Annotated in this window: 38 protein-coding genes, 2 tRNA genes, 3 rRNA genes and 2 pseudogenes (1 of these 45 cut by a window edge); 25 read left to right on the forward strand and 20 right to left on the reverse strand. The window is 66.5% G+C overall.

Annotated elements, in window-relative coordinates; translation table 11 throughout:
* Positions 1 to 39: 39 nt before the first annotated feature.
* On the reverse strand, positions 40 to 306 hold the full coding sequence (ubiK, locus tag HIV01_RS14915) for a ubiquinone biosynthesis accessory factor UbiK (RefSeq protein ID WP_200608360.1): 267 nt from the start codon (positions 304 to 306) through the stop codon (positions 40 to 42).
* A gap of 247 nt (positions 307 to 553) precedes the next feature.
* On the opposite strand from ubiK, the gene HIV01_RS14920 reads away from it, so the two are divergent.
* From HIV01_RS14920 to HIV01_RS14930, 3 genes are all read left to right on the forward strand, one after another.
* Complete coding sequence (locus HIV01_RS14920; RefSeq protein ID WP_200608362.1) at positions 554 to 1,402, forward strand: class I SAM-dependent methyltransferase; 849 nt, start codon at positions 554 to 556, stop codon at positions 1,400 to 1,402.
* Between the two features lie 91 nt (positions 1,403 to 1,493).
* A complete protein-coding gene (locus HIV01_RS14925; protein ID WP_158732151.1) occupies positions 1,494 to 1,832 on the forward strand; it encodes a P-II family nitrogen regulator in 339 nt (112 codons plus the stop codon).
* Between the two features lie 87 nt (positions 1,833 to 1,919).
* Positions 1,920 to 3,041: an acyltransferase family protein gene (locus HIV01_RS14930; RefSeq protein ID WP_200608364.1), complete on the forward strand. Its 1,122-nt coding sequence runs from the start codon at positions 1,920 to 1,922 to the stop codon at positions 3,039 to 3,041.
* Here the strand turns inward: HIV01_RS14930 and HIV01_RS14935 are convergent.
* Together HIV01_RS14935 and speE are read right to left on the reverse strand one after the other, a co-directional pair.
* Positions 3,031 to 3,693, reverse strand: a complete 663-nt coding sequence (locus tag HIV01_RS14935) for a BUD32 family EKC/KEOPS complex subunit (RefSeq protein WP_200608366.1) — start codon at positions 3,691 to 3,693, stop codon at positions 3,031 to 3,033. The genes HIV01_RS14930 and HIV01_RS14935 overlap by 11 nt on opposite strands.
* Before the next feature lie 220 nt (positions 3,694 to 3,913).
* On the reverse strand, positions 3,914 to 4,765 hold the full coding sequence (speE, locus tag HIV01_RS14940) for a polyamine aminopropyltransferase (protein WP_200608368.1): 852 nt from the start codon (positions 4,763 to 4,765) through the stop codon (positions 3,914 to 3,916).
* Positions 4,766 to 5,024: 259 nt separating this feature from the next.
* Between speE and speA the strand changes: the two genes are divergently transcribed.
* Together speA and HIV01_RS14950 are read left to right on the forward strand one after the other, a co-directional pair.
* A complete protein-coding gene (gene speA / locus HIV01_RS14945) occupies positions 5,025 to 6,920 on the forward strand; it encodes an arginine decarboxylase (RefSeq protein WP_200608370.1) in 1,896 nt (631 codons plus the stop codon).
* An 89-nt stretch (positions 6,921 to 7,009) separates the two neighbouring features.
* Complete coding sequence (locus tag HIV01_RS14950; protein ID WP_280633567.1) at positions 7,010 to 7,912, forward strand: NAD(P)-dependent oxidoreductase; 903 nt, start codon at positions 7,010 to 7,012, stop codon at positions 7,910 to 7,912.
* Here the strand turns inward: HIV01_RS14950 and HIV01_RS14955 are convergent.
* From HIV01_RS14955 to radC, 4 genes are all read right to left on the reverse strand, one after another.
* On the reverse strand, positions 7,896 to 8,291 hold the full coding sequence (locus HIV01_RS14955; RefSeq protein ID WP_200608373.1) for a hypothetical protein: 396 nt from the start codon (positions 8,289 to 8,291) through the stop codon (positions 7,896 to 7,898). The two genes, HIV01_RS14950 and HIV01_RS14955, sit on opposite strands and share 17 nt — an antisense overlap.
* 112 nt (positions 8,292 to 8,403) lie before the next feature.
* Positions 8,404 to 9,228, reverse strand: coding sequence for an SPOR domain-containing protein (locus tag HIV01_RS14960; RefSeq protein ID WP_200608375.1), 825 nt, complete (start codon positions 9,226 to 9,228; stop codon positions 8,404 to 8,406).
* On the reverse strand, positions 9,229 to 10,917 hold the full coding sequence (argS, locus tag HIV01_RS14965) for an arginine--tRNA ligase (protein ID WP_200608376.1): 1,689 nt from the start codon (positions 10,915 to 10,917) through the stop codon (positions 9,229 to 9,231). It abuts the gene before it with no gap.
* Positions 10,918 to 11,014: 97 nt separating this feature from the next.
* On the reverse strand, positions 11,015 to 11,689 hold the full coding sequence (gene radC, locus HIV01_RS14970; RefSeq protein ID WP_200608378.1) for a RadC family protein: 675 nt from the start codon (positions 11,687 to 11,689) through the stop codon (positions 11,015 to 11,017).
* A 208-nt stretch (positions 11,690 to 11,897) separates the two neighbouring features.
* On the opposite strand from radC, the pseudogene coaBC reads away from it, so the two are divergent.
* From coaBC to HIV01_RS14985, 3 genes and pseudogenes are all read left to right on the forward strand, one after another.
* Positions 11,898 to 13,135, forward strand: a pseudogene (gene coaBC, locus HIV01_RS14975) (bifunctional phosphopantothenoylcysteine decarboxylase/phosphopantothenate--cysteine ligase CoaBC).
* 124 nt (positions 13,136 to 13,259) lie between these two features.
* On the forward strand, positions 13,260 to 13,718 hold the full coding sequence (dut, locus tag HIV01_RS14980) for a dUTP diphosphatase (RefSeq protein ID WP_200608380.1): 459 nt from the start codon (positions 13,260 to 13,262) through the stop codon (positions 13,716 to 13,718).
* Between the two features lie 24 nt (positions 13,719 to 13,742).
* Positions 13,743 to 16,061 carry a phosphomannomutase/phosphoglucomutase gene (locus tag HIV01_RS14985; RefSeq protein WP_200608382.1) on the forward strand — a complete coding sequence of 773 codons (2,319 nt, stop codon included), beginning with the start codon at positions 13,743 to 13,745 and terminating at the stop codon, positions 16,059 to 16,061.
* A 77-nt stretch (positions 16,062 to 16,138) separates the two neighbouring features.
* On the opposite strand, the gene HIV01_RS14990 is transcribed toward HIV01_RS14985, so the two are convergent.
* The 3 genes from HIV01_RS14990 to HIV01_RS15000 all read right to left on the reverse strand — a co-directional run bounded on the left by HIV01_RS14990 (position 16,139) and on the right by HIV01_RS15000 (position 18,008).
* The gene (locus tag HIV01_RS14990; protein WP_200608384.1) at positions 16,139 to 16,765 is read right to left on the reverse strand and encodes a hypothetical protein; all 627 of its coding nucleotides are present in this window, start codon (positions 16,763 to 16,765) and stop codon (positions 16,139 to 16,141) included.
* Between the two features lie 87 nt (positions 16,766 to 16,852).
* Complete coding sequence (gene pyrE / locus HIV01_RS14995) at positions 16,853 to 17,515, reverse strand: orotate phosphoribosyltransferase (protein WP_200608386.1); 663 nt, start codon at positions 17,513 to 17,515, stop codon at positions 16,853 to 16,855.
* A gap of 13 nt (positions 17,516 to 17,528) precedes the next feature.
* Positions 17,529 to 18,008, reverse strand: a complete 480-nt coding sequence (locus HIV01_RS15000; RefSeq protein WP_207526995.1) for a GNAT family N-acetyltransferase — start codon at positions 18,006 to 18,008, stop codon at positions 17,529 to 17,531.
* Between the two features lie 106 nt (positions 18,009 to 18,114).
* Here HIV01_RS15000 and HIV01_RS15005 point away from each other — a divergent pair, with 106 nt between their 5' ends.
* The 3 genes from HIV01_RS15005 to HIV01_RS15015 are packed head-to-tail and all read left to right on the forward strand — an operon-like array spanning position 18,115 to position 20,678.
* Complete coding sequence (locus HIV01_RS15005) at positions 18,115 to 18,903, forward strand: exodeoxyribonuclease III (RefSeq protein WP_200608389.1); 789 nt, start codon at positions 18,115 to 18,117, stop codon at positions 18,901 to 18,903.
* Complete coding sequence (locus HIV01_RS15010) at positions 18,893 to 20,302, forward strand: AmpG family muropeptide MFS transporter (protein WP_207526996.1); 1,410 nt, start codon at positions 18,893 to 18,895, stop codon at positions 20,300 to 20,302. Before HIV01_RS15005 ends, HIV01_RS15010 begins: the two co-directional genes overlap by 11 nt.
* 40 nt (positions 20,303 to 20,342) lie before the next feature.
* Positions 20,343 to 20,678: a hypothetical protein gene (locus HIV01_RS15015; protein ID WP_200608393.1), complete on the forward strand. Its 336-nt coding sequence runs from the start codon at positions 20,343 to 20,345 to the stop codon at positions 20,676 to 20,678.
* A 27-nt stretch (positions 20,679 to 20,705) separates the two neighbouring features.
* Here HIV01_RS15015 and HIV01_RS15020 read toward each other — a convergent pair whose 3' ends face one another.
* Together HIV01_RS15020 and HIV01_RS15025 are read right to left on the reverse strand one after the other, a co-directional pair.
* A complete protein-coding gene (locus tag HIV01_RS15020; protein ID WP_245156826.1) occupies positions 20,706 to 21,857 on the reverse strand; it encodes an anhydro-N-acetylmuramic acid kinase in 1,152 nt (383 codons plus the stop codon).
* Between the two features lies 1 nt (position 21,858).
* The gene (locus HIV01_RS15025) at positions 21,859 to 23,322 is read right to left on the reverse strand and encodes a peptidoglycan DD-metalloendopeptidase family protein (RefSeq protein ID WP_200608397.1); all 1,464 of its coding nucleotides are present in this window, start codon (positions 23,320 to 23,322) and stop codon (positions 21,859 to 21,861) included.
* A 195-nt stretch (positions 23,323 to 23,517) separates the two neighbouring features.
* Between HIV01_RS15025 and tyrS the strand changes: the two genes are divergently transcribed.
* The 6 genes from tyrS to rrf all read left to right on the forward strand — a co-directional run bounded on the left by tyrS (position 23,518) and on the right by rrf (position 30,670).
* Positions 23,518 to 24,744, forward strand: a complete 1,227-nt coding sequence (gene tyrS / locus HIV01_RS15030) for a tyrosine--tRNA ligase (RefSeq protein ID WP_245156827.1) — start codon at positions 23,518 to 23,520, stop codon at positions 24,742 to 24,744.
* Between the two features lie 661 nt (positions 24,745 to 25,405).
* Positions 25,406 to 26,950: ribosomal RNA gene (locus HIV01_RS15035) — 16S ribosomal RNA — on the forward strand.
* 120 nt (positions 26,951 to 27,070) lie between these two features.
* Positions 27,071 to 27,146 (forward strand) — tRNA-Ala (locus HIV01_RS15040).
* Between the two features lie 49 nt (positions 27,147 to 27,195).
* A tRNA-Ile gene (locus HIV01_RS15045) sits at positions 27,196 to 27,270 on the forward strand.
* A gap of 255 nt (positions 27,271 to 27,525) precedes the next feature.
* Positions 27,526 to 30,391 (forward strand): 23S ribosomal RNA (locus HIV01_RS15050).
* Positions 30,392 to 30,555: 164 nt separating this feature from the next.
* A 5S ribosomal RNA gene (gene rrf / locus HIV01_RS15055) occupies positions 30,556 to 30,670 on the forward strand.
* Together the 16S, 23S and 5S rRNA genes with 2 tRNA genes alongside form the textbook arrangement of a ribosomal RNA operon.
* A gap of 125 nt (positions 30,671 to 30,795) precedes the next feature.
* Here the strand turns inward: rrf and HIV01_RS15060 are convergent.
* The 4 genes from HIV01_RS15060 to HIV01_RS15075 all read right to left on the reverse strand — a co-directional run bounded on the left by HIV01_RS15060 (position 30,796) and on the right by HIV01_RS15075 (position 34,698).
* A complete protein-coding gene (locus tag HIV01_RS15060; protein ID WP_200609270.1) occupies positions 30,796 to 31,530 on the reverse strand; it encodes a 2OG-Fe dioxygenase family protein in 735 nt (244 codons plus the stop codon).
* Positions 31,531 to 31,584: 54 nt separating this feature from the next.
* Positions 31,585 to 31,983: an MAPEG family protein gene (locus tag HIV01_RS15065; protein ID WP_200609268.1), complete on the reverse strand. Its 399-nt coding sequence runs from the start codon at positions 31,981 to 31,983 to the stop codon at positions 31,585 to 31,587.
* A gap of 95 nt (positions 31,984 to 32,078) precedes the next feature.
* Positions 32,079 to 33,827: a M28 family metallopeptidase gene (locus HIV01_RS15070; protein WP_200609266.1), complete on the reverse strand. Its 1,749-nt coding sequence runs from the start codon at positions 33,825 to 33,827 to the stop codon at positions 32,079 to 32,081.
* Between the two features lie 214 nt (positions 33,828 to 34,041).
* Positions 34,042 to 34,698, reverse strand: coding sequence for a DUF4097 family beta strand repeat-containing protein (locus HIV01_RS15075; RefSeq protein ID WP_200609332.1), 657 nt, complete (start codon positions 34,696 to 34,698; stop codon positions 34,042 to 34,044).
* 186 nt (positions 34,699 to 34,884) lie between these two features.
* Here HIV01_RS15075 and gpmI point away from each other — a divergent pair, with 186 nt between their 5' ends.
* The 3 genes and pseudogenes from gpmI to HIV01_RS15090 form a co-directional block, all read left to right on the forward strand.
* Positions 34,885 to 36,423, forward strand: coding sequence for a 2,3-bisphosphoglycerate-independent phosphoglycerate mutase (gene gpmI / locus HIV01_RS15080; protein ID WP_280633568.1), 1,539 nt, complete (start codon positions 34,885 to 34,887; stop codon positions 36,421 to 36,423).
* Between the two features lie 8 nt (positions 36,424 to 36,431).
* Entirely contained in the window at positions 36,432 to 37,673 is a 1,242-nt protein-coding gene (locus tag HIV01_RS15085) for a murein hydrolase activator EnvC family protein (RefSeq protein WP_200609264.1), read from the forward strand.
* A 157-nt stretch (positions 37,674 to 37,830) separates the two neighbouring features.
* A pseudogene (locus HIV01_RS15090) lies at positions 37,831 to 39,186 on the forward strand (S41 family peptidase); the annotation flags it as partial.
* 50 nt (positions 39,187 to 39,236) lie between these two features.
* Here the strand turns inward: HIV01_RS15090 and HIV01_RS15095 are convergent.
* The gene (locus tag HIV01_RS15095; protein ID WP_200609260.1) at positions 39,237 to 39,557 is read right to left on the reverse strand and encodes a DUF1820 family protein; all 321 of its coding nucleotides are present in this window, start codon (positions 39,555 to 39,557) and stop codon (positions 39,237 to 39,239) included.
* Between the two features lie 118 nt (positions 39,558 to 39,675).
* Positions 39,676 to 40,368, reverse strand: coding sequence for a rhomboid family intramembrane serine protease (locus HIV01_RS15100; protein ID WP_200609258.1), 693 nt, complete (start codon positions 40,366 to 40,368; stop codon positions 39,676 to 39,678).
* A gap of 231 nt (positions 40,369 to 40,599) precedes the next feature.
* On the opposite strand from HIV01_RS15100, the gene HIV01_RS15105 reads away from it, so the two are divergent.
* The 5 genes from HIV01_RS15105 to HIV01_RS15125 all read left to right on the forward strand — a co-directional run bounded on the left by HIV01_RS15105 (position 40,600) and on the right by HIV01_RS15125 (position 50,096).
* Entirely contained in the window at positions 40,600 to 41,961 is a 1,362-nt protein-coding gene (locus tag HIV01_RS15105; protein WP_200609256.1) for an OmpP1/FadL family transporter, read from the forward strand.
* 292 nt (positions 41,962 to 42,253) lie between these two features.
* A complete protein-coding gene (locus tag HIV01_RS15110; protein ID WP_200609254.1) occupies positions 42,254 to 45,415 on the forward strand; it encodes a YadA-like family protein in 3,162 nt (1,053 codons plus the stop codon).
* Positions 45,416 to 45,485: 70 nt separating this feature from the next.
* Positions 45,486 to 47,258, forward strand: coding sequence for a S8 family peptidase (locus HIV01_RS15115; protein ID WP_200609251.1), 1,773 nt, complete (start codon positions 45,486 to 45,488; stop codon positions 47,256 to 47,258).
* Position 47,259: 1 nt separating this feature from the next.
* Entirely contained in the window at positions 47,260 to 47,670 is a 411-nt protein-coding gene (locus HIV01_RS15120; RefSeq protein WP_200609249.1) for a hypothetical protein, read from the forward strand.
* The gene (locus tag HIV01_RS15125; RefSeq protein WP_200609247.1) at positions 47,667 to 50,096 is read left to right on the forward strand and encodes a winged helix-turn-helix domain-containing protein; all 2,430 of its coding nucleotides are present in this window, start codon (positions 47,667 to 47,669) and stop codon (positions 50,094 to 50,096) included. Before HIV01_RS15120 ends, HIV01_RS15125 begins: the two co-directional genes overlap by 4 nt.
* A 7-nt stretch (positions 50,097 to 50,103) precedes the next feature.
* Here HIV01_RS15125 and HIV01_RS15130 read toward each other — a convergent pair whose 3' ends face one another.
* Positions 50,104 to 51,114: an OmpA family protein gene (locus tag HIV01_RS15130; RefSeq protein ID WP_200609245.1), complete on the reverse strand. Its 1,011-nt coding sequence runs from the start codon at positions 51,112 to 51,114 to the stop codon at positions 50,104 to 50,106.
* 8 nt (positions 51,115 to 51,122) lie between these two features.
* Positions 51,123 to 57,671 carry the 3' portion of an SdrD B-like domain-containing protein gene (locus HIV01_RS15135; RefSeq protein WP_207526997.1) on the reverse strand. The gene runs 6,075 nt beyond the window's last position, so 6,549 of the gene's 12,624 nt are visible here — the last part of the coding sequence; its start codon lies beyond the right edge, outside the window — the gene reads right to left on this strand; its stop codon occupies positions 51,123 to 51,125.

A 57,671-nucleotide genomic window follows, 5' to 3' on the forward strand; every position in this document is an offset into this window, starting at 1 on the left:
CAGCCCTCAGTGGGGGCGATAGCTCAGTGGGGCGAGCAGTCAGTGGCGCGGGGAGGCGCTGCCGCCAAGCTGGGCTTCGAGCTCGGCAACGGTGCGCTGCAGCTCGTCGAGCTTCTCGCGGGTGCGCAGCAGGACCGCGCGCTGCACTTCGAATTCTTCGCGCGTGACCAGGTCAAGCTTGGCCAGGCCGGACTGCAGCACCGACTTGAAGTTCTGCTGGAGCTCCTCGCGGCTTTCGCGCAGTCCCGGCGGGACCAGGGTGCTCAGGCGGCGGGCGAGGTCGTCGATGTGGTTGAGGTCGATCATGGTGATGTGTCCTCCAGCAGTAGTCGCAGCTTGCGGCGGGGGCCGTGAGGGCGCCGTAGGCGTTTGCTGCAACCTGCTGTCAGGAAATTCCGAGCGGGCGGGCCACTGTAGCGCATGGCCGACTTCGCCGGTCGGCCGCCCGCCTTGAGTGGCGGGATCGACTCGGTCACCATGAGCCGGCTCAAACCAGCCCGCAACCGCGGACACGTTGCTGGCCGGCCAGCAAGCCCTCCCGATCGGTTGCACCATGCACAAACTGCTCCGCAATTCCTACACGCGCCGTCTGCGTCGCCTGGTTACCGGCGCCCGCCTTCGCGCCTTCCCGTCGAAGGCGCCGACGGCGCAGGCACCCGCGTGCAACATCTGTGGACACCGCCTGGTGGTACCCCTCGAGGTGTTCTCCGACCGCGAAGCGCGCAGTTGCGTCGTCTGCGGGTCGACACTGCGGTTTCGCGCCATCATGGCCGCGCTCCAATCCAGCCTGGACGGCGACCATCAGGTTCGCGTGCTCGAGCGCCTGCCCAGGTGCAAGCACCTCAAGGGCATTGGCATGAGCGATACAGGCTCGTACGCCGGCACGCTCAAGAGCAGGTTCGATTACACCAATACCTTCTTCCATACCGAACCATTGCTGGACATCCGCTCACCGGCCCGGCACCTGATCGGCCAGTTCGACTTCGTCGTCAGCAGCGATGTCCTGGAGCACGTGGACGGACCGCCGCAGCGCGCCTTCAGCAACCTGCGCGCGCTGTTGAAGCCCGGCGGCATCCTTGTATTCACGGTGCCCTATGGCGCGGAACAGGAGACCGTCGAGCACTACCCCGAGCTCCATGACTATCGGATCGAGGGTGAAGGCGACATGCGCGTGCTGATCAATGTCACGACGGATGGCAGGGAACAGCGTTTCACCGACCTGTGCTTCCACGGCGGCGACGGTTCGACGCTGGAGCTGCGCAGGTTCGCCTATCCGCATCTGATCCGTCTGCTTGAGGCAGCCGGTTTCAAGGACATCCGCGTTCACGATGTGGACCACCCCGAGTGGGGCATCGTCCATCAGGCGAAAGAGGGCCTGCCAATCACGGCAACGGCGGCGTAGTCGACCCGCTGCGGGTGCCGATGTTCGCGCGGGCGCGGTCTTCGCTATCCTGCCGCATGGCAGGGGTCCGGTCCGGACCGGGAGAGATTCGATGAAGATGGTCATGGCGGTGATCAAGCCGTTCAAGCTCGACGACGTCCGCGAGGCGCTGGCCGAGGCCGGCGTGGCGGGCATCACCGCCACCGAGGTCAAGGGCTTCGGCCGGCAGAAGGGCCATACCGAGCTCTACCGCGGCGCCGAGTACGTCGTCGACTTCCTGCCCAAGATCAAGCTCGAGGTCGCCATCACCGACGACCAGGTCGAGGCCGTGGTCGAGGCGATCATGAAGGCCGCCGGCACCGGCAAGATCGGCGACGGCAAGATCTTCGTCTGGGACCTGGAACGCGCGGTGCGCATCCGCACCGGCGAGATGGACGGCGACGCGCTCTAGGTTTCGCGCGCTGCCGATATCGCTGCTCGCCTGCCCGACAGGCCCGTTGCGCCACGGACCGGCGCCGTACAGACACACGAATCGCGAATGAGCCGACTTCCCGGGCTGGACCTGCTGCGTGCCATCGCCGTCATCTGGGTGATGCTGTTCCACTCCTTCCTTGTCGGTGGCCTCGGTGCCGATTTCGCCTGGCTGTCGCGCTTCGGCTGGATGGGCGTGGACATCTTCTTCGTCCTCAGCGGCTTCCTGATCGGCAGCCAGGTGCTGACGCCACTGGCGCGCGGCGAACGTCTGTCGTTCGCCGACTTTTACTCACGCCGCGCCTATCGCATCGTGCCGGCGTTCGCGGTGGTGCTGGCGATCTACGTGGCGTTTCCGGCGCTGCATGAATCCGACGGCATCGCGCCGTGGTGGCAGTTCGCCACGTTCACGATGAACCTGCTGGTCCACTACGACACGCAGGCATCGTTCTCGCACGCCTGGTCGCTGTGCGTGGAAGAGCATTTCTACCTGGTCTTCCCGGCGCTGGCATGGTGGATGACGCGACGCCCGTCGGCGGCGAAGTTCGTCGCCGTGTGCATGCTGGTGCTGCTGGGCGGCATCGCGTTGCGTACCGGCGTGTGGTTGCACGATGCGGCCATGGACCCCGACCGTAACTGGTTCGTCGAGGACATCTACTACCCGACCGGGAATCGCCTCGATGGCCTGCTGGCCGGCGTCGTGCTGGCGACGATCTCGGTGTTCCGCCCGGCGCTGTGGGCGCGCATGGGCGAGCGCGGTAACGCGTTCGCGCTGATCGGCCTGGCGATGATGGCGCTGGCCTTCTGGCTGTTCCAGAAGCGCTCGGGACTGCTGGGCAACTCGATTGGCTGGCCGGTGCTGTCGACGGCCATCGCCTGCCTGGTCGTGGCCGCGGCCAGCGCGCGCAGCTGGATCGGGCGTTGGCGCGTGCCGGGTGCGGCATGGATCGCGGCGATCTCGTACAGCCTGTACCTGAGCCACAAGCTGGTGTTCCATGCCGTGGACGTGCAGTTCGGTGAATGGCTGCAAGGGCGCGGTCTGGTCGCGTTCGCCGTCTATGCACTGGCGACCCTCGCCGGCGGCGCGCTGCTGCACTACGCCGTCGAGCGACCGTTCCTGCAACTGCGCGCGCGGCGGCAATCGGCGCGCCGCAATGTCCGCGGCGCAGGCGAAGCAATTACCGCTTGATCACCCGGTACAACCGCCGCCAGCCATCGCGCAGTGCCCGCACCCAGGTCGGCTCGGCCAGTGCCGCGGCTTGCTGCGGAGTGGGGCCCTCACCGGTCAGGCGCTGCTGCATCTTGAACACGTTGGCCAGGTCGCTCCGCCGCAGCTGCCGCACCAGCGGCAGCGAGCGCAACCAGCGTGGCGTGCGCAGCGCCGAGGCGTAGTCGATCAGCACCGGCGTGGTGCCGCAGACCAGGATGTTGGACGCGTGCAGATCGTTATGCGTGATGCCCGCGGCATGCAGGCTGGCCACCGCGCCGCGCAACTGCTGGAACAACTGTGTGCCGGCAGCTTGCAGCGTGTCGCTGTCGAGCGGTTCGCCCTGCACCAGTTCCATGCCCAGTGCCAGGCCGCCGATCGTGCCGAGCAGTGCGGGCGCATGGCGCCAGCCGCGTAGCAGCCGCAGCACGCGTGCCTCGCGGCGCACCAGGATCCGCGCGAACGGCGCCAGCAGCGTCCAGCGATAGCGGCTGTAGTCCTTGATCACGGCAAGGCGTCCGCCGAGGTCGGCGACGTAGACATTGGGCTCGAGCAGTCGTTCGCCATGCTTGAGCATCCGCGACGGTCGCGGCACCGGCCGCACCTGCGGGGCCGGGGGTTTCAGCAGATTCATTGGGCGGCATCCAGGCCGGCGCCGTGAACCGTCTGGGGGAGGGAACGGGCCGGTCTCGCAGGGGGAGGGCGAGGCAGTGGCGCGAATTCTAGGCCGCGCGGGCCTTTGTGACAGTCCCGCGAGCGGAACGATGCATTGCGGGTCGGCGACCACTTCCGGACCGGAAATGCAAAGAGCCCCGCGATTCGCGGGGCTCTTTCAGCACAGCGCGACGTGGGCTTTACTCGCCCAGTTCGGCAGCCACGAACGGCGGTAGCTTGGCCGCGCCCTGGTGGATGTCGGCGGTGTAGTAGCGGGTCTGGAAGCCCTTGGCACGTGCATCGGCCTCGCGGAAATCGAAGCCCTTGCCCTTGCGGGCGAGCGTGCAGCTCCACCAGCCGGTCGGGTAGCACGGCTGCGGGAACGGCAGGGTCTGGAAGGTCGTGAAGCCGGCCTTGCCCATCTCCGCGCGCATTTCCTTGATCAGCTCCAGCAGCATCAGCGGCGATTCGGACTGCTGCACCAGGATGCCGTCGTCCTTGAGCGCGCGGAAGCAACTTTCGAAGAAGGCCTTGTTGAACAGGCCCTCGGCCGGGCCGACCGGGTCGGTCGAGTCGACGATGACGACATCGAGGCTGTTGGGGGCGGCGTTCTTCATGTAGGCGATGCCGTCATCGAACATCAACGTCGCGCGCGGATCGTTGTTGGCGTCGCACAGTTCCGGGAACCACTTCTCGGCCATGCGCGTGACCTGCTCGTCGATGTCGCACTGCACGGCGGTCTCCACGCCGGGGTGCTTGAGCACCTCGCGCAGCGTGCCGCAGTCGCCACCACCGATGATCACCACGTTCTTCGGCGCGGCATGGGTGAACAGCGCCGGGTGCGACATCATCTCGTGATAGAAGAAATTGTCCTTCGTCGTCAGCATCATCGCGCCGTCGATGAGCATCAGGTTGCCCCAGTCGGTGCTCTCGAAGATCTCGATCTTCTGGAACGGCGACTGCACCTCGTCCAGCTTGCGGGTGATGCGATAGCCGATGGCCGAGCCGGTCGGTTCGAAGTTTTCGTAATGCCAGGAGGTGTCGTTGCTCATGCCGGTTCGTCCCAGGGGAGGTGGCCGCGGCCGCAGGTGTCCGTCTCGATGGTGCTGACGGACCGGCGCAGGCGGGGAAAGGGGGCGGCATTGTAGCGGACCGGGTGTGACAGGCCCGACGGCAGGGACCTCCGGTTGCCGGGCGGGCCCCGCAGCCGCCGCAGGAAGCGCTCGCGGGCCCTGCCGCAAACGTGTCAACAGCCGCCGGCACAACGGGCTGTAGAATGCGCCTCCCCCCGCCTCCGCCGGTAGCACGCCGATGTCCCACTGGTCGCTCGATCAGGCCCGCAAGACCTACTCGATTCCGCATTGGTCGGAGGGCTACTTCGACGTGAATGCGGCCGGGCAGGTCGTGGTCCGTCCGCGCGGCGCCGCCGGTCCGGACGTGTCGCTGCCGGAGGTGGTCGATCGTGCCCGTGGCAATGGCGCCAAGCTGCCGCTGCTGGTGCGCTTCCCCGACATCCTCGGCGATCGCCTCGGCAAGCTGCAGTCGGCCTTTGCCCAGGCGCAGGCCGACTGGGACTACGCCGGCGGCTACACCGCCGTCTACCCGATCAAGGTCAACCAGCACCAGGGCGTGGCCGGCACGCTGGCCTCGCACCATGGCGACGGCTTCGGCCTGGAGGCCGGCAGCAAGCCCGAGCTGATGGCGGTGCTGGCGCTGAGCCGCCCCGGCGGCCTGATCGTCTGCAACGGCTACAAGGACCGCGAGTACATCCGCCTGGCCCTGATCGGCCGCAAGCTCGGCCTGCAGACCTTCATCGTCATCGAGAAGCCGTCCGAGCTGGCGATCGTCATGGAAGAAGCCGCGGCGCTGGGCGTGAAGCCAGGCCTGGGCGTGCGCATGCGCCTGGCCAGCCTCGGCGCCGGCAAGTGGCAGAACAGCGGCGGCGACAAGGCCAAGTTCGGCCTGTCCCCGCGCCAGGTGCTGGACCTGTGGAAGAACCTGCGCGACAGCGGCATGACCGACTGCCTGCAGCTGCTGCACTTCCACATGGGTTCGCAGATCTCCAACGTCCGCGACATCGCCAACGGCATGCGCGAGGCGACGCGTTACTTCGTCGAACTGTCGCGCCTGGGCGCGCGCATCGCCTACATGGACGTCGGTGGCGGCCTGGGCATCGATTACGAAGGCACCCGTTCGCGCGGCTACTGCTCGATCAACTACGGCGTGCACCAGTACGCCAGCAACATCGTCCAGCCGCTGGCCGAAGCCTGCGCCGAGCACGGCCTGGTGCCGCCGCGCATCGTCACCGAGTGCGGCCGCGCGATGACCGCGCACCACGCCGTGCTGGTGGCCAACGTGTCCGAGGTCGAGGAAGCGCCGGAAGGCCGCATCCCCGACGAGCACGACGACGAGCCGGCAGTGATCCGCCACCTGCGCGAAATCCACGCCGAGCTCGACCAGCGCCCGGCGGTGGAGCTGTTCCACGAGGCCCAGCACCACCACAGCGAAGGCCTGTCGCTGTACGCGCTCGGCCAGATCGACCTGGTGCATCGCGCGCGCATCGACGACCTGTTCTATGCAATCGCGCATGCAGTGCGCAAGCGCCTGAGCTTCGACGAGAAGAGCCACCGCGAGCTGCTCGACGAACTCAACGATCGCCTGGTCGACAAGTACTTCGTCAACTTCAGCGTGTTCGAGTCGATCCCGGATGTGTGGGCGATCGACCAGGTTTTCCCGATCGTGCCGATCGAACGCCTGGACGAGGTGCCGACGCGCCGCGGCATCCTCGCCGACATGACCTGCGACTCCGATGGCACGGTCAAGACCTACGTCGAGAACGAGGGCCTGGACACCTCGATGCCGCTGCACGCGCCGCGCCCTGGCGAGAGCTACCGCATCGCCTTCTTCCTGGTCGGTGCCTACCAGGAGATCCTCGGCGACATCCACAACCTGTTCGGCGACACCGATGCGATAGAAGTGCGCGTCGACGGAACCGCGCAGGGCTACCAGCTGACCCAGCAGCGTCGCGGCGACACCACCGATGTCATGCTCGACTACGTCGGCTACAAGCTGTCGGACCTGCGCGCCGCCTACAAGGCCAAGGTCGCGGCGGCGGGCTTGCCGGCCGACGAGGCCGCACGAATGGATGCGGCCCTGGAAACCGGCCTGACCGGCTACACCTATCTGGACGACACGCCGCTGGCGTGACGCCCTGGCCGGCATAAACACGACTCCGCGCCTGCGCGCGGATTACAGCGGTCCCCGCCCGGCGGTGGATCGCGTTCTCAGGTAGGAAGGTGGCAGCGACCGCTGCCCCGCCTGCCACCAAGCGGAATATGAACAAGATGAAAGTTGGATTGATCGGCCTGGGCGCGATGGGCGCGCCGATGGCGCGCCACATACACACCACCGGCTTGCTGATCGCGGTGGGCAACCGCACCCAGGCCAAGGCCGATGCGATGGCCGCCGAGCTTTCGGTGCGCGCGGCACGCTCGGCGGCGAACTTCGCCGACTGCGACCTGGTGGTGCTTTGCGTCTCGCTCGATGCCGACGTGCTGGAGAACGTGGCCGCACTGGCCGAAGTGCTCAAGCCCGGTGCGGTCGTGATCGACCATTCGACCGTGGCGGTGGAGACCGCGCGTCGCTGCGCGGCCATGCTCGGTGCGCACAACATCGCCTTCCTCGATGCGCCGGTCTCCGGCGGTGTCGAAGGCGCGCGCAACGGCAAGCTGTCGGTGATGGTCGGCGGCAATTCCGAAGCGCTCGACAACGTCCGCCCGGTCATCGAAAGCTATGCCGCGCGCGTCACGCACATGGGTGCGAGCGGCGCCGGCCAGGCCGCCAAGGCCGTCAACCAGGTGCTGGTCGCCGGCATCAACGAAGCGGTCAGCGAAGGCCTGGCGCTGGGCGAGAAGCTCGGCCTGAATCCTGACAAGTTGCTGCCGACCCTGCTGGCCGGTGCGGCGAGCAACTGGTTCCTGGAAAAGCGCGGCGCGACCATGCTGCGTGACGAGTTCACGCCGGGCTTCAAGTGCGCGCACATGCTCAAGGACCTGCGCATCGTCCAGTCCATCGCGCGCGATTGCGGCCTGCGCTTGCCGACGGTCGAACAGGCGCTGGCCGATTACGCCGAACTGATCGAACACGGGCAGGGCGAGGCCGACACGTCGGCGCTGATCACCCTCAAGCGCGGCGGCTGATCCGCGCCAGCCACTGCGGACCGTACTGCGCGCCCAGCCGGGCGCCCAGCACGGCGAGGGCGAGCGACAGCAGCATCGCCATCGCGTTGAGCTTCAGCACCAGCATCAGCGGCATCGTCGGCGAAGCCGCCAGGACCGCCAGGCTCGTCACCCAGACCACGGCCATCAGCGCCGCTGCGATCCAGGCGAATCGCACACCGGCGATTGCGCCACCGGCGGCCATCGCCACCAGCACGCCGAGCAGATCGAACACGGGCAGGTCGCCCAGCGGCGTCTTGAGCGCTTGATTGAGCGGTGCACCCAGCAGCATCGTGATCACGGCAAACGCCACGAGCAGGCCCAACGCCGCGATGCAGCCCCAAAGAATGCGCTTGTCCATGCCGTCCCCTCAAAGATCGGCGCAGTCTAGCCCGGGCCGCAGCGCAGCGCGGTGACCGCGGTCGCAGAGGCCGGATGCGCGGCCCGGACGGTTCGCCCGGGCCACGAACGGGTTACTGGACCTTGATGGCCATCGCCGGCAGACCGCCGCTGGCGAGCTTGCGCTTGGCGTCGGCGAGGTCGCTGGCGGTGCCATAGGGCCCCATGCGCACGCGGTACACGGTCGAGCCCTTGATGCTGGCCGACTCCACCCGCGCGCTGAGGCCGAGCAGGGCGATCTTCGCCTTCATTTCCTCGGCCTGGCCCGAGGCCTGGAATGCGCCGGCCTGGAGCAGGTAACGGGTGCCGTCGTCGGCGGCCGCAGCGGCAGGCGTGGCGGCGCTGGCGGTGTTGGCTGCTGCCACCGGTGCCGGTTCCGGATTGGTCGGCGCGGTGGCCGGCGTCGCCGCCGGCGCAGTCTCGACGGGCTTGGGCAGGGACGCGACAGGCTTGCTGTCGACCTTGTCCGCGTCGTCGTCATTTGCCTTGCTGGCCTTCTGCCGGGCCGCCTCGCGCTTGGCTTCGGCCTGTTCGCTGGCGGCCAGCTCGGCGTCCGACATCGGCACTTCCTTACCCGGCAGCAGGGTATAGAAGTCGTAGTCGGTGTCCTTCTTGGGCTCGCCGTCCTTGCCGCCGCGCTTGGGCTTGTCGGCCGGCTCGCTGCTGTCGCCGTCGCTGGCGATGGCTTCATCGTCGCCGCCCGAGACCGCGGCCGGCCTGGCGTCCGGGTTCGGCTGGGGGCGGAAGAAACCGTCGCCGCCGGACTTGAGGTACTTGGGCGCGACCAGGATCACCACGACGGCGAGCAGGATGCCCAGCACCATCCATGCCCATCCCGGCAGGCCGCTGCTGTTTCCCTGGTTGCGCTTTGCCTGCGTCTTGCCGCGTCGTGCTGCCACTTACATCACCTCGGGGGCGCTCACGCCCAGTAGTTCGAGACCGTTGGCCAGGACCTGGCGCGTCGCCATCGCCAGCACCAGTCGCGCATCGCGGGTGTTGGCGTCGTCGACCAGGAACTGGTGGTCGTTGTAGTACGTCTGGAAAGTCTGTGCCAGTTCGAGCAGGTAGACCGCGATCTGGTGCGGTTCGAGGTCGCGGCCGGCGGTCTCGACCACGTCGCCGTAGCGCAGCAGCGTGGCGACCAGTTCGCGTGCCGGGGCATCGTCCAGGTCGAGCGGCTGCGCCAGGCCGTTGGCCGGGTCGTAACCCAGGCCGCGCTCCTTGAGCTGGCGCACCAGGCCGCACATGCGCGCATGCGAGACTTGGACGTAATAGACCGGGTTGTCGAGCGACTGGCTGCGGGCGAAATCGATGTCGAAGGTCAGCTGCGAATCGGGCTTGCGCGCGATCAGGAACCAGCGCGTGGCATCGCGGCCGGCTTCGTCGATCAGGTCGCGCAGGGTCACGTAGCTGCCGGCGCGCTTGGACAGCTTCACTTCCTCGCCACTGCGCATCACCGTGACCATCTGGTGGAGCATGTACTCCGGCCAGCCCTCGGGGATGCCGCAGTCCAGCGCCTGCAGGCCGGCGCGCACGCGCGCCAGGCTGCCGTGGTGGTCGGCGCCCAGCTCGGTGACCGCGCGCTCGTAACCGCGCTGCCACTTCGACAGGTGGTAGGCCACGTCGGGCAGGAAGTAGGTGTAGGTGCCGTCGGACTTGCGCATCACGCGGTCCTTGTCGTCACCGAAGTCGGTGCTGCGCAGCCACAGCGCGCCGCCTTCCTCGTAGGTGTGGCCGTGCTTGACCAGCTCGCGCACCGTCTCCTCGACCTTGCCGTCGGTGTACAGCGACGACTCGAGGAAATAGACGTCGAACGACACGCCGAACGCCTCAAGGTCGAGATTCTGCTCGCGGCGCAGGTAGGCCACGGCGAAGCGGCGGATGGCGTCGAGATCGTCAGCGTCCTTGGCGCCGGTGACGACATGGCCGTCGACTTCGACGCTGGCGCCATCGAGGTAGGCGCGGGCGACGTCCTTGATGTAGTCGCCGCGGTAGCCGTCTTCCGGCCAGCCGGCGTCATCCGGACCCTTGCCCTGCGCGCGTGCCTGCACCGAGATGGCCAGGTTGTTGATCTGCGCGCCGGCGTCGTTGTAGTAGAACTCGCGGGTGACGTCCCAGCCGTTGGCATCGAGCACGCGCGCGATGCAGTCGCCGATGACCGCCGCGCGGCCATGGCCGACGTGCAGCGGACCGGTCGGATTGGCCGAGACGAATTCGACGCCGGCACGGTGGCCCTTGCCGGTGGCGTTGCGACCGTAGGCCGCGCCCTTCGCCAGAACCTCGCCGATGCGCTCGCGCCACGCGCCTTCGGCGACGTGGAAGTTGATGAAGCCGGGGCCGGCGATCTCGATCCGCCCCACTTCGGCACTGGCCGGCAGCGCGTCGACCAGCGCCTGCGCGATCGCGCGCGGGTTGGACTTGGCCGGCTTGGCCAGGAGCATCGCCGCGTTGGTCGAGAAATCCCCCTGCGCATGGCTCTTGGGACGCTCGATCACGAACTCGGGCGTGGCCAGGTCGGCCGGCAGGGTGCCGGCGGCGCGGAGGGCGTCGATGGCCTGCGCCACCAGGGCGCGAAGAGTGGCTTTCACGGGGAGTCTGCGGGTGTTGCGGGACCGGGGATTGTACGCGACGCCCCGTCGGCTCACAGGCAGGCGCATTCACGGCGAACCGCTCGCACCCCGCCGCTCACACCCAGCCGCGCGCCGCCAGCGACACCGGCGGGCCGTCGGCGATCACGAAATGATCCAGCAGGCGCAGGTCGACCAGCGACAGGGCCTGTTTCAGGCGTGCGGTGAGGGCGCGGTCGGCGGCGCTGGGCTCCGGATTACCGCTGGGATGGTTGTGGCCGACGATCAGCGCCGCGGCGTTGTGCGCCAGCGCGCGCCGGACCACTTCGCGCGGGTGCACCTCGGCACCGTCGAGCGTGCCGCGGAACATCTCCTCGAACGCCAGCGCGCGATGGCGCGTATCGAGGAAGAGCACCGCGAACACCTCGCGCGGCAGCCCGCGCAGGCGCTGGGCGAAGTAGCGGCCGGCGGCCATGGGGTCGTCCATGGCGATGCCGCGTTCGAGGTCTGCGCCAAGCCGGCGGTGGCCCAGCTCCAGCGCCGCCGCCAGCAGGCAGGCGCGGGCGGGCCCCAGGCCGGGCAGTCGCGCCAGTTCACCCGGCGGCCGCTCGAGCAGCGCGCGAAGCGGCCCGTGCAATTGCAGCAGCTCGCGCGCCGTGGCGATCGCATCGCGGCCGCGCAGGCCCGAGCCGAGGAAGAGCGCCAGCAGTTCGGCATCGGACAGGACGCCGGCGCCCTGTGCCAGCAGCCGCTCGCGAGGGCGTTCGCTGCTGGGCCAGTCGCGGATGTGCATGGGACGTCCTTGTCGGATCGGGGCTGACCGGGGAGGAAGGTGATCGACCGCCGCGGGGCGAGGGGTCGCATCCAGTGCCCCTGGATGCAGCATCACGGCGGCCGACCACCCGGGCCCATTCGACACGCCGCGGCCAACGGCCGCCGCCGGGGCGCAACGTTCCATCGGGTAAGCTAAAGATCGAATTGTCGGTAGGTAGTTCCCACAGATGACCGGACCCAGTGCTCTGCAAGGACACAAGATCCTGCTCTGCGTCTGCGGCGGCATCGCCGCCTACAAGTCCGCCGAACTGGTGCGGCGCCTGCGCGACGCCGGCGCCGAGGTCACCGTGGCGATGACGCAGAACGCGCAGCACTTCGTCGGCGCCACTACCTTCCAGGCAGTGTCGGGCAGACAAGTGCGAACCTCGTTGTGGGATGCCGCGGCCGAGGCCGCGATGGGCCACATCGAGCTGGCGCGCTGGGCCGACCGCATCGTCATCGCGCCGGCCACGGCCAACACCCTGGCCAAGCTGGCCCACGGCTTCGCCGACGACCTGGTGAGCACGCTGTGCCTGGCGACCACCGCACCGCTGACTGTCGCGCCGGCAATGAACCATCGCATGTGGTTGCACCCGGCCACGCAGGCCAACATGGCCACCTTGCGCTCGCGCGGCGTGGCGGTGATCGGGCCCAACGACGGCCCGCTCGCCGAAGGTGAATCCGGGCCGGGACGCATGGCCGAACCGGAAGAAATCGTCGCGGCACTGGCGCTGGCGCAGGCATGAGGACGGCATGAGCACGCACGCGACGCTCTCCGGCTTGCGCATCGTGGTCAGCGCCGGCCCCACTTACGAAGACATCGATCCGGTCCGCTTCATCGGCAACCGCAGCAGCGGCAAGATGGGCTTCGCCATCGCCCAGGCGGCGGCCCGTCGCGGCGCCCAGGTCGTGCTGGTGGCCGGCCCTGTCTCACTGCCCACGCCCGACGGCGTGCAGCGACTTGACGTGCGCTCGGCCGCGCAGATGCACGAAGCGGTGCTGGCGCAATTGCCCGCCGACGTCTATGTCGGCGCCGCCGCCGTCGCCGACTTCGCCCCGGCGCACCCGGCGGGCAGCAAGATCAAGAAGCAGTCGGGACAGGACACCCTGACCCTGACCCTGGTGCGCACCCGCGACATCCTGGCCGACATCGCCTCGCACGCGCAGCGGCCGCGGCTGGTGGTGGGTTTCGCCGCCGAGACCGACCACGTCGAGGCCTACGCCCGCGGCAAGCTCGAAAACAAGCGCCTTGGACCTGATCGCGGCCAATCGCGTCGGCGTCGCCGGCAGCGGCTTCGAGAGCGACGACAACACGCTCAACGTGTACGCGGCCACTGGCGAGTCGAAGGTGCTTGGGCCGGCGCCGAAGACCGAACTTGCCGACGCGCTGCTCGACCTGGTCGCGCAATCGCTGTCGCGCCGCTAGGCCGGCGTCACCTTCGCGGCACTTTCTCGTGGCGCACGGTGCCACGCGGGCGCCAAGTCATGGCATGGTATTTGCGTCGGCTGTCATGGCGGCATCCCGAAACGGCGTCCAGCGGACCACACGAATGCACCACATCCTCCAGCTCCGGATCCTCGACCCGCGCTTCGGCTCGGAGTGGCCGCTACCGGCCTACGCCACCAGCGCCAGCGCCGGGCTGGACCTGCGTGCCGCGCTGGCAGAAGCGTTGACCCTGCAACCGGGAGACGCGGCGCTGGTGCCGTCGGGCATGGCCATCCACTTGGGCGATCCGACCATGTGCGCGGTGATCCTGCCGCGCTCGGGCCTGGGCCATAAGCACGGCATCGTCCTCGGCAACGGAACCGGCCTGATCGACGCCGATTACCAGGGGCCGTTGTTGATCAGTGTCTGGAACCGCGGCCGCGAGGCTTTTACGATGCAGCCTGGGGATCGCATCGCCCAGCTCGTCATCCTGCCGATCGTGCGGGCGACGCTGCAGGTGGTTGAAGAATTCGAAACCAGCGCCCGTGGTGCCGGTGGCTTCGGCCACACCGGCGTGCGCTGACGTTGCGCTGGACAAGGGGAAGACATGAAGGGTGTTGAGAAAGAGCAGCTGACGGCTTCCGCCGCCCAGCTCAAGGCGGTGCTGCCGCTTGTCATCGTGACCTGCGCGTTGCTGGCAGCCTGGTTCGGCTGGAGCGGCTGGCAGCTGCATCAGGATGGCGAACGTCGGCAGGCCGTGGCGCAGGTGCGCGACGATACGCTGCTGGCGGCACAGCGGGCATTGATCACAGAGCAGAAGCAATTGACCCAGCGACTGGCGGCGCCTGCGCTGCAGGCCGCGCTCGCCGCCGGTGACCTGGCGGCGGCTTCCAGCGAGCTCGGCAAGGGTTGGGCGGGCGCGACCGACGTCGTCATCCTGCCGACCGACCTGACCGCCGAATACGCGGCGCTGCCCAAGGGCGGCTACGGCCGTCTGGGAGTGATCGAGGCCGCCATCGCATCCGACCGGCCGACGGCCGGCCTGGTCCGCCATGGCGGAGGCCCGCAGCTCGCACTGGCGGCCCCGGCGCGAAGCGGTGAGGCGACGGTCGGCGTCGCCTATGTCCGCCTGCCGTTGCAGAAGGTCACGGCCGTGCTGGAGAACGCTGAAGTCTCCGACGACAGCTACATCGCACTGCGCCAGGGCGGCTTCAGTGCACTCGAGCGCGGCGACACCACCCTGGCCGGGGGCGCCGAAGCCCTGGCGGCCAAGGTGCCGGGGACCGACCTGCGTGTGGCCGCCGCGGTGCCCGACGTTGCCGGTGGTCCGCTGGGCCTGGACGCGGCACTGTGCTTCGTTGCCGCCGCCGTGTTCGCGCTGCTGGCGCTGCTGGCATGGCGCCTGCCGCACCTCAAGCTGGCCCGCGGCAAGGCCGAGACGGCCGAGGAGGGTGTCGTTCAGACCCTGGCAGAGAGCATGGAGAGCCTGCCCCAACCGGTGAAACCGCCGCCCGTGCCCTCGACCAAGCCCGCCACTCCCGCCCTGCCCGTCGCGATCGACCGCGGCATCTTCCGCGCCTACGACATCCGTGGCGTCGTGGGTCAGTCGCTCGACGCCGGCGTGGCCGAACTGATCGGTCATGCCATCGGCTCGCTGATGCACGACCAGGGCCTGACCGACATCGTGGTGGGCCGTGACGGCCGCCTGTCCGGCCCGATGCTGACCGAGGGCCTGATCGCCGGCCTGCGCAAGGCCGGACGCAACGTCGTCGATATCGGCATGGCGCCCACGCCGGTGGTGTACTTCGGCGCCTATCACCTGCGCGCGGGCTCGTGCGTGTCGGTGACCGGCAGCCACAACCCGCCCGACTACAACGGCTTCAAGATCGTGGTTGGCGGCGAAACCCTGTCTGGCACCGCGATCACCGACCTGTATGCGCGCATCGCCGAGGACCGCCTGCACCTGGGCGACCTGGGCAAGCTGAGCGAGCGCGACATCTCCGAGGACTACGTCCAGCGCATCGCCTCGGACGTGCAGATCGATCGTCCGTTGAAGATCGTGGTCGATGCCGGCAATGGCGTCGCCGGCGAGATCGGTCCGCGCGTGCTCAGCGCGATCGGCGCCGAAGTCACGCCGCTGTACTGCGACATCGACGGCACCTTCCCGAACCACCACCCGGACCCGAGCGAGCCGCACAACCTGGTCGACCTGACCAAGATGGTGCAGCGCCTCGACGCCGACCTCGGCATTGCCTTCGACGGCGATGGCGACCGCCTGGGCGTGGTCACCCGCGACGGCGAGAACATCTTCCCCGACCGCCTGCTGATGCTGTTCGCCGCCGACGTGCTCGAGCGCAACCCGGGCGCGGTGATCCTGTATGACGTGAAGTGCACCGGTCGCCTGCCGGGCCAGATCCTGCGCCATGGCGGCAGCCCGCTCATGTGGAAGACCGGGCACTCGCTGATCAAGGCCAAGATGCGCGAGACCGACGCCGAGCTGGCCGGCGAGATGAGCGGCCACTTCTTCTTCAAGGAGCGCTGGTACGGCTTCGACGACGGCATCTATGCCGCAGCGCGCCTGCTCGAGATCCTGGCCGCGCAGCCGCGCAGTCCGGCCGAGACGCTGGCGGCGCTGCCCAATGGCGTGTCGACCCCGGAGATCAAGGTCGACGCACCCGATGGCGACCCGCACACGTTCGTCGACCGCTTCCGCGACGAAGCGCGCTTCGAAGGTGGGCGCCTGTCGACCATCGATGGCCTGCGCGTCGACTTTGCCGATGGCTGGGGCCTGGTGCGTGCCTCCAACACCACGCCGGTGCTGGTGATGCGCTTCGATGCCGACAGCGCCGACGCGCTGGCGCGCATCAAGGCGGACTTCCGCAGTCAGTTGCTGGCGCTGAAGCCGGACCTGGTGCTGCCGTTCTGATCAGGCCGACCCTTCTCCTGCTTGGGGAGAAGGGTCGCTTTGTTTCGCTGGAGGCTGGCGGGTAGGACCGGTTCCGCTCAGCTCTTCATTGCGTGATACCGCTCCAGCGCCGCAGCCAGGTCCTCGTCGATCAGCTCGCGCTCGGCCAGCTGCGAAGCCAGCATCGAGCGCTGCCGCAGCAACAGCTCGTGCTGGGTCAGGATGTTGTCACTGGCCTTCTTCGGCACGGGCTTGCCGTTCAGCTCGGTCTCGCCGGCGCGGCCCAGCAGGCTGATCAGGCTCTGTCGACGGCCTTCGACTCCCAGCCGGGAGGCTTTGATCGTCTCGTCCATCAACGCGATGCGCTCGCCGAATGCACGGCGCAGGTCCTCTTCGGTCGCGTAGGACTCGGCCATCGCCCGATCACGGCGCGTCGCCACCTCGGCCGCCGCTTTGGCTTCCTGGTCGAGCTTGGCCTGCACCGCGGCGGCGGCGCGCTCTTCGTCGGTCAGCGCGCGCGGCAGCTGGCTGACGGCACGGCCGCTCTTGGCATTGAATTCGGTGCGTGCGTTGTCGACCGCGTGCGCCGGCAGGGCGTCGCCACAGACCTTGGCGCCGTTCTCGTTCCAGCAGTAAAGCTTCTTCGTCGGAGCCTGCTGCGCCAGCGTCGATCCGGTCACGGCGATCAGCAGGGTGCAGGCGAGCAGGGGAAGCGTCTTGGTCATTGGGGGTTTGCTGGCGGCAACGTTATTCACAATCGCATGCAAGACTCACGCCATCGCCCGCCAATGCCGGCGAGATCACATCGGTGATCACGCTGAGGTCTGGCTGCCATAGGCGTCGCGGTACGCCAGCAGGCGTTCGCGCTGGCTGGAGAGCTCGGCATTGCCACCGGCGAAGGTGAGCAGGTCCGACAGATTGGCCACTGCGATCACGGGCAGGCCCTGGTCGGCTGCGACCGTTTGTGCCGCAGAGCGTCGGGAAGTGGCCGGATCCACGGCCTCCTGGCGGTCCAGCGCGATCACTATCCCGGCCGGTTCGCCGCCGCCATCGCGGATGATCGACAGCGCTTCGCGGATCGCCGTCCCGGCCGTGATCACGTCATCGACGATCAGCACCTTGCGGCCCTGCAGCGGCGCGCCGATCAGGCTGCCGCCTTCGCCGTGGGTCTTGGCTTCCTTGCGGTTGAACGCCAGCGGCAGGTCGCGGCCGCGGCGCGCGTACTCGCACGCCAGCGCGGTGGCCAGCGGGATGCCCTTGTAGGCCGGACCGAACAGCAGGTCGAAGCCGACCCCATGGCCATCGATCGCATCGGCATAACAGGCGGCCAGCTCGGCCAGGGCCGTGCCGGAGTCGAAGCGACCGGCGTTGAAGAAGTACGGACTCTGGCGACCGGACTTGAGGGTGAACTCGCCGAAGCGCAGGGCCTCGGCGCGCAGGGCGAGTTGCAGGAAGCGGGTGCGATGGTCGGTCATGGAAGGAGCGTTGTCAGTGAAGGGGGAAGTACATCAGGTGCTGCGGACCGGCGCTGCCGCCCTGGTAGAGTTCGCCGGTGTCGACGAAGCCGACTTTGCGGTAGGCGGCGATCGCGGGGTGGTTGTTGCAGTTGACGGTCAGCACCAGCAAGGCGCGATCGGGATGGCGCCGGCGCAGGTCGGCGCAACAGGCCACCATGGCCTGCGTGCCGAGGCCACGCCCCTGCTGGTCGTGTTCGATCACGAACGCGCGCAGGCCAACGCTGGGGGCGTGCATGGGCCGGCCAGCGACGGCATTGGGGGCGAAGTCGAGACGGTAGAAGCCGACGACACGGTCGTCGTCCAGCACCGCCATTGCCTCGCTCATCGGGTCGCGCAGGCTGTCGGCCAGGTTGAAGGCGGTGTCGCCAACGTAGCGGTACTGGTCCTCGCCGACGCGAAGCTCCCGCACCGCAGCGGCCATGGTCTCGTCGAGGACGCAGGCGACGCTCACGCGGGTGGCGACTTGGACGGATGGCGCAGGCGCTGGCATGGCGGGAATGATAGGCCCTGCCTGCCGCGTCCGGGCTATGATCGCCGCACACCGTCATGGAGTGCGCATGCGCATCATCAGCTTCAACGCCAATGGCCTGCGGTCGGCCGCCAACAAGGGCTTCTTCGACTGGTTCCGCTCCCAGGATGCCGACGTGTTGTGCGTTCAGGAAACCAAGGCGCAGGAACACCAGCTTGGTGATGCGGACGGCTTGAAATCGGAGTTCCGCCCCGACGGTTACAAGGCGTGGTTCAAGGACGCCAGCACCAAGAAGGGCTACAGCGGCGTGGCGATCTACAGCCGCCGCGAGCCCGATGAAGTGCGCACCGCGATGGGCTGGGCACCGTTCGACGATGAAGGCCGCTACATCGAAGCGCGCTTTGGCAACCTCAGCGTGGTGTCGTTCTACATTCCCTCCGGTTCCTCCGGCGACGAACGCCAGGGCTTCAAGTTCGAAGTCATGGAGTGGCTCAAGCCGCGCCTGGACGAATGGCTCGCAAGCGGCCGCGACTACGTGCTGTGCGGCGACTGGAACATCGTCCGCTCGCGCCTGGACATCAAGAACTGGACCAGCAACCAGAAGAACTCCGGCTGCCTGCCGCCCGAGCGCGAGTGGCTCAACGGCCTGTGTGCCGAAGACAGCGGCTGGGTCGATGCCTACCGCGCGCTGCACGTCGACGGCCAGGACTACACCTGGTGGAGCAACCGCGGCGCCGCACGCGCCAACAACGTCGGTTGGCGCATCGACTACCAGCTGGCGACGCCGTCGCTGCGCGACAAGCTGAAGGCCTGCTCGATCTCGCGCGACCCGCGCTTCTCCGACCACGCCCCTTTCACGGTCGACTATGAGCTCTGACGTCGCTGTCGCCGCCAAGCCGGCGCCCAAAGGCTGGCGACTGGTGCTGGCCAACCTGAGCCAGCCCAAGGTGCTGGTGATGCTGCTGCTGGGCTTCAGCTCGGGCATCCCGCTGTACCTGGTCGGCAACACGCTCGGCTTCTGGATGCGCGAAAACGCCATCGAGCTGTCGACGATCGGTTTCCTGTCGTGGGTGGGGCTGGCCTATTCGCTGAAGTTCCTGTGGGCGCCACTGGTCGACAAGCTCGATGCGCCCGTGCTCGGCCGCTGGCTCGGCCGCCGCCGCGGCTGGATGCTGCTGTCGCAGATCGTGGTCGCCGTGGCCCTGGTTGGCATGGCGCTGGTGCAGCCCCAGCAGGGGCAACTGGTGCTGGCCGGTGTCGTGGTCGACCAGTTGCTGGTGTTCGGCGTGCTGGCGCTGGTGGTGGCCTTTGCCTCGGCCACCCAGGACATCGTCATCGACGCCTGGCGCATCGAGATCGCCGACAGCAACGAGCAGCAGGGCCTGCTGACCTCGACTTCGGCGCTGGGCTACCGCGGCGCGCTGCTGGTCACCGACGCCCTGATCCTGATCTTCGCCGCCCATGTCGGCTGGTCGGTGTCGTACGAGCTGATGGCCGCGCTGATGGCCGTGGGCATGGTCGCGACCCTGGCCGCGCGCGAACCTGCGTCCAGCGTGCTGGCGGCGAAGACGTCGCATCCGGCGCTGTTCACCGCCAAGGGCCTGTACGACGCCCTGGTCGGTCCGTTCGTGGTGTTCTTCCGCGATCACGGCAGCTGGGCGCTGCTGATGCTGGTGACGATCAGCCTGTACCGGATGCCGGATTTTGTCTTCGGCCCGATGGCCAACCCGTTCTATGCGGACCTCGGGATCGACAAGGAAACCGTCGGCGCCGTGCGCGGTTCGTTCGGCCTGGTGGCGACCATCGTCGGCATTGCCGCGGCCGGCCTGTCGGCGCTGCGCTTCGGCTTCATCGCCACGCTGCTGGCCGGTGCCGTGCTCGGCCCCGCCTCCAATCTTGCCTTCGCCTACCTCGCCCACCACGGAGCGGACCCGGGCGTGTTCACCGCGGCGATGGTGATCGACAACTTCTGCAACGGCTTCGCCGGCGTGGCCCTGATCGGCTACATGTCGAGCCTGACCAACGTCGGCTACACCGCCACCCAGTACGCCCTGCTCAGCTCGTTCTACGCCCTGCCGGGCAAGTTCCTGAAGGGGCTGTCCGGGGTCGCGGTCGAGCACTTGGAAGTGGGGCGCAGTTTGCTCGACGCCTATTCGCTATTCTTCGTGGGTACGGCCCTTATCGGCGTGCCTGCGTTGCTGCTTTGCCTGATACTGGCCGTGCGCCGTCCCGGCGCGGCGCCTCGTGCGCCTGCGGCCAATGGTTTAACCGGATAGCCCGTGCACCTGGAAGCACGCTGCCCGTGAAGGAGTACCCATGACCGACATCATCCTGCACGACATCGACCCCCTGCTGCTCGACCGCATCAAGCGCGTCGCCAACCAGCGTGGCTGGGGTCTGCAGGAGTCGCTGATGCATCTGCTCGAGCATGGCCTGTTTGCCATCGAAGCCGAGATTGCCGCGCGTTTCACCGACAGCGACGCGATGGCCCTGCAGGCTGCGATCTCGGCGCTCGAGGGGATTCCCAGCGACCCCGGCTATGCCCTGATCGGCCGTGTCGAACGGCCCGCAGACGTGAAAACGCCGACGCTTGAACAGCAGGGCCTGACCGATATCGACCGCGACCTGCTCGCTTTCGTCAAGAAGTCCTGAGGCACGATCGGCCCGGAAGGCGCCACGTCAGGCCGGAAAAATCGCCCCGAGCACGCGCGGACCGCGGGCACCACTGACGCTGGGCAGGTTGCCGGGCAAGCCGGACAGGGTTTGCCGGGCCAGCCAAGCGAAGCCCATGGCCTCGACGAAGTCCGGGTCGACGCCATGGCGTGCGGTCGATTCGACGGTTGCGCCAGGCAGATGCTGGCCGATCGCCGCAAGCAGGCGCGGGTTATGCACGCCGCCACCGCAAGCCAGCACGCGACGGGTGTCGGGCTGGTGGGCGAGGAGGGCATCGGCAATGGTGATCGCGCTCAGTTCCAGCAGCGTCGCCTGCACGTCGGCCGCGGCATGCGTGCCTGAAAGCCGTGCCTGCAGCCAGTCGAGATGGAAGTGCTCGCGGCCGGTGCTCTTCGGCGGCGGCAGCATGAACCAGGGATCGTCGAGCAGGCGCGCCAGCAGTTCGGCATCCGGGCGCCCGCGTGCCGCGAACGCACCGCCGGCATCGTAGGGCTGGCCGGTGTGGCGCTGGCACCAGGCATCGAGCAGGCAGTTGGCCGGGCCGGTATCGAAACCTCGCACCTGGCCCTGCGCCGGCAGCAGCGTGAAATTGGCGATGCCACCCAGGTTGAGCACCGCGCGCTGTTCACCCGCGCTGTGCAGCAGGGCGGCGTGCAACGCAGGCAACAGCGGCGCGCCATGGCCGCCGGCGGCGACATCGCGGCGACGGAAGTCGGCGACCGTGGTGATGCCGGTGCGCTCGGCGATCAGGTTGCCGTCGCCGAGCTGCCAGGTGAAAGGGTGCTGGCCGTTGAAGCGGGCGCCTTCGGGGCGATGGCGCACGGTCTGCCCGTGCGAGCCGAGCGCAAGCACCTGCTCCGGGCCGACGCCGGCCTCATCAAGCAGCTTTCGTGTGGCCGCGGCGAAGGCCTCGCCGATCTGCACGTCGAGCGTGCCGATCTCATCGAGTGATTGCGCTTCGCCGCCCTGGCCCAGCGCCACCAGGCGCTCGCGGATCCCCGCGTCCCAGCCGTAGGTACGGCCCAGGAGCAATTCGACGTCGTGTTGCGAGAAGCGCACCAGCGCGGCATCGATGCCGTCGGCGCTGGTGCCCGAGATCAGGCCGACGAACAGGCCATCGACTGGGCTGCCGGGCGGGCCGGCGCGGAGCGCGGGCACGTCAGGCCTTGGTCTTGGCGGGCTTCCTGGCCTTGCCAGGCGCCGCGGCGGGCGCCGGAGCCGGCGCATCTGCGTCGGCGTAGATGATGTTCTCGACCTTCTGGATCCGTGCCAGGGCGACGCCGGTCTGGGCGCGGAACTGCGCCAGCGCGGCGCCCGACAGCGGCTCCGGCGGCGGCATGGTGATCGACAGCGGGTTGCGGTGCACGCCGTTGACGCGGAACTCGTAATGCAGGTGCGGGCCGGTCGACATGCCGGTGGTGCCGACGTAGCCGATCACCGTGCCCTGGGCGATGCGCTGGCCCGGACGGATCTTGCCGATGCGCGACATGTGGCCGTACAGCGTGGTGTAGCCGCGGCCGTGGTCGAGGACGACCGCGTTGCCGTAGCCGCCCATCCAGCCGGCCGACTGCACGCGTGCGTCGCCGGCAGCCATGATCGGCGTGCCGGTGCGCGCGGCATAGTCGACGCCCTTGTGCATGCGGGTGCGGCCCAGCACCGGGTGCTTGCGGGTGCCGAAGTTCGAGGTCAGGCGCGCATACGGGATCGGCATGCGGATAAAGCTCTTCTTCAGCGGACGGCCGTCGCCGGTGAAGTACTCGGACTTGCCGTTGCGCTCGAAGCGGAAACCGGTGTGGAGCTTGCCGCCGGTGGTGAAGGTGGCCGCCAGCACCGGACCGGTGCGCAGCAGTTCGCCTTCGCGCCAGGTCTGCTCGACCACCACGCTGAAGCGGTCGTCGGCGCCGACGTCTTCGTTGAAGTCGATGTCGTACTTGAAGATCTCGTCGGTCAGCGTGTTGATGTTGCTGCCCGACAGGCCGAGCTTGCGGCCCGAGCGGAACAGCGACTTGCCGACCTTGCCGCTGATGACCACCGTGCGGCTCTCGGTCGGGCGGACCAGCACCTTCTCGGTGACCTTGTCGCCGGCCAGGCTCAGTTCGACGCGGTGGCTGTCGTCGCGGTCGTAACGGAACGTGCGCAGCTCGGCCGGTTGGCCGTTGGCGCCCTGCGGCAGGTCGAACGCGAGTTCGGTGCCGGGCTTGAGACGGGTCAGGATCGCCTTGTCGCCCGACTCGTCCAGGATCCGGTGCATGGTGGCGACCGGCAGATCGAGATCCTCGAACACCGCGCCCAGCGTCTGGCCGCGCTCGATGCGGACGATCTGCCAGCTGTCACCGTTGTGGCCTTTCAGGCGCGACAGCGGCAGCGGCGGCAAGGCAAGCGCAAGCGAGCTGCGCTGCGTATGCAGCGGCTGCTTGCTGGCAGCGGGACCGAAACCGGGGACAATGGCGGCAACCAGAACGCCGAGCGTCGCGAACAGGCTGGCGTGAGCCCACTGGCGACGCGACCAGCGACCGTTGAAACCATTGGAAGCGCCTGTGGCCAGCACCGGTCGGTGCAGAGCGGCTTCGCGCAGGGCCTTGAGGCGCTCGCGCCGTTCCGTACCGCTATCGTGTGCTGTCATTTGAGGTATCTCGCGCGCTGGTGTGAAGGCCGCGTTGCCGCGTTACCATAGTGACGCGAGAAGTGTGCGTCAAACCCTTGTCCTGAATAGGGTTTTTCGTCACAGCTCGATAGCCGGATGTTTAACTTTGGTTTAACCCGAATCCATGACGGTGATCGCACTTCGCGTTCACCATTCACATTGCGAGTCCCAGCCTTGTCCCCCCAGTCCCCAGCCTCCGTCCAAGACGCCCTAGACCTGATCGGCCGCGGTGCCGACGAGATCCTCAAGCGCGAGGAGCTGGAGGCCCGCCTCAAGCTGGGCCGCCCCCTGCGGATCAAGGCCGGCTTCGATCCGACCGCCCCGGACCTGCATATCGGCCATACGGTCCTGCTGAACAAGATGCGCCAGTTCCAGGACCTGGGGCACCAGGTGATCTTCCTGATCGGCGACTTCACCGGAATGATCGGCGACCCGACCGGCAAGAACGTCACCCGCAAGCCGCTGACCCGAGAGGACGTACTGGCCAACGCCCAGACCTATGCCGACCAGGTCTTCAAGGTCCTGGACAAGGAGCGCACCGAGGTCCGCTTCAACTCCGAGTGGTTCAGCAAGATGGACGCGGCCGACATGATCAAGCTGGCCGCCCAGCACACGGTGGCGCGCATGCTCGAGCGCGACGACTTCGCCAAGCGCTATGCCGCCCAGCAGTCGATCGCGATCCATGAATTCCTCTATCCGCTGGTCCAGGGTTACGACTCGGTGGCGCTCAAGGCCGACGTCGAGCTCGGCGGCACCGACCAGAAGTTCAACCTGCTGATGGGCCGCGGCCTGCAGGAGCACCACGGCCAGCCGCCGCAGATCGTGCTGACCATGCCGCTGCTGGAGGGCCTGGACGGCGTCAACAAGATGTCCAAGTCGCTGGGCAACTACATAGGCATCAATGAACCGGCGATCGACATCGTCACCAAGACGATGAAGATCGACGACGTGCTGATGTGGCGCTGGATCGACCTGCTCAGCTTCGCGATATCGATGGCGGAGGCGGCGAAGCTGCGCGCCGACATAGAAGCGGGGCAACTGAACCCGCGCGACCTGAAGATGCGCCTGGCACGCGAGCTGGCGGCGCGTTTCCACGGCGAATCGGCCGCGGAACAGGCGGTGGCTGGCTGGAATGCCGCGGTACGCGGCGAGGGCGATACCGCTTCGTTGCCGCTGACGGACGTGCAGGTTCCGGCCGAAGGCATGCGCATTGCAGCGCTGCTGACGGCTGCGGGTCTTACGCCAAGCAACTCCGAAGCGAACCGCAAGCTCAAGGAGCGCGCGGTGCGAATCGACGGTGAAGTGATCGAAGATGCACAACGTGTGTTCGCGCCAGGCTTCGAAGGTGTGCTCGCTGTAGGCAAGCGCACGTTTGCACGCGTGCGCCTGATCGCAGCGTAAGTACGTGCTCTTGCTTCTCCCCTTGCGGGAGAAGGTGCGCCGAAGGCGCGGAAGAGGGCTGCTTTTGCTGTTGTCGCGTGCAGCCAATCTCACTCGCAACACGCGCAATCACCGCCACACAACGCGATGAACCCACTCATCGCAAACGTCAACAAAAAATTCGCAAAGAATTTTTCGATTTACCCCTTCCAATGCGCGTTGTGCATGTGCACAATGCGCGCCCCGCCACGGTGAACTTCACGCGGCGGGACGCGGAAAAGACGGTGTGGAACGAGGCGGTTGACGGTTCTCGAACATGCTGTAAGATGCGCGGCCCGGTGGTCCCGGGGCAGTCCGGAAGGACGGCTGAACGGACCAACGGAAGCGAAAAAAGATTTCGACACGGTGTTGACGGAATCGAAATTCGCTGTAAGATAGTCGGCTCCCTCGGGCACTTTGGTGCGGCGGGGTGAGACGGGAAAGGCGCTGAGGCCGGCCCCGAAGATCTTTGACAGTGTGCGCAGGTAACTTGTGCGGACGTCTGGCTAGTGGATGGTTGTCCATTGAGCAGATGTTCGTACCAAGCAACAACGATTCAAATGCATGCAAATGCAAGCGAGTAATTGGTGCCTGGAACGAGCTTTGCACTCAAAAAATTTGGATCTTCGGATCCATGCAATTTTAAGTGAAGAGTTTGATCCTGGCTCAGAGTGAACGCTGGCGGCAGGCCTAACACATGCAAGTCGAACGGCAGCACAGCAGTAGCAATACTGTGGGTGGCGAGTGGCGGACGGGTGAGGAATGCATCGGAATCTGCCTATTTGTGGGGGATAACGTAGGGAAACTTACGCTAATACCGCATACGTCCTACGGGAGAAAGTGGGGGACCTTCGGGCCTCACGCAGATAGATGAGCCGATGCCGGATTAGCTAGTTGGCGGGGTAAAGGCCCACCAAGGCGACGATCCGTAGCTGGTCTGAGAGGATGATCAGCCACACTGGAACTGAGACACGGTCCAGACTCCTACGGGAGGCAGCAGTGGGGAATATTGGACAATGGGCGCAAGCCTGATCCAGCCATGCCGCGTGTGTGAAGAAGGCCTTCGGGTTGTAAAGCACTTTTGTCCGGAAAGAAAAGCTTCGGGTTAATAACCCGGAGTTATGACGGTACCGGAAGAATAAGCACCGGCTAACTTCGTGCCAGCAGCCGCGGTAATACGAAGGGTGCAAGCGTTACTCGGAATTACTGGGCGTAAAGCGTGCGTAGGTGGTTTGTTAAGTCTGATGTGAAAGCCCTGGGCTCAACCTGGGAACTGCATTGGAAACTGGCTGACTAGAGTGCGGTAGAGGGGTGTGGAATTCCCGGTGTAGCAGTGAAATGCGTAGATATCGGGAGGAACATCTGTGGCGAAGGCGACACCCTGGACCAGCACTGACACTGAGGCACGAAAGCGTGGGGAGCAAACAGGATTAGATACCCTGGTAGTCCACGCCCTAAACGATGCGAACTGGATGTTGGGGGCAACTTGGCCCTCAGTATCGAAGCTAACGCGTTAAGTTCGCCGCCTGGGAAGTACGGTCGCAAGACTGAAACTCAAAGGAATTGACGGGGGCCCGCACAAGCGGTGGAGTATGTGGTTTAATTCGATGCAACGCGAAGAACCTTACCTGGCCTTGACATGCACGGAACTTTCCAGAGATGGATTGGTGCCTTCGGGAACCGTGACACAGGTGCTGCATGGCTGTCGTCAGCTCGTGTCGTGAGATGTTGGGTTAAGTCCCGCAACGAGCGCAACCCTTGTCCTTAGTTGCCAGCACGTAATGGTGGGAACTCTAAGGAGACCGCCGGTGACAAACCGGAGGAAGGTGGGGATGACGTCAAGTCATCATGGCCCTTACGGCCAGGGCTACACACGTACTACAATGGTAGGGACAGAGGGCTGCAAACCCGCGAGGGCGAGCCAATCCCAGAAACCCTATCTCAGTCCGGATTGGAGTCTGCAACTCGACTCCATGAAGTCGGAATCGCTAGTAATCGCAGATCAGCATTGCTGCGGTGAATACGTTCCCGGGCCTTGTACACACCGCCCGTCACACCATGGGAGTTTGTTGCACCAGAAGCAGGTAGCTTAACCTTCGGGAGGGCGCTTGCCACGGTGTGGCCGATGACTGGGGTGAAGTCGTAACAAGGTAGCCGTATCGGAAGGTGCGGCTGGATCACCTCCTTTAGAGACTAAAGACAGCAAATTGCTGGTCGGACGTCCGCACAAGTAACCTGCATTCAGAGTTCCGGGTCGCCCAAAGGGGTGGCTGCGGGAGCGTCCCCGGATCCCTCCAGGGAATTCGATGGGGCTTTAGCTCAGCTGGGAGAGCACCTGCTTTGCAAGCAGGGGGTCGTCGGTTCGATCCCGACAAGCTCCACCACCTTGGGCGAAGACCCTTGCCTGGCGCTTACGCCGGCGGGAAACACTTTGGGTCTGTAGCTCAGGTGGTTAGAGCGCCCCTGATAAGGGTGAGGCCGGTGGTTCGAGTCCTCCCAGACCCACCACCACTTAGTGGTTTGCTCCCGAACGAAACTCTGATTGCGCACACATCAAATATTGAAGCAGTTGGGCGTTGAGGCCCATTTGCGTTCTTTGAAAATTGGGAATTGTAGCGAGCGTTTTGAGACGAATTGTGTCCATGACGTGTCGTGAGGCTAAGGCGAGTGTCTTCGGACACTTTATTAATTGAGTCGTTATATTCCAGATCGGGCTTTGTACCCCCGGTCCGAATGTAGCTCCAAGGCAACTTGGGGTTATATGGTCAAGCGAATAAGCGCACACGGTGGATGCCTTGGCGGTCAGAGGCGATGAAGGACGTGGCAGCCTGCGAAAAGTGCGGGGGAGCTGGCAACAAGCATTGATCCCGCAATGTCCGAATGGGGAAACCCACCTCGCAAGAGGTATCGTGCAGTGAATACATAGCTGTACGAGGCAAACCCGGAGAACTGAAATATCTAAGTACCCGGAGGAAAAGAAATCAACCGAGATTCCCTGAGTAGTGACGAGCGAACGGGGACCAGCCCTTAAGTTGATTGAGTTCTAGCAAAACAACCTGGAAAGGTTGGCCATAGACGGTGACAGCCCGGTATGCGAAAGAGCTCTTCCAATGAAATCGAGTAAGGCGGGGCACGAGAAACCCTGTCTGAACATGGGGGGACCATCCTCCAAGGCTAAATACTCCTGACCGACCGATAGTGAACCAGTACCGTGAGGGAAAGGCGAAAAAGAACCCCGTGAAGGGAGTGAAATAGACCCTGAAACCGTGTGCGTACAAGCAGTCGGAGCCCGCAAGGGTGACGGCGTACCTTTTGTATAATGGGTCAGCGACTTACTGTTCGTGGCGAGCTTAACCGTATAGGGGAGGCGAAGGGAAACCGAGTCTGATAAGGGCGCATAGTCGCGGGCAGTAGACCCGAAACCGGGTGATCTAGTCATGCCCAGGGTGAAGGTTGAGTAACATCAACTGGAGGCCCGAACCCACTCCCGTTGCAAAGGTAGGGGATGAGGTGTGATTAGGAGTGAAAAGCTAATCGAACCCGGAGATAGCTGGTTCTCCTCGAAAGCTATTTAGGTAGCGCCTCCTATGAATCTTCCTGGGGGTAGAGCACTGTTATGGCTAGGGGGTCATTGCGACTTACCAAACCATGGCAAACTCCGAATACCAGGACAGAATGTAGGGGAGACACACGGCGGGTGCTAACGTCCGTCGTGAAAAGGGAAACAACCCAGACCCACAGCTAAGGTCCCAAATTCACTGCTAAGTGGAAAACGATGTGGAAAGGCACAGACAGCCAGGAGGTTGGCTTAGAAGCAGCCACCCTTTAAAGAAAGCGTAATAGCTCACTGGTCGAGTCGGTCTGCGCGGAAGATTTAACGGGGCTAAGCAGTGAACCGAAGCTTGGGGTGCATAACTTTGGTTATGCGCGGTAGAGGAGCGTTCCGTAAGCCGTTGAAGGTGGATTGAGAAGTCCGCTGGAGGTATCGGAAGTGCGAATGCTGACATGAGTAACGATAATGCGGGTGAAAAGCCCGCACGCCGAAAGCCCAAGGTTTCCTTGCGCAACGTTAATCGACGCAGGGTGAGTCGGCCCCTAAGGCGAGGCAGAAATGCGTAGTCGATGGGAAGCTGGTTAATATTCCAGCACCTCGCGTAAGTGCGATGGAGGGACGGAGAAGGTTAGGTTGGCCGGGCGTTGGTTGTCCCGGTGAGAGAGTTGAGGCGGTTCCCTTTGGCAAATCCGGGGGAGCAACGTTGAGACTAAGGACCAGCCCATTAGGGCGAAGCAACCGATATCACGCTTCCAGGAAAAGCTCCTAAGCTTCAGCTTACGCAGACCGTACCGTAAACCGACACAGGTGGGCAGGATGAGAATTCTAAGGCGCTTGAGAGAACTCGGGTGAAGGAACTAGGCAAAATAGCACCGTAACTTCGGGAGAAGGTGCGCCCTTTCTGGTGAATAGCTGGGAGGGGCCGCAGTGACCAGGCCGCTGCGACTGTTTATCAAAAACACAGCACTCTGCAAACACGAAAGTGGACGTATAGGGTGTGACGCCTGCCCGGTGCCGGAAGGTTAATTGATGGGGTCAGCCGCAAGGCGAAGCTCTTGATCGAAGCCCCGGTAAACGGCGGCCGTAACTATAACGGTCCTAAGGTAGCGAAATTCCTTGTCGGGTAAGTTCCGACCTGCACGAATGGCGTAACGACAGCGGCGCTGTCTCCACCCGAGACTCAGTGAAATTGAAATCGCTGTGAAGATGCAGCGTTCCCGCGGCAAGACGGAAAGACCCCGTGAACCTTTACTATAGCTTTACACTGAACGTTGAGTTCTTCTGTGTAGGATAGGTGGGAGGCTATGAAACCGAGGCGCTAGCTTCGGCGGAGCCATCCTTGAAATACCACCCTGAAGTGCTTGACGTTCTAACCTAGGTCCGTAATCCGGATCGGGGACCGTGTATGGTGGGTAGTTTGACTGGGGCGGTCTCCTCCCAAAGTGTAACGGAGGAGCACGAAGGTACGCTCAGCGCGGTCGGACATCGCGCACTGTGTGCAAAGGCATAAGCGTGCTTGACTGCAAGATCGACGGATCAAGCAGGTACGAAAGTAGGTCTTAGTGATCCGGTGGTTCTGTATGGAAGGGCCATCGCTCAACGGATAAAAGGTACTCCGGGGATAACAGGCTGATACCGCCCAAGAGTTCATATCGACGGCGGTGTTTGGCACCTCGATGTCGGCTCATCACATCCTGGGGCTGTAGTCGGTCCCAAGGGTATGGCTGTTCGCCATTTAAAGTGGTACGCGAGCTGGGTTCAGAACGTCGTGAGACAGTTCGGTCCCTATCTGTCGTGGGCGTTGGAGATTTGAGAGGGCTGCTCCTAGTACGAGAGGACCGGAGTGGACGAACCTCTGGTGTTCCGGTTGTCACGCCAGTGGCACTGCCGGGTAGCTATGTTCGGAAGCGATAACCGCTGAAAGCATCTAAGCGGGAAGCGCGCCTCAAGATGAGATCTCCCGGGACTTTAAGTCCCCTAAAGGAACCATCAAGACCAGGTGGTTGATAGGCAGGGTGTGTAAGTGCAGCAATGCATTGAGCTAACCTGTACTAATGATCCGTGTGGCTTGACCATATAACCTCAAGTTGCTTTGGCTTCCGACGCGTCGGACACCATTCGCCAAAAACTTGCTACAATTCCCAACCCATTCGCCGACACGGAGTTCATCCCGTGAAAGCAAACCAACGAGAGCGTGTGCGCGACTCAGTACATCGAGATCCGCGACCCTCCACCCTCTCCCTGGTGATAATAGCTGTGTGGTCCCACCCGATCCCATTCCGAACTCGGAAGTGAAACGCACATGCGCCGATGGTAGTGTGGCTTAAGCCATGCAAGAGTAGGTCATCGCCAGGGGCTTTACCCCGAAACCCCCAGCCAACAGGCTGGGGGTTTCTTTTTGCGCGCAGGAAAGTCAATGCCCGCAAGTTAATGCCGGCAAGTTAATGCCCGCCGTGGTGGATTATCTGGCGGGGTGCGACTCAGGCCGCGGCGCGCAAGGTCACCACCAGCACGTCGCGATGCGACGGCTGCCCGGGATCCTGTGCTTCCACGGCGGTCACGCCATGGAACACCCGGGAATCATCGACCAGAGCGGCATCCATCGCATGGGTCAGCGTGAAGCTGCCCAGCTCGCGGCCATCGGCGGCGTGGATGGTGGTGGTTCCGCTGACGATGTTGTGCCGGTCGATCAGCAGCACCAGGACGTAGTTGACGCCGTCGCGGTGCACGCCTTCCGGCGTCGGCTGGCCGGGTTGGCCGGGCCGGGCCTCGATGCGGAACTGATGGAGTTCGATATGCCAGGCCGCGACGTCCGGCGACAGGTCGCCATAGAAGTCACGGCAGAACTCCAGGATCGTGCGAAGACTGTAGCTCCCGGCAACGTCCGGTAGCACCGGTTCGAACCAGCGCTCGATGCCGCCCTGCAGGTTGTTGTAGTCGCGGCTCTGGTAATGCGGCTGGTGCGGCTGGCGCACGATTTCGCCGCTGCTGCCGGCAGCGAACACCGCGTAGCGGCGGCTGCGGTTGTGGCCGACGCTGGCCAGGTAGGCATCGGGTGCCAGGTCGTCCCAGCTGGCGGCGAAACGCGCCCAGTCGTCGAGCGCGTGGCGCTGCTCGAACAGCTCCCGCATCACCGAGCCGGCGACAAAGCTGAAGCCGTCACGCCTGAGCGTTTCGTGCAAGGCGGACAAAGTGGACTCGGCGGGGGTTTGCATGTGGGGGACGACAGGCAAGGCGCGGCGTGACCGCCGCGCGCGGTTACAGGGATGTCAGGGAGTGATGTGCAACGCTGCCTGCACCAGCAGCCAGAGCACGCAGACGTAGCCGGCGAACCAGGCGGCGGTGCGCAGCAGGTGGCGACCGCTGATATAGAGCAGGCCGTGCAGCACACGGAAGACGATGAACGCGATCGACAGCGTGCCGATCTGCGCATGCGGCACGCCCGCCAGCTGGGCCATGATCACGCCCGCGGCGAACGGCGCGAACGCTTCGTAACTGTTGAGCTGCGCGGCACTGGCGCGGAGCGAACGCTGGCTCTGCTGGCGTTCCTGCCAGCGGCGCGGGTCGCGGTTGTCGTAGCGCTCGCCGCTGGTCTTGGCGATGGCGACCCACAGGTAGGGCAGCACGGCGGCGATCAGGACACAGACGTAGGCAGTGGCGAGCGTCATGGCATTCCCCGGCTGAATGAGGCGCCAGCGTATCCGAAATGACAACGGCGCCCCACTGCCGGGGCGCCGTTGCGGCTGCTGCAAGCGACGCGGTGCTACTTCGCCGCGGGCTTCATCAGCTTGTCGTGGGCGGCGCGGAAGGCATTGCCCTCGTACCAGTTGGGCCACTGCTCGCTGCCCGCCAAGGTCTTGCCGACACCGTAAAGCGCATCCAGGTCCTGGATGACGCCGTCGAGCTTCCACGACGGATCGTACTGATCGCCGGGCTTGTGGTAGCGGTTGTCGCGGTAGTCGACCTGGGCCTTCTGACCGGCTTCCATGCCGCCGTCGATCAGGTCATCGCCGCCCTTGGCGTACAGCGCCGGCACGCCGGCCTTGGCGAAGTTGAAGTGATCGGAGCGGAAGTAGAAGCCATCCTCCGGCGTGGCTTCGGCATGCAGCACGCGCTGCTGGCCATCGGCGACCGTCTTGAGGATGTCCTCGAGCTCGGAGCTGCCGAAGCCGACCACGGTCATGTCACGCGCCTTGCCGATCACCGGCATCGCATCGAGATTGATCACGGCCACCGTCTTGTCGAGCGGAACGGTCGGATGGGCGACGTAGTACTTCGAACCCAGCAGGCCCGACTCTTCCAGCGTCACCGCCAGGAACAGCAGCGAGCGATCCGGCGGCGGCTGCTGCTTGCTGAAGGCTTCGGCGATCTCGAGGATGCCGGCCACGCCGGTCGCGTTGTCGACGGCACCGTTGTAGATGTTGTCGCTGCCGGCGGGCGCGGCTTCGCCGTGCCCTTCGTGGCCGTGGTTGCCCAGGTGGTCCCAGTGCGCCATGTAGACGACGGTCTCGTCCGGGCGCTTGGCACCGGGCAGGCGTGCGACCACGTTGCGCGAGGACTTCTCGCTGATGGTGCTCTTCAGGTCGACCGACAGCTTCGCCTGCAACGGAATGGCCTTGAATCCGGGCTTGCCGGCCGCCTTGTAGAGCTCGTCGAGGTTCTGCCCGAGCGACGACAACAAGGTGCGGGCGACATCGCCGGTGATCCAGCCCTGCACCGGCAGGCGCGGTTCCGGATCGTCCTTGGCCGGCAGGTCGAACTGCGCGCCCGACCAGGAATTCTTCACCACGTCCCAGCCGTAGGAGGCGCCATCGCTGTCGTGGATGATCAGCGCTGCCGCTGCGCCCTGGCGTGCGGCCTCTTCGAACTTGTAGGTCCAGCGGCCGTAGTAGGTCATCCGCTTGCCTTCGAACAGCTTCGGATCCTGGCCATGGAAACCGGGGTCGTTGACGAACATCACCACGGTCTTGCCCTTGACGTCGACGCCGGCGTAGTCGTTCCACTTCTGCTCGGGCGCGTTGACGCCGTAGCCGACGAACACCAGTTCGCTGCCGTCGACCTTGACTTCGTTCTTGCCGGTGCGCGTGCCGATCACCATGTCGCTGCCGAACTTCAGCTCGCGCGGCTGGCCCTTCACGTCGAGCTTGACCACGGTGCCTTCGTTGGCGACGGTCTCCACCATCGGTACGGTCTGCACGTAGCTGTCGCCGTTGCCGGGCTGCAGGCCAATGCGCTTGAACTGCGCTTCCAGGTAGGCGACGGTCTTGTCCTCGCCGGCGCTGCCGGGGGCGCGACCTTCGAATTCGTCCGACGCCAGCGTCTTCACGTGCTCGGCGAAATCGGCGGCGTTGATCGTGTCGCCGAAGGGATGACTGCTGCCGGGGTCGGCAGGAGCGGCAGTGGAAGCCGGGGCGGGCGTCGCGGCCGTCGGCGCATCGGCCTCGGGCTTGGAGCAGGCGGCCAGCGCCAGCGTGCCGACGATTGCGGCGGTAAGCAGGGACGTGCGGGACATGAGACCTCCGGAATGGACCAACCGCACCGGGTCGTGAGACGGCAGGTGCGGAATTCCATTCTAGGCCCCAAGTCCGGGCCGGCGACGTGCCGGGTCCGACAGTTTGTCGCGCCATCGCGGCCCTGTTGCCGTCCAGAACGAAGTGAGGGACCTGCTTCCGCGCGGCTTGCGCAGAAGTCAGGTCCCTCGCTGTGCCGGGACGACCGCGGCCGGCTTACTCCGGCGGCAGGGCGCCGTCGTAGCGCACCGCGGTGGCACCGGTGATCGCGCCGGTCTTGGCGGTGTTGTGGACGTACAGGGTGACCTTGCGCTCGAACACCAGCGGGCCATCAACGACGGCATTGGGTCCGATGATCACCTTGGGATCACGCTTGTTCATCGAGAACCAGCTCTGGCTCGGCTTGGTGTAATGGATGCGACCTTTCACGTGCGAATCGACGCCGACGGTGAGGTCGCCATTGACGGTGCTGATGTCGCCGCCGACATCGGTGTCGACCAGGCCGATCGCACCGTTGACGGTCTCGATGCTGCCGCGGACGTCGCCGTTGCGGTCGACGAAAACGCCACCGTTGACGGTTTCCAGCTTGCCGTCGAGGCGCGACTTCTCGCCAACGCGAATGCTGCCGTTGACGGTTTCCAGGCCGCCGGCCTGGACGTTGTCGCCGGCGGTGATGCTGCCGTTGACCGTTTCGGCGTCGCCAGTGCGCGCGCCCGAGCCGATCCTGATACTGCCGTTGACGGTTTCGAGGCTGCCGGCCTGCTGGCCGGCGTCGACGGTGATGCTGCCGTTGACCTTGTCGATGTCCTGCGCGGCGAAGGCAGCGGGGGCGGACAGGGCCAGGGCGAGAGGGAGGGCGAGAACTGGGCGGATGCGCATCGTTCGGGATTCCATTTTGGAAACAGGCATGACTGGGACAGGCTTCAATGCTAGTGATGCGGTGAGGGCGTCTTGGGTTTACGCCGCTTCGTTACAATCGCAGCCAGCGCCGGCCCAGGCCCGTGCCCGAAGTCACCTTTCGTAGCGTCCCACCCTTTTACCGATCAGGGAAACCCCGACGTGTCAGCCTCCCCCGTGCGCCCCAAACCCGTTGTCCTGCTCATCCTCGACGGCTGGGGCCACCGTGAAGACCCGACCGACAACGCCCTGGCCCAGGCCACCCTGCCCAACTGGCACGCGCTGCTGGCCAGCGCCCCGCACACCCTGATCCACACCGAGGGCCGCCACGTCGGCCTGCCGGACGGGCAGATGGGCAATTCCGAGGTCGGCCACATGAACCTGGGCGCCGGCCGGATCGTCTACCAGGACCTGACCCGGGTCGATGCGGCGATCGAAGACGGCAGCTTCTTCGGCAACGAGGAGCTGCGTGCGGCCTGCGCGGCCGCGCAGAACAACGGCGGCACGCTGCACGTGATGGGCCTGCTCTCGCCCGGCGGCGTCCACAGCCACGAGAACCACATCTTCGCGATGCTCGAGCTGGCCCGCCAGGCCGGCGTCGCCAAGGTCGCCGTGCACGCCTTCCTCGACGGCCGCGACATGCCGCCGCGGTCGGCCGAGCCCAGCCTCAAGCGCCTGCTCGATGTCTGCCAGAAGCTGGGCAACGCCCGCGTCGCCAGCGTCAGCGGCCGCTACTACGCGATGGACCGCGACCAGCGCTGGGACCGCGTGCGCCGCGCCTGGGACGCGATGGTCGAAGCGCGCAGCGAGCACGTCACCACCGGTGCCGTGGAAGCGTTGCTGCAGGCCTATGAGCGTGGCGAGAACGACGAGTTCGTCGCCCCGACCGTGATCGAGGGCAGCGTGCCCATGGCCGACGGCGATGCAATCGTGTTCATGAATTTCCGCGCCGATCGCGCGCGCCAGCTGACCGCGGCGTTCGTCTCGCCGACGTTCGACGGCTTCGTTGCGCGCCGTCCGGCGCTGTCGCGCTTCGTCTGCCTGACCGAGTACGACGCGCGCCTGCCGGCGCCGGTCGCATTCGGTCCGGACGACCTGCGCAACACCCTCGGCGAAGTGCTGGCCGCCAACGGCCTCAAGCAGCTGCGAATCGCCGAGACCGAGAAGTACGCGCACGTCACCTTCTTCTTCAGTGGCGGTCGTGAGGATCCCTACGAAGGCGAGACCCGCATCCTGGTGCCGAGTCCGAAGGTCGCGACCTATGACCTGCAGCCGGAAATGAGCTGCCCGGAAGTCACCGCCAAGCTGACCGCGGCGATCCGTTCCGGCGACATCGACGTTGCCATCTGCAACATCGCCAACCCCGACATGGTCGGCCACACCGGCGACATCGCCGCGGCGATCAAGGCTGCCGAGGCGGTCGACATCGCCATCGGCGCAATCGCCCAGGCCGTGCGCGACACCGGCGGCGCGCTGCTGGTCACCGCCGACCACGGCAACCTGGAAATGATGCGCGACGCCAGCACCGGCCAGCCGCACACCGCGCACACGGTCGGTCCGGTGCCGTTCGTGTACCTGGGCCCGCGCCAGGCCACGCTGCGCAGCGGCGGCGCCCTGCGCGACGTCGCCCCGACCATCCTCGACCTGCTCGGACTGCCGAAACCGGCGGAGATGAGCGGCACGAGCCTGCTGGCGGGCTGACCGCAACGATGCCCACTACCTCGACGATGCGACTGCTGCGTGCATTCGCCATCGTTGCCTTCTGCCTCGCCGCGGCGCTGGCAACGCCGGTTGTTGCACAGAGCAGCCGCGAGGCCGAGCGCAAGCTGGAGAAGATCCAGCGCGAGTTGAAGGCGGTGGCCGACGAGCGACGCGAGATCGAAGGCCAGCGCGGCGATGCCTCGCGCAAGCTGCGCGACGCCGACGAGAAAGTCGGGCAATCCAACCGTCGCCTGCGCGAGATCGAGGCGCGGCTGGCGCGCGAGCAGTCGTCGCTGCAGCAGCTGCAGCAGGAGCGCGAGTCACTGCAGGCGCGGATGGTGACCCAGCGTCAGGAACTGGCGCAGCTGCTGCGCGGCGCCTACCTGCAAGGTCAGGACGCACCGCTGAAGTTGCTGCTGGCGCAGGACAGCGTCGCCGAGGGCAGCCGCACGCTGGCCTATTACGGCTACCTGCAGCGCGACCGCACCCGCCGTATCGCTGAACTGAACTCGCAGCTCAAGGAACTCGACACGCTGCAGGCGCAGATCGTGCAGCGCAGCAGCGAACTCGACAGCACGCGCCAGCAACAGCGCAGCCAGTTGGGCGAATTGCAGTCCGATCGCAAGCAACGCGCCGCCCTGGTCGCCTCGCTCGACCAGCGCTACAAGGATCGCAGCACGCGCGAGCGCGCACTCGGCCGCGATGCCAAGGGCCTGGAGCAACTGCTGAAGAAGTTGCGCGTGGCCGCCGCCCGCGCCGAAGCGCAACGCCGTGCAGCCGCCGAACGCGCCGCTCGCGAAGAAGCGCGCCGGGGCAGCGGCGAGACTCCGCCGCGCAAACCGGTGGTGGTGGCCAGCGCGCCGGCGCCGCAGGTGGGCGGGCTCGGCTGGCCGGTGTCGGGCGCGTTGCTGGCGGGCTTCGGCGCGACCATGCCCGACGGCCGCGGCAGCGACGGCCTGCTGATCGCGGCCAGCGCCGGCACGCCGGTCAAGGCCGTGGCCGATGGCAGCGTGGTCTACGCCGAATGGATGACCGGCTACGGCCTGCTGCTGATCGTCGACCACGGCAATGGCTACATGAGCCTGTACGCGCACAACGACGCGCTGCTCAAGGACGTCGGTGCCAGCGTGAAGCGCGGCGATACCGTGGCCACCGTCGGCAATTCCGGCGGTCAGGGGCGGCCGGCGCTTTACTTCGAGCTGCGCCGGAACGGCGCGCCGGTGAACCCGGGCGCCTGGCTGCGGCGCTGACGCTGAATGCATGCAGCCGCCGGTCCGACGGATTAACGAAAGGCTTCCATTGCCCGCCGCCAACGTGCCCATAATCGACGTCAGCGCGGCTGTCCCGGATGGTCGGCGCTACCGAACAAAGACGTCCTGTCAGACGTACGACCGTGGAGTTTCGTGCATGTCCCTGCGCCACCTTGTCCTGGTTCCGCTCGCCCTCGCCATTGCGGTCGCGTTGCCGGTTGCGGCGCAGGAAACTCCACCTGAAGCCGGTCCGCCCGCAGCCCGTCCGTCAGAAGCGGCGGACGCGCCGATCGAATCGCCCGATGCCGAGACCACCGCGTCCAAGGTCCCGCTGGAAGAGATCCGCCGCTACGTCTCGGTCTACAACGCGGTCAAGCAGGCCTATGTCGAACCGGTCGGCGACGACAAGCTGATGCATTCGGCGATCCGTGGCCTGCTGTTCGACCTGGACCCCCACAGCGTCTACCTCGACAAGGACGACGCGGAAAGCTTCGAGGAGCAGTCGCGCGGTGCCTACGACGGCGTCGGTGTCGAGCTGATGCGCCAGCCCGACGGCAGCCTGCGCGTGATCGCACCCATCGACGACACGCCCGCTGCGCGTGCCGGCATCAAGGCCGGCGACGTGATCACCGCGATCGACGGCAAGCCGTTCAAGCCCGACGAAGGTGACAACTCCGGCCCGCTGCGCGGCAGCGCCGGCAGCAAGGTCACCTTGACCATCGTGCGCGAAGGCAAGGACAAGCCGTTCGACGTGACCATCCAGCGCGAGACCATCCGCATCGCCAGCGTGCGCAGCAAGATGCTCGAGCCCGGCTTTGGCTACATCCGCATCAGCGCATTCCAGGCCGACACCGCGGCCGATTTCGAAACCAAGATCGAAGCCCTCAAGGCGCAGGCCGGTGGCAAGTTGCGCGGCCTGGTCATCGACCTGCGCAGCAACCCGGGCGGCCTGCTGACCTCGGCGGTGCAGATCGCCGACGACCTGCTCGACAGCGGCAAGATCGTCAGCACGCGCGGGCGCATCGCCATCAGCGATGCCGAATTCTCCGCCACGCCGGGCGACCGCCTCGGTGGCGCGCCGCTGGTGGTGCTGGTCGACGCCGGTTCGGCCAGCGCGGCCGAAGTGCTGGCCGGTGCGCTGCGCGACAACGGTCGCGCCCGCATCGTCGGCAGCCGCACCTTCGGCAAGGGCTCGGTGCAGACCGTGTTGCCGCTGGACAATGGCGACTCGGTCAAGCTGACCACCGCGCGTTACTACACGCCCAGTGGCAAGTCGATCCAGGCGCTTGGCATCACTCCTGACGTCGTGCTGCATCCGCCAAAGGAAGACGACAAGAGCGTGCGCAACCTCAGCGAGGCGAGCCTGCCGGGCCACCTGCGTGGCGACGAGGAAGGCGATGGTCAGCCCGGCGACAATGCCGGCGACGTGCTCGACGGCGATGCACCGATCACGGCGGCGCTGGTCGAGCTGAAGAAGCCGGTGGCGAGCAACGCCAAGCCGGCGGCCAAGCAATAACTAACTGTCGTAGGAGCGAGCAAGTTCGCTCCAACAAGGTCGGTGGCTTAGCGCGGCTTTGCCGGCAGCGGGAATGGCGTGACCACTTTTTCGCCAGTGGTCGCGTCACGGATCGCCGACTGGCCTTTGCGCTCGACTTCCTCGACGCGGACGATGCTGTGCATCGGCAGGTGCAGCACGCGGGTGTTGCCGAACTCGTCGCGCAGGCGCTCCTCGGTCGGATCGATCACCACGCCGTCGTGGACGTCGAACACCAGCTCACCGACTTCGGTGAATCCCCACAGCGCACCGGAACCGACGTGACGGGCATACAGCTCGTACACCTTGCCGGCGTTGAGGAAGGTCACTTTGTAGAGCGGCTTGGCCATGGTGCACGGGTGTCCGACGGGGGGATCCGCCTGCGCTGATCGCGGCGGTTGTCCAGACAATGGGGCGGCAACGCCGTCTTCTCAAGCTCAGGCAGCAGCCCGGATGTGGCGGTGTCGCCTACAGGCCGCGCTTTCGACGAAGTCGGCGGGCGATGCCGGCACGTGCAATCAGCGCGAACGCACCGCCGAAGGCGAAGCCTGCCAGGTGCGCCGACCAGGCCACGGCGCCGAAGGCCGGTCCGATGAAGGTGAAGAGCAACTGCAGCAGTGCCCACACTCCGATCAGCAGCGGTGCCGGCATCTTCACGAATTGCAGGAACAGGCCCAGCGGCACGACCACGCCGAGCTTGGCGTTCGGGAACAGCGCCAGGTAAGCGCCAATCAGTGCCGACACCGCGCCGCTGGCGCCGATGATCAGCCGGTCGGGCGTGCCGATGGCGATCACCGCGGCGAGGTTGGCGACCGCACCGCCCAGCAGGAACAGCATCAACAGCCGCCACGGTCCCATCGCCCGCTCGGCCGGCAGGCCGAAGATCAACAGGAACACCAGGTTGCCCAGCAGGTGCGCCCAGTCGGCGTGCAGGAACAGCGCGGTGAACAGGCGCAGCAACACGCCGCTGCGCAGTGACGACCACCATTCTTCCGGGGATGTCAGTCCTCCCGACAGGGCGCCCCATTCCAGCAACAGGCGCCGCTGGTCGGAATCGGGAAGCAGCTCGACGCCGATAAAGCACAGCCACAGGACGCTGAACAGGGCTGGCGTGGCCCAGCGGAGCGGACTGCGCTCGCGCGTCGGGATCGAGACGAACATTCCTCAGTCCCCCCTGCCCGGGAGGGGAAGGACGGACCGCGTTTCGGGCTGTGTGCAAGTGCGGACGGGCATGCCGGCTATTGTTAGCTTCGGGTTAACTGCCGCGCTATAGTGCATACGGCGTCGTACGTCGGGAGGGGTTTTCCGGCGCGCATCTGGCGCCCGAATCGGCCGGGTGCCAAGGCAATGACGGCCGCGGAAGACATAAATACTCCAATGGAGACTACACGCATGCAACACGTTCACCGCTTCACCCGCCTGTCGGCGCTGGCTCTGGGCATCACCGGCGCACTGGCAATCGGTCAGGTCCACGCTTCTGCGTTCCAGATCAAGGAAAACAGCGTCAAGGCCCAGGGCCGCTCGTACGCCGGCTCCGGCGTCGCCAAGGATGACGCCTCGGTGGTGTCCAACAATCCGGCGACCATGGCCCAGTTCAAGGGCACGACCTTCCAGGCCGACGTCACCGTGATCGACCTCGGATTCGAATTCACCGGCGGCGGCTATGACGCCATCGGTCGCCCGATCACCGGCGGCGACGGCGGCGACGCCGGCGACGTGATCCCGGTTCCGGCGATGTCCTTCATCCACAAGTTCGAGAGCACCGGCATCGCTGTCGGCGCCCAGGTCAGCGCTCCGTTCGGCCTGAAGACCGAATACGAAGCAGGTTGGGTTGGCCGTTACTACGCCGACAAGTCCGACCTCAAGACCGTCGACCTGACCCTGTCGGCCGCGCTGGACATCATCCCGGACCGTTTGTCGGTCGGTGCTGGCCTGGTCTATGAGCGCGCCGACGTGACCCTGTCCAAGGCCGTCGACTTTGGCGCGTTGCTGTTCGGCCAGCTGCCGCCGGCGCAGCGTCCATTCGCACCGAGCTTTGCGCGCCCGCAGGGCGCCGACGGCCACGCAGAGGTGGAAGGCGACGACACCGGCCTGGGCTGGATCGTCGGCGTCAACCTGCGTCCGACCGACAAGCTGGCGATCGGCCTGTCGTACCGCTCGGAAATCGACCACGAGATCGACGGCAACGTCACCTGGACCGTGCCGGCCCCGGTGCGTGCCACGCTCGACAGCCGTCCGCAGACCAGCCCGCTGTTCCGCAACGGCGGCGCCGGCGCTGACCTGACCACGCCGTCGGTCACGACTGTCAGCGTGTCTTACCAGTTCACCGACAAGTTCCAGCTGTTGGCCGACTACTCGGAGACCGGCTGGAAGTCGCTGCAGCAGATCAACATCGACTTCGACAACCCGGACCCGAACTCGATCGAGCAGTTCCGCTGGGACGACACCCGCTTCTATTCGATCGGTGGCGAGTACAAGTTCAACGACGCATGGACCTTCCGTGCCGGTTGGGCATTCGACGAGACCCCGACCACGTTCGCCACGCGCACCCCGCGCCTGCCGGATGAGGACCGCACCTGGTACTCGGTCGGTGCCAGCTGGCAGGCGACCCAGAACCTCGAGGTCAGCTTCGCCTACACCTACCTCGACGTGAGCAACCCGCAGATCGGCCTGACCGAGGGTGGTCACACGCTGTTCGGCGAGTACGACGCAACGATCAACCTGTACGGCGTTTCGGCCAAGTACAACTTCTGATCGAGCGTTTGCGTCACGCACGGGAGTCGCGACGGCTCCCGGCGTGTCGACACTGCATTGAAGAGCGGCCCGTCATTTGACGGGCCGTTTCTTTTTGGGCGACCGGCATTCCGCGGTCGCCTCACGCAGTGGATCTGAACGGGGAATCAAGTCAGGCGCCACCGCAAAATCAATCAGTTGTCACGTCGATGTCACCGATGTCATGTCCTTGCGGATGGATGTCAGCTCCATGTCACGCCAGCGGGTGACCGATAAGGCGATGTAACGGCTTCACACCCGGAGCCGTCCATCCATGCAACCTGCGAACCAGCGCCGCCTCCAGCGGCACGTCCTCACCGCCGCCCTGCTGTCCGTCCTGACGCTGCCGGCCTACGCCGGCGTGAACTGCCAACTGGTCGATGCCGCCGGCACGCCGCTCACCCTGGACAGCACGGCGCCGGGCAGCGAAGCGCTGGCCTGCGGTCCCGACGCCAAGGCCAACGGCGACGGTTCGACCGCCGTGGGCGACGAGACCACCGCCGATGGCAAGAACGCCACCGCCATGGGGTCGTGGATCGACCTGGACGCCGACGGCGTGGTCGACGCCAACGAAATCACCTGGGCCAAGGGCCTGAGCTCGACCGCCATGGGCGCTGCAGCCCAGGCCCTGGGCGATAACAGCACCGCCATTGGCGTGCGCGCGGTGACCGCCACGGTCGGCAGCGTTGCCATTGGCAACCAGGCCGGTGCCGTACATGCCGGTTCGACCCAGGTCACCACCGACGTCAACAAGAACGGTACCGGTGGCTTTACAACGACGACCGGGCCGGCCACGCCGACCACGCCTTCGGGCAGCAGCAGCAACAGCATCGCCGTCGGCACCAGTGCCAGCGCGAACGGCAGCAACTCGATCGCCATGGGTACCAACGCCAGGACTCGTTCCATCAATGGGACCGTCACGTTCAACGAAGACAAGAGCACGGGCGACACCCTCATCACGCGCACCACCACCACCGTCGAGTCGCCGACCACCAATTCGGTCGCGATCGGCAACAACGCGGCGGTCAACGGCACCGGCTCGATCGCCCTCGGAAACGGCGCGACCATTGACGGCAACAAGATCACCACGTGGCAGAGTCCGTCGTATGGGCGCTTCACCTTCAGCACGTCGGAATCGGCGGTCAACTCGGTCGCCATCGGAAACAACGCCCGCTCAATGGGCAACAACAACGTCGTGATCGGCGCCGGCGCGCAGACCCTGGGCGACCTCTACTACTTGCCCTACGACGTCGTCTGGCAGGACATGAACTCCACCGTCATTGGCGCCAATGCCATCGTCGGCCGCGGCATGGGCACGGCCGTGGGCTACTCGTCCTACGTCAACGGCCGCAGCGGCGCGGCGGTCGGCTACGCGGCGACTGCAGTGGGCCAAGGTTCGACCGCCGTCGGCGGCTGGCTCGACTGGCAGGCTGCCTTCGGTGCGCCGGCGGTCAGTGGCCCGGGCGCTATTTTCAACCCATATGGCAAGGCCTACGCGGTCAGCCTGGGCGCGTCGTCCTACGGCGGCGGCGCCTACGCATGGGGCAACTACAGCACCGCCATCGGCGCTGGCGCGCGTGCTGGAGATCGCGACAGCGAATACAACCCGGCGCAGCCGACCTCGCAATTCGACTCGCTCGACCCGACCGTCATCGGCGGCGCGACGGCGCTGGGCTTCAACGCGAGTGCGCAAGGCCGCGCGAGCGTCGCCGTCGGCAACCAGAGCATCGCCTACAACGCCGAAGCCGTTGCCATTGGCTCGGAGTCGGTCGCCTTCGGCCTCGACAGCATCGCCGTGGGCACCAATGCGGTCTCGACCTGGCACAAGAGCATTGCCATCGGCGAGAACGCCTTCGCCGACGGTTACACCGGCACGGCCAACATCGCCATCGGACAGGACTCCAAGACCGCGCCAGGCGTGAGCGGCCCGACCAGCAACGCGATCGCGTTCGGCACCGGCGCATTCGCCAGCGAAACCGCAGCACTGGCCATGGGCGCAGCCGCCCAGGCTACCGGAGTCAACGCCACCGCCGTGGGCAACGGCGCGCAAGCGCTGGCCGACAGCAGTTCGGCCTTCGGTGACAGAAGCCAGGCCACCGCTGCCGATGCCACCGCCGTGGGCTACTACGCCTACGCCACAGGTGAATCATCCGTGGCGTCGGGCACCAACGCCTTCGCCCAGGGCGCAAACAGCATCGCCAGCGGCAACAGCAGCTACGCCGGCGGCGGCGACGCCGTCGCGGTCGGCAGCTACGCCGTCGCTGAAAGCAGCGGCAGCCTGGCGATCGGCAGCGGTGCCGCCGCGTACGGCCTGCAGAGCATCGCCATCGGCCTGAACTCCACCGCCGAGCGCGACAACGTCGTTTCGGTCGGCAATGCCGGCGCCGAACGCCAGATCGTCAACGTCGCCGACGGTGTGGAAGCCACCGACGCGGTCAACAAGGGCCAGCTGGACGCCGTGGTGGTCAGCGTCGGCGGCACCATCGGTGCGCAGCTGGATACGGTGGCGACGGCACTGGGTGGCGGTGCGGCCGTGAACACCCTGGGCATCTCCGCACCGAGCTTCGCGTTCTCGGGCGGCAACTACAGCAACGTCGGCGCCACCTTCAGCGCCATCGATGCGGCATTCACCGGTCTCAACAACCGCGTGACGTCGCTTGAGACGGCGGTGGCCAATCCGGCACCGGGCACCGGCGGCGGAGCGCCGACCGGCACCGGCAACGGCCTGGCCATTGGCACCGCTTCCAATGCCGCCGACACCAACGACACCGCCATCGGCAACGGCGCCAACGTCGGTGCCGCCAACGGCACCGCGCTGGGCAACAACGCCGTCGTCGATGCCGGCGCCGAGAACGCCGTTGCCGTCGGCGCCGACAGCCACGCCAGCGCCAGCGACTCGGTCGCACTCGGCCAGGGTTCGGTTGCCGACCAGGCCAACACCGTGTCGGTCGGCAACGCCACGCAGCAGCGCCGCGTGACCAATGTCGCCGCCGGCACGGCCGCCACTGACGCCGCCAACGTGCAGCAGGTGCAGGACGGTGATGCGCAGGCGCTGGCTTCGGCCAATGCCTACACCGACACCACCGCGACGCAGACGTTGACGCGTGCCAATGCCTACACCGACAGCAAGCTGCAGTCCTGGAACGACAGCTTCGACGACCTGCGCAACGACCTGGGTTACCGCCTGAAGAAGCAGGACGAGCGCATCGACCGCCAGGGCGCGATGAGCAGCGCCATGATGAACATGGCGATCAACGCGGCCAACTCGCGCAGCCCGCGTGGCCGCGTCGCGGTCGGCGCCGGCTGGCAGAACGGCGAGAGCGCGATGTCGGTGGGCTATTCCAAGTCCATCGGTGAGCGTGCCTCGATGAGCATCGGCGGCGCCTTCAGCAGCGACGACAGCTCGGCCGGCGTCGGCTTCGGTATCGACCTGTAAACCCTCCACGGCAACGCACGGCGCCCGTCGGGGGCGCCGTGACCACTCTTCGCATTCGTAGGAAACCGTCATGACCCTTCGCCGTACTGTTCTCAGCCTGCTGATCGCAGGAGCCTGCTCGCCGGTCTTTGCCGGCACCGTCGACCTGACCTCGCTCGACGACGCCACGCTGTCCCCCCGCTTCATCGTCAAATACAAGAGCGGCAGTGCCGAACGCGATCAGGCAACCGTGCGCCAGCGCTCGCTCGACGCCGCCGCCACGCGCGCCCGCCCGCAGATGAGCGCGAAGATTGCCGCGCTGCAGGGCAACGCCGCGCTGCGCGTGCAGTCGCTGCGCGCCACCGTCGGTGGCAAGCACGTCGTCAAGGCATCGCAGCGCCTCAACCGCAGCGAAGTCGAGGCGCTGATGCGCGCGATTGCAGCCGATCCCAATGTCGAGTCCATCGCCGTCGATCGCCTGATGCATGCCGCCGCGATGCCGAACGACCAGGTGCTCGCCAGCCACCAGATGTGGCACTACGGCACCGGCGCCGGCGGCGCGCGCGTCACCACCGCGTGGGACGCCGGTGCGACCGGCGCGGGCGTGGTCGTGGCGGTGATCGACACCGGCGCAACGCACCATGCCGACCTGGAAGCGAACCTGCTGCCGGGCTACGACTTCATCACCGACGCCTTCGTTTCGCGCCGCGCCACTGATGGCCGAGTCGCGGGCGGCTGGGACACTGGCGACTACAGCGCCGCCAACGATTGCGGCACTGGCGCGCCGGCCAGCAACAGCAGCTGGCACGGCACGCACGTGTCGGGAACGATCGCAGAAGTGACCAACAACACCATCGGCGGCGCCGGCATCGCCTACAACGCCAAGGTCGTGCCGGTGCGCGTGCTGGGGCGCTGCGGCGGCTATACCTCCGACATCAACGACGCGATCGTCTGGGCTGCGGGCGGGCACATCGAGGGAGTGCCGGACAACGCGAACCCCGCCGAGGTCATCAACATGAGCCTGGGCGGCGCGCACGAGTGCGAGGTCGACACGCAGACGGCGATCAACACCGCTGTCGGCCTGGGTGCGACGGTCGTCGTCGCAGCCGGCAATGACAACTCGCCGGTGACCGGGCATGCGCCTGCGAGCTGCGCGAACGTCGTCACGATCGGCGCCACCGGTGCCTCGGGCCAGCGCGCGAGCTACTCGAACTACGGTCCCGGCATCGATCTGGCCGCGCCGGGCGGTGCCGGTACCGAAGGCGTGCCGGGCGGCTACATCTGGTCGACGCTCAACAACGGCACCACCGTTCCGGGCAGCGACATCTACGCTGGCTACACCGGTACGTCGATGGCGACCCCGCATGTCGCCGGCATTGTCGCGCTGATGCAGAGCGTGGCGCCGCAGCCGCTCACTCCTTCGCAAGTCGAAGGCCTGCTCAAGGCCACCTCGCGTCCGTTCCCGGTCAAGCAGTCGCAGGCCAATGGCTCGGGCATCGTCGACGCGTCGGCCGCCGTAGCGCGCGCCCGCACGTTCGGCCAGCCGATCGACGGACTGCCGACCACGCCGGGCGTCGTGATGGTCCTGCCGCCGATGGCGATGGGCGAGCGCGACCTGTATGCCATCGATGTTCCGGCTGGCGCGACCAGGATCGAGATCACCACCTATGGCGGCCGCGGCGAAGTGCAGTTGCTGCTCGGCTACGAAACCGATCCGCTGCCGGGCCAGAACGCCGGTGCATCCAGCCGTCCCGGCATCAACCAGTCGATTATCGTGGCCAATCCGGCACAGGGGCACTACTACCTGGCGATGAGCGCGACCAAGGACACCAGCGGTGCGCGAATGCTGATCAAGGTGTACTGATTTGGAAGGCAAGCCTGCAATCGCCGCGGTCGCGCTGCTGTGGCTGCCGTTGGCGTGCGGGTGGCGTTCGGCGCAGGGACGGGAGGTCCCTGCGCCAACGCTGTTGCCGGCCGGTCACGAGACCATGGTCGAAGTGCGGGCGGCCGATGCCGGGCGCGAGATCCGGCTGGCATCGGGCCAGCTGCTCTCTGTCGATCTCCCGGCCGCTTCGGCCTCGGGCTATTCCTGCTGGGTAAGCGATCCGGCGGGTCATGTGCTGGAGATCGAGCGAGAGCCGGCGCGGGCGATCCTCAGCCGCACGTGGATCTTCCGTGCCGCCGAGAGCGGGCGCGATGAACTGCGGTTCGACTGCCACCAGGAGCTGTCGGGCGAACCGATACGCCGGTATGCATTCCAGATCCAGGTCGAGTGACGGGATTCGAGGGCGATGGCTCTGCATTAGGATATGGACTTCCTACGGCACCAGGGCAGGCCGGGCGCATGCGCCTTACGCGGTACAGGTTTGGCGAGTTCGAGCTCGACCCCGGATCGCGCGAGCTGTGGCGTGGCGGCGAGCGCATCGCTCTGCCGCTCAAATCGCTCGAATGCCTGGCCTATCTCGTCGCCAATCGCGAGCGGGCCGTCGGACGCGATGAACTGATCTCCGCGGTGTGGGGCCGCACGGAGGTCAGCGATACGGTCATCGCGCAGACCATGCGTCGGGCGCGCAAGGCGCTGGACGACGCCGGCGATCGCCAGGCGATGGTGCGGACGGTGTCCGGCTTCGGCTATCGCTGGGTGGCGCCCGTGGAGGTCGTTGACGCATTGCCGGCCGACGTGGTCACGCCTGTAACGTTGGTACCTCCTGCACAGGATCCGCTTCAGCTCGCGGCAGCCCAGGCAGCCGCCGCTACACAGCAGCTGTCGACGCCGCCCCCTGCGCTGAAGTGGAAATGGGTCGGTGTGGTGCTGGTTGTCGCCGTCGCGGTCGCCGCTGCGGCATGGTGGAATCTTCGTGACCAGCCTGACGTCGCGACCAAAGGCGTGGTCGACAGCGATCTGGTGATGGTCCTGCCGGTCAGCGTCGAGCCCGCAGATCCGGAATTCACCTGGGTTCGACTCGGTGCCATGGACTACGCCGCTGGGCGACTTCGCGCGGGCGCGCTCAAGGTGGCGCCCAGCGAGCAGACTTTGCACCTGAGTTCGTCGCTGATGGCGCGCCCGGATCAGACGGGTCAACTCGGACCAGGCGACACCACGCTGAAGCGTTTGCTGGAGCAGAGCGGCGCGCGCTGGTTGCTGGTACCGCAGGCTCTGCAGGAGCGCGGCCGCTGGCGCGTGCGCTTGCTTGCTGTCAGCAGGCAGTCGGACGTGCAGGTTGAGGCGCAGGGTGACACGCCGCTGCGCGCGATGGCCGTGGCCACGGATGCCTGGCTGCGACGGATCGGTCGTTCGCCATCGCTCGCCGCGCCCAGTGCGATCACCGAGCGGCTGCAGAGAATTGACGCCGAGCTCGACGCCGGCCAACTGCAGGCCGCGCGCGAGCAGATCACCAGGGCACCTGCCACGCAGCGCAGCGATGCCCGGATGCAGGTGCGCGAGGGGCAATTGGAGTACCGCGCCGGCAACATCGAACGGGCCAAGGTACTGTTCGACGGAGCGCTTGCGGCAGCCGGGCAGTCCACTGCTACGCGCGCCAAGGGATTGATGGGCCTGGGCGCTGTGGCCTTGCGGCAGAAGCGCTTCGCCGATGCGCAGCAACGTTACACCGATGCATTGGCGGCGTTGCAGGCAGCGGGCAACGATATCGATGATCCGACCCTGGTCGGTAATGCCTACAACGGCCGCGGAGTGGCCCGCATCCAGGCAAACGATGTTGACGGTGCGATCGCCGACCTGGGCCTGGCACGGATCGCGATGCAACAGAACGGCGATCTGATCTCCGCGGCGATGGTGGGTTCCAACATCGGCCAGATCGAAGTGATCCGGGGCCACCTGCCACAGGCCGTGCAGGAGTTCGACCGATCCAACGAAGTGTTCCGGCGATATCAGGTGCGCGACTATCTGGGCGCCACCCTGGCGGCCAAGTCCGGCGCGCAATTGCGGATGGTGCAACCGGCGCAGGCACTCCAGACGACCCAGGAGGCCGCTGCCCTGGCCAAAGCCATCGAAGATCCGACCCTGATCAACAGGATCGGCAGGGCGCATGCGAGCGCACTGCTGAGCAACGGCCAGATCGACGCGGCTGAAGCCGTCCTGCGGAAGATGCAGGCCGCCAATGCCGAAGACGCCGACGGCGTTCTTGCCGGACTGGCCATGGAGATCGCGCTGTCGCGAGGTGACCGCGACCGGGCCGCGCGCATCGCGTCGCACGTTCGGTCGCCATCTTCCAGTACCGACCTGGAAACGGTGCTGGTGGCCGCGCAGGCCGCCGGTAGTGCGGCCGACGCCGAGGCATGGAGTTCACTGATCGATTCGGGAATCTTCGAGACCCAGCGCAACCAGACCTGGGGCGCGCCGCTTGCCAGGGGAATCATCGATCGACGCTTTGGCAGCCGAGGGTCCGCGCTGGCTGCCGCGACCAGTGCTACGGACCTGGCCAATCGAGAGGGTGCCCCCAATGACCGCGTGAGGGTTGGCATATTGCGGGGGCTGTTGCTGCTGGAGGAAGGACAACCCCAGGCCGCCAGCGCCGTGCTGGGCGAACTCGATGCCTATGCTTCAGTCGACTATCGCGTGGCGTGGTTCGCGTGGCACCTGTATCGACATGGCAAGAACACCGCCGTCGCGGAGCGCGCACGCCTCCAGGCCGAGGCGCTGCGCGGCCAGCGTTCGCTGGATGCCGAACCCCTGCTTTGAATGCAGGTCATTCATCGGCGTTGCTCGACCCCCGCTGCACGTCGAACTTCACCTCGACCCTGCGGTTCGGCAGCAGGCATTCGTGCAGCGATTTCGCCGACACGCCTTCGCACGACTGCACCGGTTCGCTGTCGCCGCGCCATTCGTAGCTGATGACGTCCGCCGCAATGCCCTGCGCGACCAGGTAATCGCGCACGGCCGTCGCCCGGCGCTTCGACAGGTCCTCGTTGTACTGGCGGTTCGGTCCCTGGATGCGGTCGGCGTGGCCGGTCAGGCGCACGGCCGTGACCTTGAGTTTCTCGTCCCTGACGCGCGCGATCGCCTCGGTGACGGCGCGCATCGAGTCCGGCCGCACGCGCTGCATCGAGTCGCGGTCGAAGTCGAACAGCAGGTTCGCCGTCAGCTCCATGTTCTGCGGCACCGGCGTGCAGTTGCGCGCCAGCGCCTCGGCGTCGTTGACGTAGTCTTCGGCCATCTGCACATAGGGCTTGGCGTGGCGCCAGCCCTGCTGGTTGAACTCGTTGCCGGCATGGACCAGTTCGACTTCGCCGCAAGCCATCGCCTGCTGCGCGCACTCGTAGCCAGGCGTTCCGTAAATGGCGCCAAAGCGCTTCCACAGATCCTCGCGCAGGCGGGCGGCGTTGTTCACCGCCGGAGTCTCGTTAGGCAGCGGTGTCACGCCCTGTTCCATCGCGACGATCAGCTTGGTTGATTCGTCCAGCGCGTCCTGCGGGAAGTCGCTGCGATCGTTGCGGCTGTACTCATGGAACGAAACGTCGAGCCAGCACTGCGCCTTGGACAGGTGGTAGTCGCGCACGGGGCGGCCGCCGTCGTTGAGTGCCTGGATGCGGTCCTGCGTGCCCTGGTACAGCGAGTTGTCACGATAGATCGATTCGTCGGTGATCCGGCCCTTGCTCGGGGTCAGCTGCGCGTCGCTGCTCTGCGCGTGCACGAGCATGGGCGCCTGCGCGAGCGCCAGCAGCAGGCCGATCAACAGGGGCGTCGATGCAATGGTCATGTCCGTCCTCACTGCTCCGGCTTGCGGTAGCGGTCGTCGTCTCTCAGGAACAGGTCTTCGTCGAACTTGAAGCGCAGGCGGATGAACGCGCCCTCGTCGGTGTACTCGTAGCCGGTCAGGTCCGGATCGCCGACGAAACCGACAAAGTTGTAGCCGGCCGACAGCCACAGGTTCTGCTTGAGCAACCGGCCGACCTCGACACCGTAGGCGTACTGGTTGGCGTCGTTGTCGCCGAAGAAGCTTGATGCGAGAACGCCGATGTCCCAGTTCTCAGTGATGTCGTACACCACGCGGCCCGACACCAGCACGCCACGGAAGCGGCTGTCGATGCGGGTGCCGTCGTTGTACGAGAAGCGGTCTTCCTGCCACTTGGCCGCCACGCGTCCGGTCAGCCACCACGGCCGCAGCGGGTGCCAGTCGGCATGCGTGGAGAAGATGTGGGCGCGGGTGCGCACGTCCTCGCCGATGTCGCCACCGGTGAAGCTGCCATTGACGATGCCGCTCTCGTCTTCCTCGAGCTTGTACTCGTAGCGCGCCAAGGCATTGATGCGGTTGCGGTCGGTATCGCGGTAGGCGATGCCGAGCTGGAAGCGGTCCTGCAGGACATCGCCGCGGGCTTCATAGTTGGTGGCCAGCAGGTAGTTGCGCGCCAGCAGCGTCCAGTCGCGGTTGATCTTGCGGGCGTACAGCAGCTGCAGCAGCGTGGTGTCGAACTGCTCGTCGGTGTTCAGCGTCGAATCGACGTCGCCGGAGACGCGGTACTCGATCCGCGCCGCGCCACGCCACAGCGGGTTGGCGCTGTAGTCCAGGCCGAACGCCAGCGCGGTGGCGTCGCCGGTGTCGCCGTCGTAGACGCGCACGTGCTCGGCGTCGGTGGTCAGGCGCAGGCCGTCCTTGATGTCCCAGGAATTGCGGATGCCCGAGGCCATCTGGATGTCGCGACCGCTGATCGCATCGCGCATGCGGTACTCGCTGAACACCTGCGTGTCCTTGATGTAGGTGCTGTCGATGCCGAACACCAGCGCGTCGCTTTCGCGGTCGGTGGTGGTGATGCCGTAGGCGCTGGTCAGGCCGGTCTGGCGCTCGTAGCGGCCGTACAGGCGATTGCGCTCGCGCAGCCGGTAGTCGACGCCGAGGGCGACGCGGTTGCGATCCTCGCCGTTGACGTCCTGCTCGTACTCGCCGCCGACCACGAACTTGTCGTTGATGACATAGCCGACGCCGGCGTGGACGGTATCGGACGACAGCTCGGTGCCGACCGGCAGGTCGGAGGTCGGCACGCTGCCGTTGCTGCGGATCACCGGCAGGCCCGTGGCCGGATCCAGCGGCTGCTGGCCGTAGCCGAGCGCGCCGCCGCCTGCACCGGAGGCGAAGCCGCCGCTGAGTCCGCCGGTGGAGCCGAACGGTGGCGAGATCGACCACGGCGAGGTGATGCCGATGGTTTCGTCGATCGTGCGCACGCCGAAGTCCAGCGTCAGCCGCTTGGTCGCGTCGATGCGGATACCGGCACCGGCGGCGTCGCGCTCGCCGCCCTGCGGGTTGCGGTCTTCGCTGCGCAGGGCTTCGACGTACAGCTCGAAGCGCTGGCCGATCCTGTATTCCATCTCGACGCTGTACTCGCCGCGACCGCCATACAGCGGCGAGGCGGCATTGTTGAACTCCGGATCGGTGCGGGCACCGAACACGCTCATGTCGAAATTCTTGCCGTCGTGGCCGAACTCGAAGCGGTAGGCATCGCCTTCGACTTCACCGCTCAGGCCGCTCAGCGCCGGCGTGGAGTACTGGTTGATCGGGTTGGTATTGATCTCGCTCTGCGTGCGCGCGGCCTCGAGCACCATCCAGGTGTTCTTGCCGAAGCGGTAGCCCAGGTTGGCGCTGGCCATCTTGAACTCGGCGAACGGGTTCTCGTCCTGCACGTACGATCCGCCGATCTCGAACTTGTTGGTGATGCGCCACTGCACGTCGGTGCCGTAGACCCAGAACTTCTCGGTGCCCTGGTCGAGTTCGTAGGTCACCCGCAGCGAGACCGGGTTGAGCTCGGTGTCGAAGGCCGGCAGGAAGGTGTTGAGCAGGATCCGGCCGGAGAACGGCTCGAAGCTGTAATCGACCAGGCGCGCCAGCGGCCGCACCGAGATGATCCGCGAGGGCTGGTTGCGGTCGCGCACGATCACTTCGACGCGGTCGCTGCCTTCGAGCACCGCGTTGTTGCTCAGCCCGTAGGGGCCGCTGCCCTGGCTCGGGAACTCGTCGATCACCTGGCGCAGCGAATCCTCGAAGGCGAACACGTTGCCGCTGACCTTCTTGCTCTCGAAGTGCCAGCCAAGCCCGGTGGCGGTGCGGTTGTAGGTGCCCAGCGTGCGCATGCGGACCTGGCCACGGCTGCCGACGCCGGTCTGCGTGGCCAGCGTTTCGCCGCTCTGGAAGTCGCCGTACATCAGGTAGCTGCGGTTCTTGTCGATGCGCACATACAGGCGTTCGGCCGACTGCGCGTCGAAGCCGCGCAGCGAGGAGTCGCCATAGACCGGATAGAACTCCTCGGGCTGGATGTCGCGCAGCAGGCGGCCACGCACGTCCTTGTCGGAGTCGTAGGCGGCGGTCAGCAGGTACTCGCCCTTGATCCTGCCCTTGACGAAGAACGCGGTGCGCGCGGCGGCATTGGCCTTGCCGTCGTTGAACTCCTTCTCCCAGCGGCGGATATCGCGATCGAAACCGTCGTCACGGCGCACCGGATCGATCGGGCTGCGGTCGCGGAAGTTGATGACGCCCTCGATCAGGCCGGTGGCGATCATCTCGCGCATCTCCGGCAGGAACGCCAGCGTGTTCTCGGCGGTCTGGCCTCCGGACGTGATGCGCAGGATCACGTCCTGCGGCACGTCCGGTGCCAGCAGGTCGAACTCGGCGCGGCCGTTCTCGACCGGCAGCTGGATGCCCGGCGTGAAGCGATCCGCATCGAGGTGGTCCGGTCCAAGCTCGTCGGTGCGCGCACCCGGCAGCTTCACCCGGCCGCCGCTGTACTCGATCGTGGCGTAGGCCTTGCCGGCGAGTGGCAGGCCATCGTCGCCGAGCAGTTGCACGACCACGTGCACGGGCGACTGGCCATCGGCAGGCACGCCGTCGCGGTCGACATCGACCGCCACAGTCGCCACGGCGGTGTTGGCGCTGTAATCGACCTGGCCGGACTGCACGGGCACGGCCTGCGGCGCCGCGTCGGTCGTCGCCGGCGATTGCGGGTACAGCGGCGCCGGGTCACCCAGGGCCGGGATGAAGCGCGGCACGTCGCTGCTGGCGGCGGCTTCGACCGGCGTGAGCTGCGCGTTGGCCGACAGCGGTTCTGGCGGCGTTTCCGACTGCGGCTGTGGCGTTGTCGGCGTCATGTTGGTGGGCAGACTGGAATCGACTGCCGGCGGTGTCGCCGCAGGCGTCGTCGACCGGATCGGAGTGCCCTGCGTCGCCGGCGCCGCGACACCCGCGTCCTGTCCTTCCCTCGCCCCGCGCGGCGCGACGATCGCCGGCTGCTGGTTGGCCGACATGGTCGCCTGTGCCGGTGCGCGCAGCGGCTGGGTTTCGAAGCTCAGCGGAGCCTGGCCGACTTCATTCTGCGCGGTGCCCACTTCGCCCTGCGTGCGACGTGCCTTGACCTGCTCGAGCACGGCATTGGAGCCGCTGCCTTCGATGAAGTCGGCGCGGTGCAGTTCGCCATTCTTGAGGTCGATGAACAGACTGTCGGCATCACCCAGGTTGCGGTTGCTGCTGGCGACCAGGCGCGAGCCGACGGGCAGCGTGCTCTCGTCGACCTTGAGCGTGTGGCTCTTCGGCGGCAGGCCGCAGTAGCTGTACTTGCCCTCCGAGTCGCTGACCATCCAGGTGCCGTCTTCGAAGTACATGCGCACGCCCGGGATGCCCAGCTCTTCGCGGTCCTGCATCTGGTTGTTGTTGGTGTCGACGTAGATCTTGCCCAGCACGCAGCCTTCGTCGGTGAACACGCCGCCGGTGATGCGCACGCGGTACTGCGCCTGGTTCGACGGCACGACGCCCGGCAATGGCTGCAGCGTGTTCGGGTCGACGCAGCCACCGGTGATCGAGCAGCCGTAGGCCTGCGCGCGGTTGATGCCGTCGCCCTGCATCGAACCGACGCCGATGCGGACGCGGTAGGTCAGCACGATCTGCTCGCCGACCGAGATCGGCCCGGTGGTGAACACCAGGCGCGGGCCCGGCTTGCCGGCCGGATCGGGAATGGCGCTGCCATCGGCGCGCGCGGTGCCGTCGATGTAAGTGAAGCCCGGCGGCAGGTTGTCGATGACGTTGACCGTGTCCATCGGCGCGCCGGCGGTCTGGCGGATGGTGATCGTGTACATCAGCGTGTCGCCGACCTCGACGATCTGGCGATCGCCGGTCTTGCTGATCACCAGGCCCGGTGCCGACGCCGGATCGAGCGGGATGTGGTTGTGGACGATGCTCGCGGTGGCAGAGCCTGCCACCAGCGACAGGTAGTAGGCCGTGCCCGGGCCTATCGGTGCACTCGGGGCGGTGGCTTGCGGCTGCACTTCGAAGTTGCTGCCGACCGCGCCCGGCGGGTTCAGGGCATTGGGCTGCGCCGGTATCACCGCCGACGGGAAGGTGAAGCCGCCCGGCGGTGCCACCCGCAGCGTGTAGTCGCAGCGTGCAGGCGCGCTCGGCGCGAACAGGAACTGATAGAAGCCATTGGCATCGACGGTCATCGAGATGTTGTTGCCGTCGATGCTGTAGCCGCCGGCGCCACCGTTGAGGATCGAGGTCGTCGGCTCGAAGCCGGCGCACACGCCCGTCGGCGCCAGCGTGACCACGGATCCGGGCACCGGATCACGGCTGACCACGTCGTAGACCACGCCACCCGGATCGACCGGCAAGCTCTGCTGCGGCAGTTCCGCACCCGACTGCAGCACGACTTCGAGCTGCGAGATGCTCAGGTCGGTGACGCGGCAGGTGCTCGCGGTGCCGCCGGCAATCGCCGCATCGGGATTGCAAGGCGCCGGTGGCCCGCCGGCGGTCTCGCCGGTGACCGGGAAGCCCCACACCACGCCGGAGGTCGGATGGCGGAAGCGCACGTAGTAGCGCACGCCCGGAATGAGGTCGCGAATTCGATACGAGCCGTCTGCAGCGGTGACGGCATCGGCGATGACGGCATTGGTGGCCGTGTCGACCAGCTCGACGCGCCAGCCATCGAGGCGACGATCGCCGCCGTCCAGGTGCGTGTCGTCGCTGCCGCCGTCGAACCACACCGTGCCCGAGATCGCCGACGCGAGCTGGATGGGCGTGGCAATGCGGCAGGCGTTCTGGGTGATCGCCGGATCGCAGACCGGTAGCGCCGCGACATCGCCATTGAAAGCCGCGCGCTCGGCGGGCGATGGAACATGCGCCTGGTCTTCGCCACCGCCTTCGACCAGCACGGCGTTGATCACCGGCGAATTGGCGAGCGCCGACTCGGCAACCCGTGCCTGCACGACGATCGCATCCGGGTTGACCTGGTCACGCGCGATCACGGTGCTGCTGGTGCAGCTCAGCTGCGTCTCGCCGACCGCGCCGGTGCAGGCCCAGCCATTGCCGGTCGGTGTCGCCGCCAGTGTCAGGCCCGGCGGCAGGCGGTCTTCGACCACGTAATTGCCTGCGGTCGGCTTCGGCCCGGTGTTGCGCACGCGGATCGAGTAGGTGCCGATGTTGTTGACGGTGAACTGCACCGGCGTCGCGGTCTTGCTGACCTTCAGGTCGGGCGAGTCGGCGATCTCGCCGAAGTTGGCTCCGATCGCGGCTGCACCCGGGGTCAGCGTGATCGCGCTGATCGCCGATGGCAGCGTGCCGCGCGGCGTCGCCGTGCCGTCGGGAACGCCGTTGACGGTGCCAGGCGTGGTCACGCCGTCGGTGGTCAGCGGTGGCTGGTCGGGTTCGGTCACCGTGTAGGTACCCGGACGCAGCGTGTCGAAGATGTAATCGCCGTTGGCGTCGGTCGCGGTCGAGCCATTGACCACCAGCGCCATCGCCAGCGCCGGCAATGGTGCGTTGACGGTCTGGCCGAGGTCGTCATTGCCGGTCAGCGTGACGATCACGTTCGGGATGCCCGCTTCGCCGGCATCGAAGGCACCGTTGAGGTTCTCGTCGATGTAGACCTTGCCGGAGATCGACGCACCCGGGGCTTCACCGAAGTTGTAATCGGTGGCCGTCTCGTTCAGCAGCAGCCCGATCGCGCTGATCTGCGAGGGCAGGGTGTTGGGTGCCGTCGCGGTTCCGCCGGAGCTTCCGGGCACGGTGATGCCGTTGACGGTGCCCGGCGGCTGATCTGGTTCGGTCAGTACATAGGCGGCGCCTGCTGGCAGGCCCTCGAAGACATACCGGCCGTCTGCATCCGTGGTCTGGGTCTGGCTGACCGGGTCGCCCGTCAGCGTCTGCCCGGTCAGCTGGATGGTCACGTTGGCGATGCCCGTTTCGCCGGCATCGATCACGCCGTCATTGTCCGTATCCAGCCAGACGCGGCCCGCCAGCGAGCCGGTCGGGAACTCGCCGAACAGGTTGTCGACGTGTGCGTT

This window comes from Lysobacter arenosi (assembly GCF_016613475.2).
Taxonomy (GTDB): Bacteria; Pseudomonadota; Gammaproteobacteria; order Xanthomonadales; family Xanthomonadaceae; genus Lysobacter_J; species Lysobacter_J arenosi.

Coding starts and splice junctions, on each gene's coding strand:
- HIV01_RS14935 (WP_200608366.1), bottom strand. CDS start 3,693: ATGAATCTGCTGAAACCCCCGGCCCCGCAGGTGCGGCCGGTGCCGCGA.
- HIV01_RS15085 (WP_200609264.1), top strand. CDS start 36,432: ATGCCCACTACCTCGACGATGCGACTGCTGCGTGCATTCGCCATCGTT.
- radC (WP_200608378.1), bottom strand. CDS start 11,689: ATGCACATCCGCGACTGGCCCAGCAGCGAACGCCCTCGCGAGCGGCTG.
- HIV01_RS15025 (WP_200608397.1), bottom strand. CDS start 23,322: ATGACAGCACACGATAGCGGTACGGAACGGCGCGAGCGCCTCAAGGCC.
- HIV01_RS15130 (WP_200609245.1), bottom strand. CDS start 51,114: ATGACCATTGCATCGACGCCCCTGTTGATCGGCCTGCTGCTGGCGCTC.
- HIV01_RS14920 (WP_200608362.1), top strand. CDS start 554: ATGCACAAACTGCTCCGCAATTCCTACACGCGCCGTCTGCGTCGCCTG.
- HIV01_RS15005 (WP_200608389.1), top strand. CDS start 18,115: ATGCGCATCATCAGCTTCAACGCCAATGGCCTGCGGTCGGCCGCCAAC.
- HIV01_RS15060 (WP_200609270.1), bottom strand. CDS start 31,530: ATGCAAACCCCCGCCGAGTCCACTTTGTCCGCCTTGCACGAAACGCTC.
- HIV01_RS15070 (WP_200609266.1), bottom strand. CDS start 33,827: ATGTCCCGCACGTCCCTGCTTACCGCCGCAATCGTCGGCACGCTGGCG.
- ubiK (WP_200608360.1), bottom strand. CDS start 306: ATGATCGACCTCAACCACATCGACGACCTCGCCCGCCGCCTGAGCACC.
- HIV01_RS15100 (WP_200609258.1), bottom strand. CDS start 40,368: ATGTTCGTCTCGATCCCGACGCGCGAGCGCAGTCCGCTCCGCTGGGCC.
- HIV01_RS14925 (WP_158732151.1), top strand. CDS start 1,494: ATGAAGATGGTCATGGCGGTGATCAAGCCGTTCAAGCTCGACGACGTC.
- dut (WP_200608380.1), top strand. CDS start 13,260: ATGCACCACATCCTCCAGCTCCGGATCCTCGACCCGCGCTTCGGCTCG.
- HIV01_RS15010 (WP_207526996.1), top strand. CDS start 18,893: ATGAGCTCTGACGTCGCTGTCGCCGCCAAGCCGGCGCCCAAAGGCTGG.
- HIV01_RS15110 (WP_200609254.1), top strand. CDS start 42,254: ATGCAACCTGCGAACCAGCGCCGCCTCCAGCGGCACGTCCTCACCGCC.
- speE (WP_200608368.1), bottom strand. CDS start 4,765: ATGAGCAACGACACCTCCTGGCATTACGAAAACTTCGAACCGACCGGC.
- HIV01_RS14930 (WP_200608364.1), top strand. CDS start 1,920: ATGAGCCGACTTCCCGGGCTGGACCTGCTGCGTGCCATCGCCGTCATC.
- HIV01_RS15105 (WP_200609256.1), top strand. CDS start 40,600: ATGCAACACGTTCACCGCTTCACCCGCCTGTCGGCGCTGGCTCTGGGC.
- HIV01_RS14955 (WP_200608373.1), bottom strand. CDS start 8,291: ATGGACAAGCGCATTCTTTGGGGCTGCATCGCGGCGTTGGGCCTGCTC.
- HIV01_RS15065 (WP_200609268.1), bottom strand. CDS start 31,983: ATGACGCTCGCCACTGCCTACGTCTGTGTCCTGATCGCCGCCGTGCTG.
- HIV01_RS15095 (WP_200609260.1), bottom strand. CDS start 39,557: ATGGCCAAGCCGCTCTACAAAGTGACCTTCCTCAACGCCGGCAAGGTG.
- HIV01_RS15115 (WP_200609251.1), top strand. CDS start 45,486: ATGACCCTTCGCCGTACTGTTCTCAGCCTGCTGATCGCAGGAGCCTGC.
- speA (WP_200608370.1), top strand. CDS start 5,025: ATGTCCCACTGGTCGCTCGATCAGGCCCGCAAGACCTACTCGATTCCG.
- HIV01_RS15015 (WP_200608393.1), top strand. CDS start 20,343: ATGACCGACATCATCCTGCACGACATCGACCCCCTGCTGCTCGACCGC.
- pyrE (WP_200608386.1), bottom strand. CDS start 17,515: ATGACCGACCATCGCACCCGCTTCCTGCAACTCGCCCTGCGCGCCGAG.
- HIV01_RS14990 (WP_200608384.1), bottom strand. CDS start 16,765: ATGACCAAGACGCTTCCCCTGCTCGCCTGCACCCTGCTGATCGCCGTG.
- HIV01_RS14985 (WP_200608382.1), top strand. CDS start 13,743: ATGAAGGGTGTTGAGAAAGAGCAGCTGACGGCTTCCGCCGCCCAGCTC.